Here is a 57,671-nt window from a genome sequence, read left to right as displayed (position 1 = left end):
TTACATATAGTTCCTCAATCCAAACGACCATGCCGCCCGCCTCCTGCGAAAAGGTTTTGGCAAGCAGCGCGTAACCCGCCGTTTGATTCCCGTACTCCAAAAAATAGGCCTCCGCGTACTCCCGCGAACGCATCAGCTCCTGAAACGCGGCTTCAAAATGCCGCCGGGGTATTTTGTGGCAGACCGCGTCGGACGAGTAAAAATCCTCCGCCATTTCGAGATATGCTTCCCGGTCGTCTTCCCTGATTTTTCTTACCATACCGGCGTTTTTCCCCCATTCATTATTTTTCCCGAAGGCTTCTCAGATTCCGGTTCCGATACCAGCATACGCTCAGTAAAAACCCGAGAACCCCGGTGCACAGAAACATGACCGCCATTCCGCTGCCGCTGCCGGAGCCCACAAGCCTTTGAAGCGCAGTGGCAAGCGGCGCGCGGCTTTTCAAAAAGGGCTCGAATCCGTAATCGGCCAGCGCTCCCCCCAGCAGCGTTCCCAGCGGGATGGTACCGAACTGAACGGCGTTTCTGACCGAAAAAACCCGCCCCTGAATTTCCTCCGGCACCGTCCGGTATAGAATGACGTTCTGCCCCGCCGCGACAAACGGAATGGGGATGCTCGCGGCGAGCGCCGCGACAATCCAGACCGGCACCGTCCGGCCCAGCCCCATCAGGACGTCTCCGAACAGAAAGGAAAACGCCGCGGAAAAATAGATCAGGCGGATTTTATCACCCGGCATTCTCACGAAGGAGACAATCAGTCCGCCGAGAACGCCGCCAAAGCCGATCGCCCCGCTGACAACACCCAGCGCGATTTCATTCTGCCCGCTTCTCGACAGGATCATGGCGGGCAGAATGTTTTCATAGGTGAGGTTGGAAAAGAAATTCATGACCGCCATGCTGAAGATGAGCGAAAGCAGACCCCTGCGATTAACCAGAAAACGAAACCCCTCTCGGCAGTCCGTTAAGAGGCGCCGCCTTCCGGCCGGCTCGCGAAGCGCCCGCCGCTCCGGAATACGGATCAGGAACAGAAGAACCGAAAAGGCAAAGAGAAAAGTCAGAAGGTCAAATTCAAGCACACCCTCAAGGCTCCAGAACGAACTGACAAAGGCGGCCAGCATGGGAGTCGCAACCGTAATCAGTGATTTGGAAAACGAATTCATTCCGCTGACTTTATCATACTGTTCCCCGGGAACCAGCCTCCCAACCGCGACAGCCGCCGCCGGAAGCTGGAACGCGTTCATCGACCCGGTGACCGCGTTGATTATATAAATTTGCCAAAATTCAAATCTTCCGCTTAGAAACAGGAGCAACACGGCCAGCGAACACAGCGCGGAAACCGAATCCGTCCAAAGCAGAATGGGCTTCTTTCGGTGCCGGTCGATAAACGTCCCCGCGAACACGCTGATTAAAAGATACGGTAAATAAGAAAAGAATGTCAATAAGGACACCGTCATCGCCGACTGCGTCCGGGCGTAAGCCCACAAAATCAGCGCAAATCCGGTCATGGAGCTGCCCAGCTCCGAAACGGACTGGCTGAGCCAGAATAGTAAAAAAGATCGGGATTGATTTGCTTTCACGTGGTTTCATCCTTTTTAGTAGTTAATTTTGAAATCCTAAAAAGTACAAAACCCGACGCGGACGATTCTATCATTACGCTCTGTACCGGCATCGCCCTTTGTCAGACCTTGTACAGAGTGAAAGCATTCATCATAAGAAACGGCGCACGCCGCATGGTTCTCACCCCCGATTTTTCGGCAATCCCCCCGTTTAGGTGGAAAGGCCGTCGATTTCCGTTAAGATTTCCCGCCTTTTGTCGCCGAGCAGCAGTTTGCGGTTCAAGCGGTCATACGGCTCGCTGCCGTTTTCCAGAATAAATTTAGAGCTGTAAAACCCGACCGTCAGCTCCGTGACAAACACGACCATCTCCTGGCTTTCGCCGAACGTCACCGCCATAAAATCAAACGCGCGGTTCAGCATGGCAGAGACCCGGTCGATTTCCGTACTTCTGCGCCCGGTCTGCTCCGCAAACCGCTCCCTGACAAACGCGAACGCGGCTTCCGGCGTTTCAGGTCCTGCGGTGATCAGCTCCCGCGCGTATTGTTCCAGCAGGCGGACACAGCCGTATTCCGCCGCTTCCTCATCCCGGCCGGTCTGCCCGTTTTCCTTTCTCCGGTTCAGCGAATCCTCCGCTTCCCGCGCAAGCTGCCGGAGCGCGGTCTCCGGCTCAACAGCCTGATCCTCTAATTTTTTCTTCCATTCCTTCAACCGGCCGAAGACCGCCTCCGTCAGCCGGTCGGTCAGGAACGCTTCGCGGAATTTTTCATTCAGGCGGCTCAGCAGCAGGCCGATCACGCTCAGCTTTTCGTCAAACTGCGCCTTTTGCAGCATCGCGACCGCACGCTCCGAAATGTTCCCGTTCAGTATTTCATCGACACGGTAATCTTCCCGGTATTTCTTGTAAAGCTCATAATAGTTGGCGAAGTCCTTGGCGGCCGCCGGGTTTTGGATATACTGCAAGACAAGGTCCTGTCCGACTTCAAGCCCGAGGCTTTCGCACATCTTCATCATTTCGGAAAGGTCTTCCCATCCGCGCGCCGTCGCGAACGCGACTCCGTCCGGCGTCGTTTCAATCCGGTAGAAATTTTCTTTCCGGATTTCCAGATAGGACAGGATGGCTCCGTGGATCGACTGACGGTAAGCGTACTCCTTCCAGGCGAAAAAGTCCGGTTCCACATCGATTTTCCGCACCCGGTCCAGCGTTACAATGTCAAATTCCCGCGCGGAGCGGTTGTATTCCGGCGGATTCCCTGCGGCGACGATGACCCAGCCCTGCGGCACTTTCTGGTTTCCGAACGTCTTCCCCTGCAAAAACTGCAGCATGGTGGGAGCCAGCGTTTCGGAAACGCAGTTGATCTCGTCGATGAACAGGATACCCTCGGCAATGCCCGTCTGCTCCATTTTGTCATAGACGGAAGCGATGATTTCGCTCATGGTGTATTCCGTGACGGAGTATTCCCTGCCGCCATAGGATTTTTTCTGAATGAACGGGAGTCCGACGGCACTCTGCCGCGTGTGGTGCGTAATGGTGTAGGCCACAAGCGCCACCCCGCATTCCCGCGCAACCTGCTCGATGATCTGTGTTTTGCCGACGCCGGGAGGCCCCATTAACAGCATCGGGCGCTGACGAACCGGCTCAATGCGGTAATTGCCGTTTTCATCCCGCTGCAGATACGCCCGGACGGTATTCTGAATCTCTTCTTTCGCCTGTTTAATATTCATAGTGGGGCAAATCCTCCCAGTCTTCGTCTTGGTTTTCCTCCGCCGCGCCCGTTTCCTTCTCCAGATCGCCCGGCTCCAGAATCAGCTTCATCGCCCACGGCGGCACGTCGGCGTCGGTGAAGTCCTCCCGCAGAAAGACAAACGCGGCGTCATAAGGCGGCCGCTGCTTCGGGAAGACGCCCCGGCCGTCGGTAAAATAGATGAGGCCTTTCAAGCGGCGGAACTCCTTTTGCCGCAGCAGCTCGTCCACATAGCGGAAAACCGGGCGAAAATCGGTGCCGCCGCTGCCGATCAGCTCGAAATGCTCCATGTAGCCGCGCAGTTCCTCTTCATTCGTGATTTTACGGTCGGAGCGGACGGTTTCATCGCACTGGATGATATGGATATTGATCTTTCTGAAAAAGCTCTCCGTATCTTTTAAGATGGAATAGGTCTGCTCCAGAAACGAACGCACCAGCGAGCCGGAGCAGGACATCGAGGTGTCGACCGCGATGACGAACTCCTCGACTTTTCGGGTTTCGCGCGTTTCCTGCGGTTCTATCAGCGGCAGATTGCCGTAAAGGCGCATCCCGTAGGAATAGAAGCCCGGGTCGAAGGAATCCGGGTCCAGACGCAGCTCTTCCCTCAGCACGGCGAATTTCTGAAGAAAACGGCGGTAATCGTACCGTTCCCGGTTTTCCACCTGAACCTGCGAAAGCAGAGCTTTTGCGTGCTCGGCGGGGTCCTGCGCGAGCGTTTCCATGCCGGTCTGCATCTTCCGGCTGATCTCTTCCCATTTCTGCCGGGGGTTCGGCGCGCCGGCGGGCGGGCGTTTACCCGGGTCCGGCCAGAAGGAGTGGTCGTCGATTCGGAATTCCCGTTCCAGCTGAACACGCACGTCGTCGGTCGGGTGCATCTTCTGCAGCATTTCATAGATTTTTTCCGCTGTGGGAACCTTGAGTGTTTCCCGCATCGTACCGTAAAAATTCCTCCGGAACCAGGAGGGCGGCTGCCGCACGCAGCGCTGCGAAATACCGTCCAGAACGGATTCCATCGCGATGTCGCAGGAAAGGTCCCACAATCCGCGGTCCTGCCCTGGCTTTTTCCAAAGGTGGCGGAACACACAGTGCAGCACCTGATGCAGATACACGCGGTTGACCAGAACCGGATTGCGGCGGTAACTGTAAAACAGACGGTCCGGGTCGTAAAACAGGCTCGTCCCGTTCGTTCCCATAAACCGCGCGCCGGGTGTCATTTCATAGGAAAGCGCGCTGAGCGCGACGTCGAGAAAGCGCATTTGAAGATACAGCTCCGTCCGCGACGCCGTCAGAATCTGTCCGCCGATTTTTTGCATCCGCTCCAATGTATTGTCTTCCACTGTGACCCTCCGCAACCCTCTGGATGTAGGCCTGCATTCCCGTCAAACGAACCGGTGATGCCGGCGTATTGTGATTCAATCAACTCAGATTTGTCTTTTGGATTCTCCGCGCGGACAGAGACATAAGAGACTTTTTTCTTGTATTTCGACCGCTTTAAAAGCCTTACAGGTCGAACGTCTTTTTCTTCGCGGCAAACCGCTCGTGCCGTTCCTGAAGCAAAACGCTGAGGCACCGCGCCCGTTCCAGCCGCGCGGCTTCCTCAACCGCGCGGCCGATGCTTTCCGCTGTGAAAGCTCCGCGCTCCGCCAGAAAAGAAAGGCCCTCCGGGTCGTCGTCACGGAGAAGGAGACTTGCGGCGTCCGCCGATTTTTCTTTCAGAAAGGCCAGGTACCGTCCCTTCGCGGCCGCCGTCAGGCGAACCGCACGGCGGAGCCTTTCCAAAGCGATTCTCAGCAGCGTTTCCGGGTTAGTCTCACTCCGGGCGATTGGAAACTGGGCGTCGTAACTTTCCGCGTCGAGTTTATCCTCCCAAAAGCACTGTCGGTAGCGAAAGCCCGCCCCGTGGATAAAATGCTCAAAGATGCGCGCGGGGCCGTTTTCGACGGACTCTTCATAGTATTCCGGAAAAATCCAGACGGAATCGCCCTCTTTGGAGCGGAATACGGCGCGCACCTCCTGCTGGATATCTTCCAGAAGGCCGGGCAGACAGGTCGGCGCGACCGAAGGACCCGCAACCAGAATTTCTTTAAGACCCCGGCAATTCATAAAAGCCCCGTTGCCGACCAGCGCCGGCCCCGCGCAAAGGCCGACGCGCGAAAGACCGGTGCAGTTATAAAACGCGTATTCCCCGATGGACCGGATTCCGGGCGGCAGCAAAAGTTCCCGCAGGAATTCCCCTCCGAGATACCGCTCGCGGCCGGGCGCCTCCGGGACGCCGTCCGGGGCTTCCAGAAGCTCCGTCCCCGCGGGCAGGCGCGCCTGCGCGGCCTCCTTGGAAGAAAACGCGTAAGGAGCGATTCCTGTCACCGGCTGTCCGCCGATTTTCTCCGGAATACGGACGTTGCTTTCGGTTCCGGTGCAGGAAAGAATGGCGGCGCCCCCCGGCACGGGGTAATACCGTATTTTCATGTCAGTCCTTTCCGAGGTACCGTTCCAGCAGCCTGAGCGTATTTTTCACGCCGTCGGTATGGGAACGCTCGTACCCGTGGGAAGCATAAACCCCGGCCCCGATTAATCCGTGCTTCAGGTCGTAGCCCGCCGCAAGCGCGGCGTCCGCGTCGGAGCCGTAGTAGGGGTAAATATCCACGGCATAGCCGAGCTTTTCCTGCTCCGCGCACCGAACCAGCTCCGTCGTGACCTCGTAATCATACGGCCCGTTGGAATCCTTGGCACAAATGCTGACCATGCGTTCGGTGCAGGCAAGGCCCTCGCCCACGCAGCCCATGTCGACGCTGATGATTTCCTTCGCGTCGGCGGGCAGAGCGCCGCAGGCCCCGTGGCCCACTTCCTCATAAACCGTGATAAAGGCGTAAACCTTCCGGTTCAGGATCAGCTTTTTTTCGCCGATTCGCTTCGCAAGGCCCAGAAGAATCGCGACGGACAGCTTGTCGTCCAAAAAGCGGCTTTTGATATATCCGCTTTTCGTCACCACCGTGCGCGGGTCGAAGCAGACGAAATCACCGGTATGGATTCCAAGCGCCTCGGTATCCTTTTTCTCCTTCACATCCTCGTCGATCACGACCTCCATCTCTTCAAAGGTCCTGCTTTGTTCGGAGAATTTTTTGTTGACGTGAATGGACGGGTCGTTCATCTGAAGGGTTCCCTCATAGGTCTTTCCGCCGCGCGTGCGGATGCGGCAGGTTTCGGTTTCACAGTTGTTCGCGTTCAGGCCGCCGATGTTTGTGATGCGCAGTCTGCCGTTCTTCTTCACCTCCGCAACCATGCCGCCGAGCGTATCGATATGCGCCGAAAGAATCACCGGATTTCCCTCGCCGCCCAGGTCGCACACAACGCATCCCTTGTTGGTCAGATACGGCTTGAAGCCGAGCTTTTCAAACTGCTCCATCGTGTGCCGGGTCACGTCGTTGGTAAATCCGCTCGGGCTGTCGATCGCAGTCAGTTGTTTTAACTGGTCCAGAATATATTTCATATCATCGCTCCCTGATTCCTGTTGATTTTCCTACTGATTCTGTACGAGATTCTTTTGCTTATTTTTCCCCAGATTGGCAATCAGCCTGTTAACGGAAAACGGCTTTCCGTGCGCCGGAAAAATCCGCAGAGCGCCCGCCCCGATGAGCTTTTCCCAGCTTTTATAATACTGCGGCAGGCTGCAGATAAAAATCACGCAGTTTTTCGTACCCGCAAACGCCAGCATGTCGGCTGCGGCGTCGCCCGCAAGGCAGTCCCCGTCCGGGAACAGAATCGAAATGGAATCCACCGTGTGCCCGGGCGTGCGCAGGATCTTACCCTCCAGCGGAATCCCGATTTCCCTCAGGGTCGGCTCCCCCGTCACAATCAGATCGCTTTCCCGCGGGACATACGGCGCGAATTTCAGATTTTTCGAGCGGTCGACCTTTTTACGGAGGATCAGCGAAACATAAAGCTGCTTGTGCCGCAGCAGGAAGGCGACCCTCCGGTTCAAAAGCCCGCCCCCGTGGGTCAGGTCGTTTTCTCCCTTTTGGATCAGCTCGGCGCAGAAATCCGACATGACGACGCGCACCGAGCCGTTCTCCCGCAGGATGGGAAAAAGCAGGCCGCAGTGGTCGTCGTGATGATGGGTCAGAATCAGGTGGCTGATCTGCGAAAGGCTTACGTTCACCTCTCTCAGTCTGTTCTGAAACAGCTCCCAGTCCTCCTCGTAACCGGTGTCGACCAGAACGTATCTTTCGCCCGCCCTAATCAGGTAGCATGTTGTAACGCTGAGTTTCAAGGGAATCAGATTCATAAAGCTCAATCCTTTCCGTTTTGTTTGGCACGGTTCACCTGCTAAATCTCCTGAAAAATCTCGACCCGGTTTTTGCCCTTGTCTTTCGCGGCGTACAGGGCTGTGTCCGCATAGTTGAAAAGCTCTTCCGAAGTCCAGCCGCTCTCCCACACCGCCAGCCCGATGCTGACGGTAATGGGTTCCCGGGTAAACCCATAGGTCAGCCTTTCAAATTCGAGCCTGAATCTCTCCAGAAAGAGGCCGGCTTCGTCCGCCGCGTCGCCCGTAAAAATCACCGCGAATTCCTCGCCGCCGAACCTTGCCGTAAAGCGGTTCGAATCCACGTTTTGTTTCATCAGTTCCGCAATCGCATGAATCACGCTGTCGCCGTTTAAATGGCCGAACGTGTCGTTGACCTTTTTGAAATCGTCGATGTCCATCACCGCCAGAGCAATCTTATCCCCTGTTTCGGCAGAGGATCTTACCATGCAGTCCAACGTATTCATAAAGATTGTGTTGCCGTAAAGGCCGGTTTTCTGGTCCCTGTTCAGCTGGTCCTGCATTTTCAGCTGACTGAGGTAGCTCCGCTCGAGGATCCCGCTTTTTTCCTCCTGAAACTCTATGATGACATTGCAGACTTTTTCGCACAGAAAAACAATGACAAAAGCGATGATGGCCTCCTCCGCGAAAAAATGATCCTTTCCGAATTCCGGCGGAGAAAGCCTTCTGAAAATCAGGGAAACCGTCAAAAACAAATAGCAAACACGGCCGACGCGGTTGGTCAGCTTTTGATCACTGTAAATCACCGTCGTAAAAATCGGGATGCCGAAGATGCCGAACGTGATGGAAAAAATATAATGAACGCTTGCTGCGACCATGCAGATAAACGCCAGCTGAACCGGCGGGATATAGTTCACCAGTTCGGAATTCGGCCTTCGCTTCATCAGCAGATATCCCGATAGAATCGCACCCGTATTCGCGGCGGCCGGAATCAGAAGATAACGGAACAGATACCTTCTCATTGACGGCAGAGCCAGGCCGTTTCCCCGGATGATAAAGTACATGAAGAACTCCACCAGAATCATGATGCACGCAATCATGATATTGGCGCGAAACAGCAGCACTCTCCAGTTTCGATATGTTTTTTCAAAATACTCCACGTTTTCAATACCTTTTTATGACGTTCCCGACCGGATTTCCGCAAGCGATCGATCTGGGAAAGCCCGGCACAAAGTTTTCGAAACATCCGCGAATCCCCCGCGGCGTTTCCACTATTATATTCCCATACTGGACCAATTACAACCAGATAAATCCAATTCAAACAATGCCGCCTGAAATGCTGTCGAACGCCAAAGTTAGCCCGGTCTCACCGGCACCGCCGGCAAAACCGGTACATAAACAGAGGCACGCTCAAAAGCAAAAACTTTTGAGCGTGCCTGCCGACGGGCTTTTTCGATCTTGATCCGGTTATCCGTGAATCGCGTCCTGATAGAATTCGTAGGCTTCTTTGTCGTTGAAGCCCTCGTGGACAACCTTGCGGATTGCCTCGGCCATCTCAACGGGATGCTCGCTCTGGAAAATGTTGCGTCCCATATCAAGACCGCGCGCGCCGCCGCTGATGGCTTTGTACGCCAGGGTCAGCGCCTCGTTTTCGGGCAGCTTTTTTCCGCCCGCCACAACAAGGGGAACCGGGCATCCGGCCACAACTTCTTCAAACTTTTCACAATAATAGGTCTTGATGATATTGGCGCCCATTTCCGCCAGAATGCGGGTAGCCAGCTTAAAGAACCGGTCTGTGCGCTCCATCTGCTTGCCGACGGCGACAACGCCCATCGTCGGAATGCTGTGGCGCAAGCCCGCGTTGATCATCTGCGAGAGATTGTCGATGCTGGAAAGCTGCCCGTCTGCGCCGATGAAGGTCTGCACCGCCATGCAGTCCGCGTTCATTCGGACCGCGTCCTCAAGATCGACCGCGTTTACTTCATGCGAAAGGTCGTCGTTCAGCATGGAGGAACCGGAGGTGACACGCAGCGCAATCGCTTTGCCGCATTCGGGCGGCACGCAGGAACGCAGCGCGCCGCGGGTTCCCATTAAAACGTCTACGTGGGACATCAGCTTCGGAATTACCAGGTCCAAACGCTCCAGCCCCGCGGTTGATCCCATGAAATAGCCGTGGTCAAAGGCAAACATGACCGTGTTGCCCGTTTTGGGGTCGAAAATATTGGATAAGCGCTTTTTCATACCCCAATCAAGATTGTTCGCGCCCTTAACATGAAAACTGCCTTGATTTGCAAAAGGAACATCTACGGAATAATCCTTCGCAACCTTGAGTCCTTCCTTGTCAGCCATAATTTCAGATCTCCTTCTTTGTTTAGTTGTATTACTGATACTCTGTAAATGATCTTCTTTTACAGCAAGGTCAGTTCACAGTCAATCAGAAGTTGTATTTGTCTACGTTGGAAGCGTTGAAAACAACGCGCTCCGGAAGCAGGACGACGCCGTTGTTGGTATCGGTCGTTTTTGCTCCGGGAACCAGACTGTCGTTCGGCATAACTTCAACCTCGCCGATGCTCGGAATGTTGATCTTGTCGCCGACCTTCACCGTGTTGCCCGCCGCAAGGTACGCCGCAAGGTAGCAGCCCATCGCGCCCTGGATGCCGCAGTCCCACAGGCCCCACTGCTCAATAACGTTCGCCTTGCAGTAGTCGCGGATGGAATTCGGGGAAGCAAAGCCGGTGATTGTGATGTCTTTTTTGGTCAGGCCCGCGTTCTGAGCCGCTTTGCACTGGCCCGGCAATGCCGTTGAGTCGTTGCAGATGATCAGATCGATGTCCTTGTGGGCTTCCAGAATGGACGAGCCGACGGAAACGGCCTTTTCAGCGTCCTGCTCGGAATAGTAGTTGTCGGGAGCCACATTGACCCAGTTCGGATATTTTTCTTTGATATACTTTTCGCCCGCAGCCTGCCAGGAGTTCTGATCCGCCACGGTCGCCTGTGAGTAATGCCAGCAATATTTGATTGCGTCTTTGGCCACGTCTTTGCCGCGCTTTGTCAGCGAATCGGCGCTCATGTCAACCAGCATTTTGCCGAGGATGTCCGGCGTTCCCTGGGAAACCATCAGCGTGCGGGCGTCCGTGGAAACATCGGAATCCCATGTGACGACCGTCATGCCCGCGTCCTTCGCTTTTTTCAAAGCGGAATCAAGTCCGGTCGCGTCGACGGAGGAAATGCAGATTGCGTCCGCGCCGCTGGCGATCGCGTTGTTGACTACCTGTACCTCGTCCGCAACCGCGGCGTTCGGGCTGCCCTGGTAATCAACCGTGAAGCCCCACTGTTTGGAATATTCCTGTGCGCCGGCATTGGCGGATTCAAAGAACGCGTTGCCGGTAAGCTTCGGGATAAAAACAACTGTTTTTCCTTTCACGGATTTGTCTCCCGCGGCAGCGGACGCCCCCGAAGACGCCTTTGACTCCGCGGCGGAGCTGGACGAGCCGCTGCTGCCGCTGCAGCCGACAAGGGATGTTGCCATGATCGATGCTGCAAGTGCAAGTGCAAGAACCTTTTTCATTACAATAACCTCCTACAAAATTTTGTATTAATATGGCTTTTTACACCAAAAGCCGCTTGAAATTAATGCGCCGCGGTCTTCCCCCATCCGCGGGGCATTACGCCGGTCATGAAACGAACCACTTTTGAGTTGCCCGCCAGCGAACGGGCCGTAATCACAATCAGAAGCAGAAGCCCGACGGGAATGTCGAGGTACTGCGTGTTGATCTTAAAGCAAAGCGGAAGACCGAAGCGGAGAATTCCGATGACCAGCGCCGCGAGCGCGGTGCCGATTACGTTGCCCTTGCCGCCCGTGCTGAGCGTGCCGCCCAGAACAACCGCCGTAATAATCTGAAGAGTAAAGGTTGCGCCGATATCGCTTTTCGCGGTGTCAAGATAAGAGGTAAGAACGATTCCCGCGATTGCAGCGCTGATTCCGGAGAGCACGTAGGTGCTCATGATCACAAGCCGGCTGTTGATGCCGGAATACTCCGCGGCCCGCGGATTGACTCCCACCAGAAAAACCTTTCTGCCGTACTTTGTTTTATGCAGCAGCAGGTAGGCAATCACCGTCAGAACCGCAAAGATGATGACCTGCTCCGGAATCACGCCGAACAGCTTGAACTGAGAAATTTGTTTGAAAGAGTCCGGAAATCCGCTGATTCCTTTATAGCTTTCGGTCGCCGACAGCTTGGAAACCAAGAGAGCCAGCCCCGAATAAAGGAAGCCGCCGCCCAGCGTCACAACCATCGGCTGAACATTGCAGTAAGCCACGAAAAACCCGGAAAGCGCGCCGCACAGGGCGGCCGCGATGACGGCGATCAGGCAGGCGGCCCAGATGTTGAGTCCTGCGTCCTGCCACACAACGCCGACGATAATGGAGGTAAAACCGACGATCGCGCCGGCCTGAATGTCGATTCCGCCCGTGATCATCACGAACGTAACGAACAAAGAGATAATGCAGATGGAGATAATGTCGTTTACACTGCCCAGCAGTATATTAGGATTTAAAAATTTGCTGTTTTTAGCCCCGAAGATGACAAATTCCAAGAAAAGGATCATCAGCAGAGCAAATTCCCAGCTTTTCACGCCCCGTTTCAGACTCTCCAAAGGTGAGTTTTTCATTTCTGATCGTCTCCTTTCTTGGACTGCGCCCGGGCCGCCAGGCGCATATGGCGGTTTTTGACCGCGGCGCGGTTTTGAGAGACCGCGTCTACAACCACGATCACGATCAGGAGAATTCCTGTAATGGTATTGTCGTAATCGGAGGAAAAGCCCAGGAACACCAGGATGCGGCTGACGGAGGACATGATGACCGCGCCGATGGAAGCCCCGATCAGGCTGCCGAGACCGCCGGTCAGGCTGATTCCGCCCAGCACACAGGCGGCGATTGCCTTCATTTCATATCCGTTGCCCGCGGTCGGCGTGATAAAACCGATGCGGGAGGAGTAGATGATGCCCGCGACCGCCGAAAACACACCGCAGAGAACATAAGAGACAAATTTCGTGTTCACGGTCGGAATTCCGATCAGCGTTGCGCCCGCGGCGTTGTCGCCGACGGCGATGAAATACTTGCCCCGCCGTGTCTTTGTCAGAATATAATGGGCCAGGATGACAAACGCCAGCACGACGGCATAGAATGCAGTCAGGTCGCCCACAAGCTTGGCTTTGGAAAGCATCGTGAAGGGCGCCGGCAGGTTTTCCACCCATGCGCCGCCGGTATAGACGTAAATCATTCCGCGGAACAGTCCCATGGTGCCGAGCGTAAAGATCAGCGACGGGATGTTCAGAACCGCCACGCCGAAGCCGTTGATGACGCCGGTCACGACGCCCACCATGACTCCGGCAAGGAACGCGACGGCCCAGCTGCTTCCATTGCGCAGAAGTGTGGAGGTCACCGCGGCGGAAAGGCCGAGGATCGCGCCGATGGAAACATCGATTTCCCCGGTCAGGATTACAAACGCGATGCCGACCGCGAGAAGCGTAAAGACAACGCTGTCGTTAAAACAGTTCAAAAGGCTGGTCGGGGACAGAAACGAGCTGTTTACCATTCCGACTCCCGTGAATAGCGCGATGAGAAACAGAAAACTGGTCATTTCCCGTATTTTCAGGATTTTTTTTACGGTGTTCATACTTCCGCCTTCCTTCCTCCGGTCACGCCAAAGGCGGCAGCCATCAAATTATCCTGGTTGATTTCCTTCTTGTTGAATTCCAGATTGATGTGCCCCTGATAGACCGCTACGGCACGGTCGGCCAATTCAATAATCTCTTCGATGTCGGATGAGATCAGCATAATCGCGACGCCCTGTTCCTTCAGCTGATGAATGATCGTATAGACGTCTCCGCGGGCCGCCGCGTCGATGCCGCGGGTGGGCTCATCCAGAATAATCAGCTTAGGCTGCGTGGAAAGCGCCCGGGCAATCACGATCTTCTGCTGGTTTCCGCCCGAAAGGCTGCCTGTCAGCTGATCCTGCCCCGTGATTTTGATTCTGAAATCGTCGACGTATTTCCGGGTCAGTTCATATTCCGCCTTCCCGTTCAGGAACATTTTTCCCATGGAAGAATCGGAAAGCATTGCCGAAGTCGTATTTGCGGCAATGTCGCTGATTTTAAACAGTCCCAAAAGGTGGCGGTCCTCCGGCACATAATTGATGCCGGCCTCCAGAACCTTTTTGGTCGGCAGACCCGTGATGTCGCGCCCGTCCAGGATGACGCTTCCGCCAAGGACCTTATCCATACCGAAAATGGTGGTGGCCAGTTCGGTTCTTCCGGCTCCGACCACTCCCGCGACGCCCAGAATTTCGCCCGGATAGATCTCCAGATTAATATTGCTGAACCCATAGCCGGAAAAAGACTTCAGTTCAAAAACAGGCTTCAGCTTTTGGTAATCGAGTTCTGCGTACTCAACAACCTGCCGTTTTTCGCTCTGCTCCGCCATGTTCGGCGGCAACAGGCCCTTTACCAGCATTTCGCGCGTAAAGTCGCCGACCGGCCCGTTCAGGGTAATCACACCGTCGCACATAATGGCGACGTGGGTCGCGATGTCGAACACTTCCGTCAGGCGGTGCGTGATATAAATAATTCCGATTCCCCTGGCCTTTAAGGTTGCGATGCACTGAAAAAGGCTCTCCACCTCGTCAAAGGTCAGCGCGCTGGTCGGCTCGTCAAAGATAAGCACGCGGGAATTTCGGAGCAGCCCGCGCAGAATTTCGACCAGGGTCTGTTCGGCAATGGACAGGCTGTTCGCCTTGCGGTTCAGGTCCAGGTCCCAGCCGATCTCCTTCATCTGGTTCACCAGTCTTACATGAAGGTCGGCCGCTTTTTCACGAAAACCCGCAATGATGTTTTCCTCGACGGTCATGTTCGGAAAAAGCATCGGCTCCTGCGGAATCATATAGATTCCCTTGCTTAGCGCCACGGACGGCTTCGTAAGGGCTGCCTTTTCGCCGTCGACGTAAATCTCCCCGCGGTCGGGCTGATGGATTCCCATGATGATTTTCATCAGGGTGCTTTTTCCGGCGCCGTTGCCGCCGATCAGCGCAACCACCTCGCCGGAATTGACATTCAGATCAATGCCCTTCAATACATTGTTAAGCCCAAATGCTTTGTGAATCCCGCGGACAGAAATAATCGATTGATCAGAAGAATTTTTTTGGGATTCTGCCATTTTTCCCCCTCCATCCACAGGAAATGCAGATTACTATGTAAAACTGGTTTCCTGTAATAGTAGACAAATGTTTGAGCAGTTGATTTTTATCTTGTCATCATCATACGATATTTCAAAACAAATGTCAACACTTTTCATTTTTGTATTCCGTGAATTTTAGTATTGTTTTTATTCCAGTCCGGTTATTTGTTGCTTTATTCAACAACTTATTCCCTATAATATCATATCTTTGTTATAATTTACACCAAAAATATCAAACCTTTTCAGAAATTGAGATTGACACCAATTCGGAATGATGATATACTGTTTATCACAACAAAAGTTAAACATAGTTACATTTGTTAGACGTTGTTAACTTTGCTCTTGCTTTCAATGTTTTATTCTGTATCATATAAGGTAAAGTATTCTTTGGAGATGAAAACAATGGACTATGAGGAAATCCTGGCGGTCAAGACCGCGTGGTATTACTATATGGAAAATATGACGCAGCAGCAGATCTCTGAAAAGCTGGGTGTTTCCCGCATCCGGGTCATGAAAATCCTGGAGAAGGCAAAAAAAGACGGCATTATTCAGTTTAAGATTCGTCAGGACGGCGAACAGCACATGCAGGTGGAGCGCCAGCTTGCCGACAAGTGGGGCCTGAAGGACACATTCGTAGTGCCGACCCCGCACATGGGTGAAAATCTGAACGAAACGATCGCGAAGGCCGCCGCAATGTATATCAGCCACCGGATCTCTGAAAACTGCTTTATCAATATGGGGTACGGCGATACGCTCAGCAAGATTCTGAATCATCTGGCCACCATGAACGAATTCACAGTTTCCGTCGTTTCCCTGACGGGCGGCGTCAGCTACTATCTTCCCAATGCACAGTCGCACACCTTTAACGCCAAGCTTTACCTGATTCCGACCCCGCTGCTCGTTTCCTCGAAAGAGATGGTGTCGGCCATGCGGGAAGAACCGTCTGTCAGGGAAATTTTCCGCATGGTCCGGCTGGCTTCCATGACGCTGGTCGGCATCGGCGGCATGGGGGACGACGCGACCGTTTTGGAAAACGGAATCCTCAGTAAAAGCGATTTTCTGTATCTGTCCATGAAAGGCGCCGTCGGGGATGTTTTGAGTCATTTCATCGACAAGGACGGCGTCCCCGTTCAGACCAATGTGGAAGACCGGTTGATCAGCACTTCCCTGAAAACGCTCCGGGAGCTCGACAACGTGGTGGGGGTCGCCGCGGGAGCGTCCAAGGTGGACGCGATTCGCGCGGCGCTGCGCGGAAAATATATCGATATTCTCATCACGGACGAAGAAACCGCATTACGGCTGATTGAAGAAGACAATTCTGTATAAAATAATCATGTAAGTATCAAAGGGGAGAGAGGCAATATGTCGCAGAAATATTTGCTGGCTGTGGACGCGGGCACGGGAAGCGTCCGGGCAGTGCTTTTTGATTTGAAGGGAAACCAGTTGAGCTGCGCGCAGCACGAATGGGAGCACCGGGAAGACCCCCGGTACCCCGGCAGCATGGATTTCGACTGGGGCTGCAACTGGGCTTTGGCCAGGAACTGCATTAAAGAAGTCCTCGCTCAGTCGAAGATTGAACCGGCCGAAATCGCGGCGATTTCAACCACCTGCATGCGCGAGGGAATCATCCTTTATGACGCTGAGGGAAAGGAAATCTGGGCCTGCGCGAACGTGGACGCCCGCAGCACGGAAGAGGTGGAGGAGCTGATTCGCAAAGATCCTCAGCTTGAAAGGGAACTCTACGTGGAATCCGGACAGTCGTTCGCTCTGGACGCCCTTCCGCGCCTGCTGTGGATTAAAAACAAAATGCCCCAAATTTATCAGAAAGCCGCCGTGCTGGGCATGTTTAACGACTGGCTGATTTATAAGCTGACCGGCGTACTCGCGATCGAGCCCAGCAACGGCAGCACGACAGGTATTTTCGACCTGGAGAAGAGGTCGTGGGACCCCTCCATTGCGGATAGATGCGGCCTGCGCACCGATATTTTCCCGCCCGTTCAGGAATGCGGCAGCGCGGCCGGCAAAGTTTCTGAACAAGCCGCCGCCGAAACCGGTCTGGCCGTTGGAACGCCCGTCGTGGTCGGCGGGGGCGACGCGCAGCTGGGCTGCGTGGGCGTCGGGGTCGTCGGCCCGAACCAGGCGGCGATTTTTGGCGGCAGCTTCTGGCAGTATGAGTTCAACACGGCAGAGGCAAAGACGGACCCCGACTGCCGGGTCAGGGTAAACTGCCACGCGGTGCCGGGCCTTTGGCAGTACGAAGCGCTGGCGTTCAAGCCCGGCCTCGTCATGCGTTGGTTCCGCGACGGTTTCTGCCAGCTTGAAAAACAGCAGGCGGAAGAAACCGGGAAGGACCCTTATTCCCTGATGGATCAGGAAGCCAAAAAAATCCCGGCGGGATGCTACGGCATGCTCTGCGCCTTTTCCGACGTCATGAACTTTATCCGCTGGAAGCACGCCGCCCCCACATTTACAAATTTCGAGCTCGATCCCGACAAGTTCAACCGCTACACCTTTTACAAGGCGATTCTGGAAAACACCGCGATGGTAACGAAAGGGCACCTCGACCTGGTCCGGGAAGCCACCGGGAACATGCCGCGGGAGGTCGTTTTCGCCGGGGGCGCGTCAAAAAGCCCCGTCTGGTGTCAGATTCTCGCCGACGTGCTGGGCCTTCCGGTCCGGGTCCCCGTTGTCAAGGAAGCGACCGCGCTCGGGGCGGCGATTCTGGCAGGCTTCGGCGTTGGAATTTACGGCAGCATTCAGGAGGCGGCCGGCGAACTGGTTCAGTGGGACAAAATCTACCAGCCCGACCCGAAAAATCACGAAATCTACGAGCGAATCTATCCTGACTGGAGAAAAGTGTACGCCGCGCAGCTGGAGCTGAGCAATCAGAATCTGACCAAGAGCATGTGGAGCGCACCCGGTCTTTAAAATACTGGAGGAAATAATCATGTACATTGTTGACGAGAAAGACAAAGAATACCGTTTCGGCGACAGCGGCCCCAAATACCTGATGAAAGGTCCCCGAATGAACCTCGCGATTGTTCAGTTTCAGCCTAAACAGGATTTCAAAGCCCACTTTCACCGCATCATGGAAGAAAATTTTTATATTCTGGAAGGCGAGGTCGACATTGTCGTCGACGGAGTCGTAAACCATATGAAGCCCGGCCAGTTCATTCACATTGAGCCCAACGAGGTACACTACTGCATCAACAACTACGATCAACCGGTCAGGATGGTCTCTACTCTCGCGCCGTTCCAGGAAATCGACAAAGTGGAAATCGACAATTATACCTATTAACAGGCACGGAGGTCTTTACCATGAAAACGATCCATGCAGAACCCATTACCGCGGAGAACTGGGCTCCGTACGGTTACCTTGCGAACATCGCGAACCCGGACGGAGCCTACGCCTTGGGCGGGGAACCGGTCGCGTTTCACCGGGACATGGCGCTGGCGCCCATGGCGAGCGCCGCTCCCGCGGCATTCGGCTCGCTGAAGGTCGGCAAGCGGCCGATGGTGATTGAGGATGTGGAATACCACTCCTTTACCGTTGAAGTCATGATGCCGATGGATGACGACATGGTGATTTACGCCGGTCCCGCCAACAGCGGAACGCCGGAGCCGGAGAAGCTGAAAGCTTTTGTTGTTCCGGCGGGTATGCTGGTTGTGTTCCGCGCCGGCGTCTGGCACGGCGCGCCGTACCCCGTCGATTGCGACGGCACCGTGCTGATCTGCCTGCCGGAGCGCACTTACCTGAACGATACCAAAAAGGTCCTTCTGGAACCGGCAGACAGGATCGCCGTGGAAATTTAAACGCGCAGTAACAAAAGCACCGAACGCGATTCATTCGCGTTCGGTGCTTTTGTTTCCGCGCAATTTTCAGGCGCGTTCCGGCGGTTTCTTTTGAAGAAGCGGCATCCCTTCGCGTCGCGGACGTCGTACCCGAAAAAATCGGCGCGCTGTCCACGGTGATCGCCGAAATCATCCGGCAAAGCACTCAATCCTCCCGTTCGAGCGGATGAAACCGCCCGTCCGGGCCTTTCCACCGCATTTTGCCGACGGTTCCCGTTCCAATCTGAATGGCGGCTTTCGGGCACTGATGAACGCACCTCATGCAAAGAAAGCAGGAACCGTCAAAGTGAACGCCCTCTTTTGTCACGCGGATATTGCCCGCCGGGCATATTTTTTCGCAGAAGCCGCAGCGGACGCAGTTTTGATCCGCGTGGAATTTCGCCGTCATCCATTTCTCCAGCGGCGCATAGGCCAGCCGGAAAAGCCCGTTTGCCGCGGCCCCCGTTATTTTTTTGGGAATCCGCTTTCCCTGCAGGCCGCCGTCCCCTGTTTTGCCGGCATCCGCCAGAATGACCTCCGACAGCCGGTCCAGCGGCTCGATGCGGCTGAAGTCCCGGTCGTACATTTTCTTCGCGGCACGGGAATCCGGTTTCAGAAAAGCCAGACCGTCCGAACCGGGCATGCCGACGTCGGCCCATCCGAGAATTTTGTATCCTGAATCCCGCAGCAGATCCGCCGCGTTTTTCAATGCATTCCCGGAATAGAATCCTTTTGTGCAGAACAGATAGGCTCCTTTCCTGGCCGTTAAAGCGGCCGCGGCAAAAAAGCGTTTGATGATTTCGGGGGCGTCACAGGCATAAACGGGAAATCCCGCGACAAGAAAGTCGTAATTTTCAGCTTCTTTTGCCGGGAGGCGTTCCACAGAACGCAGGTCCACGTGATTCCCCGGCTGTTCCAGGCGCTTTTTCAAATATTCCGCGCAATAGCGGGTGTTTCCGGTCCCGCTGAAATAAGCGATGAGAATTTTCATTTTATCTCCTTACTGCCGGTAAACATTTCCGGCAAGGGCTTCAAGAGCGACGACGTCCTGAATCAGATATGACGATTCTGTTTTTTTCAGCATTTCTTTCTCACACAGGACCCGAAATGTTCTCAGAAGATGCCTCAGGCTGCACCCCAAATATTCCGAAAGCATCGTGTAATTAGTGGAAAACGCCCCGTTTTTCTGCATGGTCAGGATATATCCCGCCACCCGCTGTTCCAGCGGATACATCAGGTTAATGGCCAGATTCAGGTTGCTGCGCCCTGCTTTCGCACCGATTTCGCGGAGAACAAACCGCAGAAAAGCATTGTCCGAAAGCAGACTCTCGCGGTGTTCGGAAACGGAAAACGCCATGCAATAGACGTCCGTCAGGGCCTGTACGTTCGTCTTCGCGGCGGGGTCGCCGAAAAGCTCAAATTCCCCCAGCACCTCGATTTTCTCATACCGGCAAAGCAAAACGTTCTTTCCGTTTTCCAAAGTTTTAAACACCTTGCAGCTTCCCGCCAGAAGAATCAGGAGATCCCCGGAGTCGTCGCCCTCGCGATACAGATATTCCCCCGCCCGAAACACGCAAAGGCGCATCCACGCGGAGACCTGTTTTGAAAAGCTCCGCCGGATGGATTCCGCCTTCGCGGCGATCTCCGGCGCCTGTCCCGCTGTTATAAATTCCATCGTAAAACCTCCTTTCCTGCCGCCGAACCGGGGCCGTTTTTTCCTGAAAATCGGCATGCAATGACATCCGTCATCACATTCCGGAAAAATCCGTGTGATAATAGGTTTTATCTTATGGGAGGGGATTTGCTGTGACTTTTCTGCTTTTGCTTTTGGGCGGGATCTGTTTCGGACTGATGGTAAGCCTCAACGGTCTGCTGGCTTCTTATTTAAATATATTTGAAATCAGCCTCTTTGTCCATATGATCGGCGCAATTCTTTTGCTGGTTGACCTGATTGCGGTGAAAAGGGAAAAGATGAAACTGTCCGGAGCGCCGGTTTACGTCTATTTTGTCGGGCTGCTGGGGGTTGCCCTTGTCGCAACCAGCAGCCTCAGCACCGCGCATATCGGCGCCGCCGTCACGATGTCCTTTGCGGTCACCGGCCAGCTTGTCACCTCCGCGGTGATCGACCACTTCGGCTGGTTCCACACTCCTGTCAGCCGGTTCCGGTTTGCCCGCGCGCCGGCTTTCTGCATGATTCTCGCCGGACTGCTGCTGATGGTTGTTTCATGAAAAGGAGGAACGCTTCGTGATACTTTACCCGGTTTTGGCCCTGCTGAACGGTATTGCCGCCACGATCAACAAAATGGTGAACCTTCAGGCAAAAAAATCGCTTGGAACGGTCAACGGAACCCTCATTAATTATCTGGAGGGAACCGTCTTTTCCCTCATCTTGATTTTCGCAACGGGAGACCTCGGGCCGGACCCGGTCTCCCTCTTGAAAGCGGTTCCCCCGCTTTACCTGACGGGCGGGTTCTTTGGGCTTTTTTCCATGTTGCTGATTCTGAACGGAATGATGAACGCAAAAATCTCCTTTTCAACCGTCGTCGTACTGATCGGCCAGCTTGGGACGGGATTTCTGATCGATTCCGCCGTATCCGGAAAAATCGCGCCATTGAAACTTGCCGGCCTTTTGCTGATCACGTTTGGGATCGTGACGGACAGCAAAATCGCAAGCGGCAAGAAAGCGGAATCCAGCCCGCAAAAGCCGCAAAAAACTCCGCGGGGTGCTGGCCGTCGGGCGCGGTAAGCCGATCCATCGCCGCGGTAAAAGCACCTCTTGCCGCCAAAAAATCACCGGTTACCCTCAAAAAAGCAACCGGACGCCCGATTCCTCTTTTCATCCTGCCTCAAAGCCGCTATACTGGTTGCATAAGGGGTGGTACGATGAAGGTTCGGATCGAAGTGACCGACAATCTGAAGGAAGACGAAGTACTGATCCGCTGCGGCCGCGTGGATGAGTCGATCCGGAAGATTCACCAGTTTATTCTGGAGCAGTCGCAGTCGGGGCCGAAAATCACCTTTTACAAGCAGAATCAGGAATACTACTTTCCTCTGGAAGACGTCCTTTTTTTTGAAACGGAGGGCGACCGCGTTTACGCTCATACGGCGGACGACGCGTATTTCATCAAATACCGTCTGTACGAGCTGGAGCAGATGCTCCCCCGCAGCTTCGTGCGGGCCGCGAAATCAACCATTGTCAATATCCGGCAGATTTATTCCGTCACGCGGAATCTAACTTCCTCCAGCCTGGTTCAGTTTTCAAACAGCCATAAACAAATCTACGCGTCGCGGTTTTATTACAGGGAACTGCGGCAGCGCCTGAGCGAAAGGGGAAACAATGAAACATAGAAATTGGTTCTGGGGCATTTTCTTTCTGGCTGCGGCGATTTTTGTGATCGCCAGCCAGATCGGCGCGTTTATCCAAATCGGATTCTGGAGCGTTGCGGCGACCGTCCTGCTTGCCGCGGTTCTCATCAGCAGCTTAACGGACCTGAACTGGTTCGGCATGTTCATTTCGATTGCGCTGCTTTATCTGATCTATCAGCAGCCGTTTCATCTGGTTGTATTTTCTTTCTGGCAGCTCATGGTGGCGGCTTTGTTCGCCTCCATCGGGTTCAGCATGATTTTTCACAGCCGCCGTCATTACTGGGGCTGGTGTCACCACGGGTGGGACGGGGACTCGCATCCCCGTTCGGAGGAAAACATCGACGGCAACGAGATTCTTGTGAAAACAAGCTTCAGCGAATCCTGCAAATACCTGCATTCCGACAGTTTAAAAAGCGCGAATCTGTCCTCGTCGTTCGGCAAGCTGAGCGTGTACTTCGACCAGGTTCAGCTCAGCCCGGAGGGCGCTGAAATCCGTATTGACGAAAGCTTTGGCGAGATGGTTCTTTATCTTCACAGGAACTGGCGCATTGTCGACCACGTCCACGCGGCGTTCGGCGCAGTAAACAGCGACAGGAACGACGTGCAGGCCGAGCCGGGCGCGCCCGCCGTCACGCTGACCGGCAGCGTTTCGTTCGGAAACCTGAGCATCCGTTACGTGTAAAGGCTTTCCGCGCAACGGGGCTGTTGCAAAATGAACTTGCGATAGCAAATTGCACAACGGAATAGCCCTCAAAGCAAGAAAATGCGTCTTGAAACGGCTGACAGAGCCAGATCAAGGCGCATTTTTTATTTTTTATCAAAGCTGTTTTGCAACAGTCCCGTTAAATTGGGGTCTTTATTCCGCCTTCAGCAAACCCATTGCCGACTCTTCGGCGAACTGGCGGCTGTACAGCGTGTGGTAATACCCCTTCATCCGCAGAAGCTCCTCGTGCCGGCCCCTTTCAATAATCTTGCCGTCCTTCACGACCAGAATCATGTCGGCGTGCCGGATGGTTGAAAGCCGGTGCGCGATGACAAAGGAGGTGCGCCCCTGCAGCAAATGAGAAATCGCCGCCTGAATCAGTTGTTCGGTTCTGGTGTCGATCGAAGAGGTCGCCTCGTCCAGAACAAAGATCGCCGGGTCCGCGAGAACGGCCCTTGCAAACGAAATCATCTGTTTTTCCCCGGTGGAAAGGCGGTCCCCGCCCTCGCCGACGACGCTGTCAAACCCGTCCTCCAGCTTTTCCACCACCTTGTCGGCGCTGACGGCCTCGGCGGCGCGCAGCACTTCCTCATCGGTGGCGTCCAGCCTGCCGTAGCGGATGTTCTCCCTGACCGTGCCCGAAAACAGATGGGGGCTTTGAAGCACATAGCCGATGTTGCTGTGCAGCCAAAGCTGGCTGCGCTCCCGGTAATCGCGCCCGTCGATCAGGATCTTCCCCGCGGTCGGTTCAAAGAAGCGGCAGGCCAGATTCACCAGCGTGCTTTTGCCCGCGCCCGTTTCCCCGACGATCGCGACCGTGGTGCCCGCGGGAATCGTCAGGCTGAAATGGCTGAGCACATCCTCGTTCCCGTCCGGATACCGGAAGCTGACGTCCCTGAATTCGATATTCCCCTTGATGGGCTCCCAGTTTTCCGTGCGCGGATGAAACAAATCCCCGTATTTTTCGGCAACCTGCGGCGATTCGACGATTTCGGGCTTTTGGTCCAGCAGTCCGGTGACGCGCTCAATATTCGTCTGCACCGAAATCAGCTCCGAAAAATTGCCGGCAAGGTGCTGAATCGGCTCAAAGATTCCTACGGCGTAGGCGGTAAAGGCGGAAAGCGTGCCAAGCAGCATCCCGTTTTGCAGCACCAGATTCCCGCCGCGGTCAAGCACCAGCGCCGTCGCGACCGAGCTGAGCAGAAGCACCAGCGAAATATACACCGCGCCGAGGCGCGCGGCGCGGATGGAGGAAACCTTCATCTCCCGGGTAATCTCCGTAAAATCCCGGTCGTTCTTTTCCTCAATCACCAGGGTTTTTGAGGTTTTCGCACCCATGATGCCTTCGTTGAACGCGCCGGTGATGCGGGAATTCGTCTTACGCACCAATCGGTTCCAGTGCAGGATTCGGTTCTGAAAATACCAGGTCAGCAGCACGATGGCCGGCACGACCAGAATGACGATCAGCGCCAGCCTGACATTCAGCACCAGCATGGCGCCGAAAACACCCAGAACGTAGACGGACGCCCACAGCATGTCGAAGACATTCCACGCCACCAGGTCGGAGATCCGGTTGGTGTCGCTCATGACGCGCGTCAGGATATAGCCGACCGGCGTTACATTATAATAGGAAAATGAAAGGGTCTGCAGATGGACGAAGCATGCCCGTTTCAGGTCGCGGCCAAGGTTCATGTCGATTCGCATGGAGCCACGGGTGAACAGAATCACGCTGACTGTCTGCAGCGTAATCGTGACCGCGTAGACAAGGGCGAACAGCGGCAGCCCGTTGATCGTGCGCGCTTCGATAAAATGGTCGATGGCATACCGCTGAAACAGCGGCAGCAGGATATCCACCAGGGCGCAGAAAAGGTTCAGCACGCAGACCATGATGACGGTTTTGCGGTAGGGCTTTAAATAGGGAAGAATTTTTTTCCAGATTTTCAGGTCAAAGGCGTTGCTGTACTCCTGTTCGTCATAACCCATTATCCGACCTCCTGTTCCAGCAGCGACCGGTCGCCGCTGCTCATCTGAATATCATAGATTTTTTTATAGATTCCGTTTTTGCGCAGCAGCTCCTCATGGGTGCCGATTTCCTCCACGGTGCCGTCCTCCAGCACCAGAATTTGATCCGCCTGCATCAGCGTTGTAATCCGGTGGGAAATCAGGATGACCGTCGAATTCCCCAGATTCTCTTTCAGGGCCTCGCGGATTTGCTCGTCGGTTTCGGTATCCACGGCGGAAAGGGAATCGTCGAACACCATAATGGGCGCCTGCTGCATCAGCATGCGCGCAATCGCCACGCGCTGCTTCTGCCCGCCCGAAAGCGTAACTCCGCGTTCCCCCACAATGGTTTCATACCCGCTGCCGAAGCCATCGATCGCGCTGTCGACGCAGGCGATCTGCGCTGCGCCGCGCACCTCTTCCAGCGAGGCGCCGGGCCGGGTCGCCCGGATGTTTTCCTCAATGGTTCGGGAAAACAGAAACGGTTCCTGCAGCACGATACCGATATTCCTGCGCAGCCATGAGCGCTGAATTTTGGAAATGTCCGTTCCGCCCACCGTGATGCTGCCGCACTCCGGCGGAAGATCGTACAGCCGGTCGAGCAGATGCATCAGCGTCGACTTTCCGCTGCCCGTTCCGCCCAGAATGGCAAACGTGCTGCCTGCGGGAATCGTAAAATCGACGTCCTTTAAAATGGGCTTCTGCCCTTCATAGCAGTAATTGATATGATGGAACGCAATGTCCCCGTTCATGGGCGGGCGCAGAGCGTCCGCGCCGTTTTCTTCTTCCTCCGCGGCCAGGATATCCGCCACGCGGGTTACGGAAACGCCCGCCTTGCTCATTTCGGACAGGATTCTGCCGAGCCCCCTGACGGGCCAGATCAGCGTGGTGTTGTAAGATATGAACGCCAGAAATTCACCCAGCGTAATCCGGCCGTTGACCGATTCCATAACACCGGCCACGATTACACAGAGGATTTGAAGTCCGGTGATCAGGTCGCCGAGCCCCCAGTAGGTGCTCAGCAGTCCGCCCAGCCGAATCCAGAGGTTCGCGAAACGGTCGTTGCGTTCGTCGAAGCGGTCGATTTCGTAGCGCTCCCGGCCGAACGCGCGCACCACGCGGACCCCCGTTAAGTTCTCCTGTACCGTGGACGACAGTTCCCCCTCGGCTTCATCCGCCTTGCGGAACCGCCTGGCGATTTTCGAATAGAAAATGCAGGAGTACAGCAGTATTAGCGGAATAAAGGCCAGGGCGACAAGCGAAATCGTCACATTCATGGAAAACATGATCGAGATGGAGAGAAGCACCAGAAACGCGGTGCGAAACACCTCAAGCATCTGATTGCTGACGAAATTGCGGATCACGTCCACGTCCGACGTGCAGCGCTGAATGATTTCCCCTGTCTGGTGCTGGTTGTGCCAGCTGTACGGCAGACGCTGGATATGGAGAAAAAGACGGTCCCTCAGGCGTTTGATAAAAGCTTCCGATCCGTTTGCTACTCCGGTGCGGCTTAAGTAATTGCAGACGCCCGAAAAAACCGCGACCGCAAGAATAGCAGCCGCGAACAGCAGCAGGCTCCGCGCCGGGTTTTCACGGGCAGGGCCGGAATTCAAAATGCCTGTGATGAAGCCGGGAAGATCCTCGGTCTGTTCTCCCGTAACAAAATCGACCGCAACCCGCACAACCTGCGGAATCAGCGAATTCAGCGTCGTGTTCAGGATGCTGAAAACCAAAGCGACGGCAAAAAAGCCGACGCTTTTTCTTAAATAATGCCAAACAAGCGCTTTGCTCTTCATACTCTTCTCCTTCAATAAAATCCCTTATGGGCAAAATAAAAAAGCATCTCTGCCCGTCAGAGATGCTTTACCGCCATATTTTTACGCCGTTTTTACAGGAGAGCGCAAAAATCCTATCGCAAACGGGAGGCAGGCAAAAACACTTCCGACAAAAGGCCGAAACGAACCTTACGCGCAAAGTTAACTGCGATTAACTCTCTCATTTTGCCTGCCTCCTTTCTTCATTTAGAATTACAATGCACCTAGTATAACCCATATTTTTCTATCTGTCAATTCCTATTTGATTGCTGCCGCTTTCCGGGTCTAGCACCCATGATCTCTCCAAAAGTGCCGGGGAAGTACGGGCCGGCTTTTGTGTATTTTGACGGTTCGTGAAACAATTATCAATTTTACCAAAAATAAAATATATTCGAGCAAATAATAAAGCGATAGTCACGAATGTTCTGAAAAAGCCTTTACAAACCCATTTTGTATTGTTATGATGGTCACATTAGGTCAAATTTACAAAAAATCGCTCTGAACATGAAGATTTTTAGATGGCAGATGAAAGTGTGTTCTGAATCAATCGGGAACTTCTCGCTCTAAAAGTATTCACTGCGTACTTCATTCGGTTTGAGATAAAAACAGACGTCAGGGGCCGCGGCACTGTTCAGCCTGCGATTAAACTCTATGCCATCGGAGTCTTCTCCTCTTCATGGGAGTACCCGATGTTTTTTTATGTCTTCCCCGTTGTTTCGGAGAGCTGTTGGAACGATTCCAGGTGAATTTACAAATCATGGAATAAGGAGTCTTGTCTATGCAAATGATTGCCTCTCTCACGATTTTTGTAATTGTCATGGCACTGGTGATGAGTGAAAAGGTAAATCGAACGATCGCTGCTCTGGTTGGTGCAAGCCTCATTCTGATTTTAAAAATTATGACGTTCAGCGAAGCTCTGAATTACATTGATTTTAACACTCTGGGCGTGCTGGTCGGCATGATGATTATCGTCGGAATCGTGAAAAACACGGGAATATTTGAATACCTTGCCATTTTTGCCTCCAAAAAAGTCAAAGGCGATCCCTGGAAAATCATCCTCAGCCTGAGCGTGATTACGGCCGTCATTTCCGGAATTCTGGATAACGTAACGACCGTGCTGCTGATTGTGCCGATGACGTTCGTCATTACGGACACTCTCGAGCTGGACCCGATTCCCTTTTTGATTCCGGAAATCATTTCGTCCAACCTGGGCGGAACGGCGACTCTGATCGGCGACCCGCCGAATATCATGATCGGAAGCGCCGCCGGGCTGGGCTTTGTAAACTTTATCGCAAACCTCGGGCCCATCGTCGTCGTTATTTTCGCCGTCACCTTCTTTATCCTGTATTTGCTGTTTCACAAGCAGCTTGTCATCAGCGAGGAAAAGAAGCAGGAAATCCTTCATTTTAACGAAAAGAAATCGATTAAAAATCTTTCGCTTCTGAAAAAGTCTTTGTTCGTCCTCGGGCTGGTGATTCTGGGGTTTTTCTTTCACGAGCAGCTGGGCTACCCTTCCGCCCTGGTCGCGTTGAGCGGCGCGGCGCTTCTCTTGCTGCTGAGCGGAGAAAACGTCGACGAAGTGTTTTTGAACATTGAATGGCCGACGCTGTTCTTCTTCGCGGGGCTGTTCGTGCTCGTCGGTTCTTTGGAAAAGGTCGGCGTCATCAACGAGCTGGCGACCGTCATTGTTCATGCGACCAAGAACAATCTGCTTCTGACCGGAATCATCATCGTCTGGTTCTCCGCACTGGCTTCTTCCATGCTGGACAACATTCCCTTCGTGGCGACGCTGATTCCTCTCATTAAGGCCATGGGGACCCACGGGATGCACATCATGCCGCTTTGGTGGGCGGTTTCCCTCGGCGCTTGCCTTGGCGGCAACGGAACCCTCATCGGCGCCTCCGCAAACGTGATCGTCGCGGGGCTTGCGGAAAAGCACGGATACAAGCTGACCTTTTCCCGGTACCTGAAATACGGGTTCCCCCTGATGATCGTATCAATTATTTTATCGACCATCTATCTTATTGTATTTTATCTGATATAATAGAGTCGGGGGGTGTTTATCCATGAATAATATGTCTGCAAATCAGGAAGAAATCGACATGATGTTGACGCAGATGGGGGCCGACGTGACGAGCCTGCATGGAATCATCAGTTTTATTCGTTTCAATTTGGATCAGACGGAACTGTTCTACGTGTACAACATCAACGCGAAAAACCAGTATTTTCTTCAAATGGTGAAACCCTATCCCGCGGCCGCGGGCGTTTTTTCGAAATCCCAGGCAATGGTCCAGTACATTAAAAACGACATCAAACAGTTTATAAACGCGAGCAACAGCAACGTGTTCCAGGAGTTTATCGCCGTAAATCAAAACCTTTACGACTCAATACAAACGATCAAGGACGTTTTTATGACCTATAACGTGCCGAAAGACAAAATGCTGGAGATCAAGGAAAAGGCCGGTGAGATTTCCGCCGTGCTCGACGAGATCAAAAACACAAGCTCCGTTCTTTGACGCGATTCGCTGTCATAAAAAAGGGGCTGTTGCAAAATGAATTTGCGATAGCAAATTGCACAATGGAATAGCCCTCAAAGCAAGAAAATGCGTCTTGAAACGGCTGACAAAGCCCGATCAAGGCGCATTTTATTATCAAAGCTGTTTGCAACAGTCCCTTTTTAGCTCCCGGGCTCGTCACTTCAGCGGGTGAACCACCGCCCCGCGCCCGGCCTTTGCTTTCGTATATTGGATTTTCACGGAGTCCGGAAGTCCGTAGTATTTGCGGATCGCTGTTTCGTAGCTGCGGGGCCTTTTGTCCGGCTTAAAAATATACGTCACGTTGCAGAACGTCCAGTCAAACCGATTGTAATCGATCAGCACGGTGCTCCGTTCGCCCTGCCGCGCTTCGAACATCTGCCGCTCAATGTCCGCCGCCGCCGCGCCGTTGATCACGGCGCCGCGCGCGATGCAGGCAAACGAAACGATTCCGATCAGAATCAAAGCGCCCTGCAAAAGGCTCGCCCGGCGAACGGCGCCGCCGTAATCCCACAGAACGCAGAAGATCATTAAAAGCGCGAGCGCATACAAAGGCATCCTTGCCCGGCCGCTGCTGGCTGTCGCCACCGCCGGAATCGCCTGGGACGCCCACATCCCCACATACAGGACCGGCAGATAAGCGCGGCTTCCCCCTCCGCCGGGGTCTTTCTCCTGTGCGAACATCAGCAGCGCCGCGAAAATCAGCAGAAGATACAGGATCCAGTAACAGATCAGCGCGGCCTCCGCCGTTTGCTGAAAGCGGCTGCTCTGCGTTTCCTCCGCCGGCAGGGTCAGCATCGGGAAACGCATGCTCCAGCTCAGCGGCGTCAGCAGCGCGCCGAAACAAAGATACAGCTGAACGAACGCGCCGGGCTTCCCGTGCCTGGACCGGCGGGAAAGCAGAAAAACCGCCGTAAGGCCCATCGCAATCAGCCAGGGCCATTCCTCGTTCACGAGCGGGACGAAATAGCTCATGAAATTATGAAGAAAAGCCGCCTTTTCGCTTTGCTCTCCGTTTTCCTGCTCCATGCGGAAATAGGCTCCCGGCGCCGTCAGCATGAAAACAAGCGCCCCGGCGCACAGCGCCGTCAAGATTCCAAAATAGACCAGCTCTTTTTTCGTCCGGTCCTTTTTCAGATAGCAAAGCGCTGCAGCGCACATCCCCAGCAGCATTGTTGTGACCTGCTCGTGCAGCAGGGCCGCGGCAACAAAGCATACGGGCGATATCCAGTGAAAAGCTCTCGGCAGGCTCCGTCCGCGCAGGCTGCTGTAAAAAGGCAGAAAGCCCACCAGCATCAGCAGAAACGGATAGATGTAATTGGCCGAGCCGTCCAGCCAGAGGAAGGCGTCGGAAAAAAGCCGGGACGACATGGGCAGCAGTCCGGGAAACACCGCGCACACGCAGGCAAGCAGCGCGCTTCGCCGGTCCGCGCTTCCCTCCGGCCGAAAGGTCCCCCTGACGTAATAAAAAAAGGTGAGTGAAATTCCGGTCGCCGCCAGCGCAGTCGTTACCTGCCAGACGCGCATGCCCGTCATCAGGAACACGCCGGCAAGCAGATTTCCCATTCTGGCCCCGCCGTAAGTATAGTAGTCCAGATACTCGTTCCAGATTCTGGGGAAACTGCCGCCGTTTACACTGAACCGGTAGTCGTCTCCCTGTAAAAAAGTATAAGAATAAATCACCAGCCAAAAGACAAGCGACATCAGAAAGGGCGCGTAAATCAGAAAACGCCCCGAGTTCTTTTGTCCTTCGTTCATCTTGAATCTCCTTCTCGGGTTTGGTAATTATTTACAGAACGATTCTGCCCCGCCTTCCCCGGGGATATTCCAAAATAAAAAATCCCCCGCTGCCTTTTCGGCAGCGGGGGACGGCGATTCTTGATGAATTTGCGCAATTCAGAGCAAAGGGTCTCCTTATTTCCGCTTCACCGCGGAATAGAGGACAAACAGCAGGATTCCTCCGCAGAAGGGCAGGAAATATGCCGGGAAAATTTCCATCATGACTCCCGACAAAATATAACCGGCCGGGGTAGCTATTTTAACCGCGCTGATGCTGAGGCTGAGGGAACGCCCTCTGAGTTCCTCCGGCACCCGGGTCTGAAAATGATTGATGAACGGAATATCGATCAGGGAAACGGCAAAGCCGGAGCAGGCCAGCACAAAGGCATAGTAAGGAATCAGTAAAACCGGAGCAACGTGGTCACTGAAAACCGGGAGGGCTCCGAGCAAAACCAGGCAAAGGGCACAGAAAGCTCCGGAAATCCTCATCAGTTTTCCGTACGACATCATACCGGTGATCTTTCCGACCAGCAGGGCGCCGACAATCATGCCGACAGGCGAAAAACACTGAACCAGTCCGAATGCTTTCGGGGACAGGTGAAAAACATTGTTTAGGATGTATGGAACGGGTACGGAATAGCACAACGCAAGAAAGAAATTGACTGTTACGAAATTTCGCAGGGAGCTTTTGATCCAATCCGATTTCTTTATGTAATCGAATCCCGCCGCGAGCTCCCGCTTGAAATCGAATCCGGAGTTTTGAGGCGTAAGGTGATTGTAAAGACGGAAATCGATCAGGCACTCGGTAACGGTTGAAAGGAAAAAGGCGATTCCGTTTAACAGGACAAAGTACCGTATCTCCATCGCGGCATAAAGAACGCCCCCCAAACCGGGGCTGACAATGCCTGCGGCAGAGTCGACAATTTTCCCGATTGAATTGACAGTTAAAACATGGGGTCCCGAAACAAGATTCGGGACGGCGGAGTCCATGCAGACATTATAGAGCGTCTGAGAAACGGCAAGCAGCAGGGTTGCGGTGTAAATGTCAAAAAGCGTAAGGCCGTTTCCGGCGGCAAAAAACAACCCGGCAAACAGAAGCCCTTGGAAAGCGTCGGTCAGGACCACAATAATTTTTTTATTGAACCGGTCCGCAAGGACTCCCGCAAACGGACCGATCAGGACAGCCGGCAGGATCTGCAGCGAAAGCGTAACCGCGAACGACAGACCGGACCCCGTCATTTTCAGGACATACAGTCCCATTGCGAACGTATAGACGGAAGACATCAGAACAGACGTGCTTCGCCCCAGAAAGAACATCACAAAATTAAACCGTTCGTGTTTTTGAATCCAAGCCGATCTCACAATAGCGCCCCCTCTTATGCGCTCATTGTAAGACGTGGTGCCGACTCGGCGTCAAGCACCCCGGGACGCCGATTGCTGCGGCAAAAATACAAAAAGGTCGGGTCAACCCAACCTTTTTCCAACAAAACCGTATGTCAGAACCTTTTCCCCGTTTTGAAAGTAATTTTCATAAATTCCGCCTTTGGCAACGACGTCCGAAAGGTAATCCGACTGCTTCAAAAACCCCAGTTCCTCAATTTTCCTCGCGACCGGGCCAACTCGAAAGTTTTCCCGGCAGTCCACCGGGACCAGGCTGTCTGAGCTGAAATTCCGGAAGATGATATAGGAGCCGAACAGAGCGGCGTCTTTTTTAAAGTATCGTTCCATGGAATTTAAAAGGAATTCGCTGTGGTCAAAACCATAATTGCTGCTTCCCGCGAAGTCACAGATAAGATCCGCGGAACGTTCCGCCAGAGGAAGCTCCAGAAAATCACAGCAAATAAAGAAAATTTCCTTTTTCTTCTCCGCTTTTTCCAGAATCTTTTTGAGCGAAAGCAGGCTGCTCCTGTTGCAGTCAACGGCGATGTACACCGTGTTTTCCGGCAGGTCATCATAAATCCGTCTTAATAGAAAACCGCTTCCGCTGCCCAGTTCCAAAACAACTTTTTCCGAAAGGCCCTTAAAATCAATCTTCTGAACCGTCCACTCCAGAGTTTTATAAACATGATTCAGATATGCAGCGTCCGTATGCCGGATGTAGGACAGGGGCTCAGGAACCCGGTCTTCGCAGACAGCCTTATCGGGATTTACGAAAAGGATGCCGTCCTGAATCGAGTATTCAACTCCGCAGCTGCATTTGAGCGTTCCTGACAGGATCATATTGTCCTCTACGGCGGCTTCTTTCAACAGGAGGGGGCCGCCGCAGCGGTGGCAGCAAAGAAGGCGCAGCCAATTCAGGCTGATTCCCATTGGGAATGGCTTTGCTTCGCGTTTCCCGTCCAATTTTTGAAGCTCGTCTTCCAAACAGGATTTTTTCCTGTTAAGAGCCTCTATTTGCATTTTTATCTTTTCATGCTTGCCTTTAAAAATGTTTTGATAATATTCCTCCTGCTGAAAAGAGGTCATTTTTCCAAGATGCTTCACGATGAAAATATCTTTAATCTCCAGAAGAGTAAATCCAAGTGACTTGAAATACAGGATTTCTTCAAGATCCTTCTGGCATGACAGGTCGAATTGGTATTGCTTCCCTATTTTTTGCGGGATCAGTAATTCAAGGTCTATATAATGCCGGATCGTGTCAATACTGACCCGGTTGTGTCTTGCAAACGCGCCAATTTTCACACCGCATCACTCCCTAACCGTTGTCCCATAAGCTAGATTCATTATAATGCCTCCGCGCGGGCTTTACAACTCACGGGGATTGTCTCTTCACGAAACGAAGTCATTTACAGTGCCCTGATTGTTTCACTCCGGTCATGGCATTGCAAATTCTGACGGCCGCCGGCGTGAGTACGAATTGGACACCCACGATCTCCCCAGCTTTTGATCCGTCTGCAACGGCAATGTAAAAAAGCTACTGCTTTTACACTTCTCGAACTTTCAGAAAAACAATTAGTGCTATTGACAGAGAAGAAAGACCATGCTATATTAATGACTGACGTCATTCATTTAAGGAGGACAATTATGTCGAGGCCACCGGTGATTCGCAGAGAAGATCTGCTCAAAACAGCGCTTACATTATTCCGAAAGAACGGTGTGGACCACACTACTGTCAGCGACATTGTAAAGGAAGCGCACGTGGCACAGGGAACTTTTTATAATTATTTTCGGTCAAAAGATGATATATTTGCCGCAGTGCTGGAAGCAGTAACCAAGCACACCCTTGAAGAAATACAAAAAACAGCGGATCGCAACGATATCGGCCCGGTTGAAAAGCTGAATCTGCTAACGCAGCAGGACTTTCGGATGAACCGCCAGAATGACAGCCTGTTCGATGTTCTGCACGAGAGTCAATACGCCTATGTTCACCAGAAATATATCGTGGGTCGAATTCAGGCACTGCATCCGATTTATGAAAAACTGATACGGCAAGGTGTCGACGAAGGATATTGCAATACGCCTTACCCAAAAGAGGCGGCGCTTTATCTCCTGACGGCGACAAAATTCGTGTTTGACCCTGCTTTTTTTGCTTTCAGTGAAGAAGAAATGATCGAGATGGCGCAAGCAGTATCCGACTTTTCGGAACGAATTCTTGGGGCGAAGCACGACCCGCTTCGGCAGCAGGATTGGAATCAAAATATACAGCATTATTTTGGAGGCGATATAAAATGAAAATCAATATTGAGAATGAGCAGTTGTCGTTTCAGGCACTCAGGATGCTAAGCGAAGTGTCGTCGGGGCAAGCTGATGTGAATGAAGTCCTTGACACCGTGAAAAACATCAAGGGTGACTATGAAAGCTGGTACGACGAATGGACAAAAACAGCGAACAGAGTTCGCCAAATTGCCGATGATTTCTTGGCATGCGGTTATCCCGTCAGCGCATCCGAAACCTATTTGCGGGCATCCAACTATTACCGTGCCGCAGGTTTTTATCATGGAGTTCTAACCGTAGAAGGGTGCGACGCCCAAACAAAAAGAAAACTGGAGCAACTGGACACATTGGCTTTGGAATGTTTTTCGAAGGTGATCCAGTACGGAGGTACCTCCATTGAGCCAGTAAAAATCCCCTATGAAAACACGACTCTTCCCGGCCATTTTTACAAGGCTTCCCCTCAGGATTATAAAGCCGCGCCCACACTTATCATGATTACCGGCTACGACGGCACAAAAGAAGAATTGTACGGCAATGCGGTTGCTGCCTTAAAGCGCGGCATGAACTGCCTTGCGTTTGAAGGTCCGGGTCAGGGAGAGATGATTCGAAAAAGAGGCATCCCTTTCCGCCCGGACTGGGAAAAAGTTGTAACGCCGGTTATCGATTATCTGATTGAAACGCTGAAGGTCTGCCCGGAAAACATTGTATTATGGGGTGAAAGTATGGGGGGCTATCTGGCCCCGAGAGCGGCGGCTTTCGACCATCGGGTTGCTGCCTGTGTGGCAAACAGCGGCGTCTATGATTTTATGGGCAGCCACATACCGGGTGGAATGACCAGGGACACTTGTTTTAGAGCGATTGCCGAAGCATCGGAAGCACAGGTTGATGCCGTTATGCGGAAAATAATGTCTGAGCATCCGCAGGTCGACTGGGCACTTAAACACGGGATGTATGTGTTCCGCGCGGAAAGCCTGAAGAACTTTTTCTTAATGGCAAAAGAGTATTATCTGGATGGGATTGCGCAGCAAATCGAATGCCCAACGCTAGTGATTGACAGCGAAGACGAAAACAATTTTCCCGGACAGGCAAAGCTGCTTTATGAAGCACTCCGTTGCCCCAAAGATTACCTGCCGTTTACAAAAGAGCAGGGAGCAGCCGCACACTGTCAGCAGGGAGCCAAAATATACGCAAACGGCTGCACCTTTAACTGGATAAAAGACCATCTCAGTTGAAATTCTGCAACCTGAAATCCGCATCGTTATCTGATATGATTAGCTTCCTCTTCGAATGTGATACCCGCCACGAAAGCCGAAACAAGAAAAAATCCATGCGTCGACTAGAATCCTGACACATGGATTTTTTCTGAAAATTCAATTACACTTCACATCACAATCTGAACCGACCCCGTAAGCCCCAAGCAAAACCCATTTGAGCTAATATGTAAAAGGGAAACCAGCAAAGCCAGCATTCATGCCGCTTTCCGGGCTTTTTGGTTGGTGCGGGTGATTCGGCGACTGAATGAATCATCAATCAATCTATATTTGTTTAACAAAAACCTTTCGGTGCCTATTAATTCCATATTTTAGATATCAATTTAATCGCTATCTTTAATAAAGAAGAAATCGGTGATTCCTGAGTTTCCTTACTAAAGTCAAAGTATGTATTGATAGAATTACTAACATTATTAGATTTATCTATCTGGCAAACATTTAAGTTTTGCTTTATTTTATCTTCGTTTTCGTTGTCTTCATTTTTTTCATAAAAACTATAGTCTCGATTAATAGCATACTTATAGTTTCTATAATTATGATTACCCAAAAGCTTTAGTATCAATTTGATTTCAGAATCAGCTCTTATGGATACAGTAAACATGTGGAGCATAAAGTCTCTGTGCTTTAAAATATAATTTCTATAAGCATATAGATCCACTTCATTATCAGCTTGTAAAAATAGATTAAAATCTATAGCTAATAACCGTTTCTGGACTATTTCAGGTAGGGTATAAAAAGCTGCTTGTAGATTTATTGTATTTTCATTCAGATCTGCACTAGCTAGGGTTTTTTCTGGTAATATTCCTCCGTTAATAAAATTCAATAATGAATTGTAGTAGTTATTAAAACTTTCTTGAAATGTTTCAACATCATGTTTTATAACTGTCTCATCCATATTATAATTCCCCCAAATAATAATTAATAATAATAAAATCACCTAAAATTTTATGCAGGTTCAAAATAAAAATCATTTGAACCTGCATGCTCAATTTTTGGCTTCAGGCCTATAAATTTGCTTAAAATCCCGTGCAAGTTAAGACAAGTGATTCGAAGGCAAAATGAATCACCCAAAGGTCCATTTATTCGACAACACTTTGCACTATTTGAGAGAGTAATAAGCGCGCTTAAAATCGTCATAGGAAAAATCTCGAATCAAATTTTCAAGCTCAAATCCAAATTCATCGTTATAAAATTGTAAAAATAGTTTCGCCGCCTGATAGCCCACATCAACATCGTCTACCTCTCTTCCCTTAGCGGTTTTGGCAAAGCAGTCGCAGAAGTCGTCGTAAGCGGCCGGGTCCGCAGATATTGTGTCTTTGAATAAAAATGGATTTAGGTCGCCTAGTAACGAGCCAACAGAATCAGAAGGATGGGCTGAATAATAAGCGTCGATCACATAGAACATGGATAAATAAGCTTTCTCAGATAATGTATGCATAATTTTTACCTCCTGGTTTTATTGGACTATTAAAGCCAGTATTGGGATCCCACGTTTTCGGAGGGTTATTGACTCCACCTTCTCGAATGATCCCCTTACGCGTTTCGACCCAAATTTGGCTTCCATCACTTTGCAATCTAGAATACCATCTGTTTCCAAATTGATCGGTTCCCATATAATTGCCCTTATCGTTTGCAACACTTGAAAGCAATGCCCTATTTGCCTCTGTATCCGGAATATGGCCCTTACCATTTCTAAAAATATGCTTGAGTTGTGAATTGTTTTTGGGAAGCGAATTCCTGCCACCTGCCATACCGCCTCCCTTGATGGTGTAAAATCTAAAATCTTTTGTATTTAAGTGATTGGTTTCCGCGTAATCAACTGCAAAGATGTTGCCTTGCATCTCTTTAAAAGGAATACCGAAGCAAATAATGGCGCTGGGCTGTATGCGTTTCAACATCTCCGTATAGCCCTGCAAAAACAATGTTTTTTCTTTTCGCATTCCTATGGTTGATACGGCCACGATGGAACCCTGTTCTAAACCGTCAAAGCAAAACCAGAATGTATTTGGTTCCCCCCATACAAGCGATGGAATAACTTTAAGCCCTTTCAATTGAAAATATGCTCCGCACCATCGGTTCCGAAAAGTGTTATATACCTTCAATGCGAGCGGCATTTCTGTATAAAGGCTAAATTGCGGAGATAATACGGCTTTGTACTTCCGAAGTCGTTCAATTCGAGGCTCGGGATCTTTCCACATCACCTCGAACTTATAATCGTCCAGAAAAAAATGGACAATCCGATTGAAACTTTCCTCGTTGAGTTTATCATATCCTATCAAAGCCAGATCATCAAGAGGGATGTCTATCTTTTTTATGATAGGCATTTCAAAGAATCTGCGAGTGCACGGGGATGCGCAGGGCAAAGTCCGCACTACATAGTTTCCGCCATCTGAATGCTTCTTTGACGAGCGTTATCGACATCAAGACCGTATCAATTGCGCTCGGGCACACGCAGCTTCTACTACCACGAACATTTATGCCCACACCTTTTCCAAGGTGCAGGTTGACGCATCGGAAGCCATCGCAAAAACGCTGCCATTGAGATCGCATGCTTAAGTAAAAAACAATAATTATTATAGAAGCTCAAAGATGATAGTCAATATGTTTTAGAGCTGAAGCTCTAGATATATTGACTTTGTCAATTTTTGTGATAATATCTAGAGTGGAAGCTCAATAAAATGGTTAATTAAAGAAGTTGTGTTATGTCTGCTTAATCAGCAGGTATCACAAGTGATCTATGAGATTTAAAAGGAGTCGTTTGTTTGAAACAGGATAGGAAGTTATATAAGCCAAAGCAAAAGAGAGGCGAAGCAACAAAAAATAAAATTTTGGATACGGCCATGAGGCTTTTTTGTCAGGATGGTTATTACAATGTCAGTACGAATGAAATAGCCCAGGACGCCAATCTATCGATTGGAAACTTATATTTCTATTTCCCTAATAAAGAAGAAATCTTCTTGCAAATATTAAATCGCTATTATATGTCTTATGTGAAAATTCATGAAGCATTCCTAAAAGAAATGGATGCTTTGGACGGTGATCTGACCAATTTTCTTCATCGACTTTTAATGGCTATCCTTAAACTCCATGAAGATTCATTGGAACTTAACCGCGAAATTCGGGTATTAAGCTTGTCAAATGCTAGGGTAAAAATCATTGTTCAAAAGCAACAGGAAGAGCTGAAAAAAATAGTCATCCATTATTTCAAAATATACAAGTACAAAATTAAAGTAAAAGATATCGAAGCGGCTGCCGAAATTACATTTATATTATTTGATTCACTGATTGATCAAATAGCTTTTTCAGAAAACCTCATTGAAAGAGACCGTCTGATCTCAGAAACTTTGAATGTTATAAAGCAGTATCTGTTGAAGTAGCAGATTAAAAAATCATTGAATATGTCACTATTTTAGCGGCAGAATGGAGATTACGATATGAGAATATTGATTTATGGTGCGGGAGTAATCGGAAGCATTTTTGCAGGTAAACTTTTTTCATCGGGGAACGACGTTACAGTACTTGCAAGGAATAACCGATTTGAAGCTATAAAAAGAGATGGATTAAAATTAAAAAACAGAAAGGATAAGAAAATCGAGTCATACCATGTGAATGTCATAAATGAATTACAAGGTGATGACATCTATGATTATATCTTAGTAGCAATGCAATTCCAGCAAGTAAATGATATATTGCCGGTTTTGAAAAACAATAAAAGTGATAATATTGTCTTCTTTGTAAATAATCCATCCGGTTATGACAAATGGAAACAATATTTAGGGAAAAGATTGTTAGTAGGATTTCCAGCATGCGGTGGGGAAGCCATTAATGGTATCACAGAATATTACATTGTGAAAGGTTTGCTGGGAAAATATCAGATCACTACATTTGGTGAAGTCGATGGAGCACCCACCGACCGACTACACGCAATTGTTCAAACATTTAACGCTTCAGGCATTCCGTCCGTTATTTCAAATAATATGGATTGCTGGCAGAAAACTCACGTAGCAATCATAGTTCCCGTCGCGAATGCAATCTATAAAAATTCAGGAAAAATAAAAGGATTAGCTTCTAATCATTCCGATCTGAAATTAATGATTCGGGCTATCCGAGAAGGGCTAGATTCACTCAAACAATTAGGCTATACAGTTGAGCCAGCCAGCTTAAACCTATTTTATATGCCTATTCACTTATTATCCTTGATTTACGCAATTGCATTTAGAAGCGAGATTGCTGATATGAGCATGGCCCGGCATGCAAATAAAGCGAAAAACGAGACCTTGGAACTGCAAAATGCATTTGAGTCATTAATAAAGGAAACAAAAACTTATAAAAATGACATATATATATTGGATCGGTGCAGTAAAGAGCAAACCATGTGAATTTTAACAAAGTAAAAAGTTAAGTTATTTTTCTTGGAGTATTAGAATTATATTAAAAATTTGAGCCATGACACAATATATAGATATCCCCGTAAGCGCCAAATAAATCCCATTTGAGCCAATATGCAAAAAAAGAAACCCGAAAAGCTAGCATTCATGCCGCTTTCCGGGCTTTTGGGTTGGTGCGGGTGATTCGACGGCTGAATGAATCAACAAAAGAGCCCATTTGTTTGATCAAACACCTCGAATTATTCAAGAGAGTGATAGGTGCGATAACAATCTGGAAGTCAATTATCAAACAAGTTTTTCACAAATCCCCGATTATAACGTTCTATCAATAATTTCCGCCTGTGTAATAATATCTCGCAGTCTGTCTCCACCGACTCTATATTCCATAAGATCATCAACGGTATCGTAAACTGTACTGTCTTCTTCCATGCCGTTACTCGGTCCAGCCGAAAATTTCATTTTTTCGTTCGGCCAGACTGAACTGATGGTATACTGCTTTTGAACTCGCTCAGGGTTTTGAATTGATAGGCATCTTCATTAACCGTCAATTTCATAGAAATTTGCCCCTCCTATGTAAAATCTAAAGTTTTCGTTAAATCGTCCGGTAATCAACATCTATTTCCCTAATAATCCGGCGGAGTTTTTTCCCATCAATGATGTACTCCAAAAGCTGCTCCGACGATGGATACAGCCTCTCACTATCGCTGTTATTCATTTCCCAGATGGAAAACAGTCCTTTTGGCGTTTTTCCAACTCCATAGGTTTTTCCCTGATAATTAAATTCTATTTCCCCACCACGATCCACGCACCACTTAAAATCACTTACGCCCTGAAATTGATTTTCCTCATGGCTATTTGAATTTACAACTGTCATCAATCTATACTCCCTTTTTGCTTTGAACTCCGGAGCTCCGCCAGGATAGTCGTTCGAAAAGTAATTTTTTTGATTAACTAAGTGTGGTGAACCCTTCGACCAATCCACTTCATGATCATGCGGATTTGAATGATATTTGGAATTAGGTCTGTCCGTGTAATGCCTTTCCCGAACTGCCCGTCCATCTTTGCCAATTTTAGTACTCACCCTTATTTTTGATCTTCCTATATAAGTAGTCTTTATTTCTCCGGGTTTTCCATAAAACCGTTTTTCCTCCTCGTTATGAGGAATCCAAGTTCCTCCGTAAGCGCTGCCCATTCCTGTTTGGATAATGGTATTATAGTTCTCATTATTTTCATTTACAACATATCCGCTTTTGATAATGAGATTGCTGCCGACCGGAAGGGGTTCCTCTCCACAGATATACTTTGCGTATTTGGATGGTATGTATGAGCCTTCATTCATGTACTTCCATGAACTGCGGTCATAGTCGACAAACACGATATCGCCCTGCATCTCCGGAAACGGTTCATTATAGCAAATGATTTTTTCTGGCTCGATCCGGTGCAACATTTCGTTGTAGCCCTTGAGAAAAAACTCTTTCTGGTCCTGACGGTTGTCGTGTTCCGATACCATATAGGTGGAAACCGCAACCGTGGAGCCCTTTTCGATTCCGTCAAAGCAGAACTCAAACGTATTTTCGTTTCCCCAACTGACGGTGGGAACGACGCGAATCCCTCTCGACGCAAAATAGGCTCCGCACCAGCGGTTTCGGAATGTGTTATAAAGCTGTAAAACCGGAGTCATTTCGATATACATGCTGAAATCCGGGGAAAGCACCGCACGATAGCATTTCAGCTTTTCCAGATCGGTAACGGGATTTTTCCATACACGCTCAAATTTGTAATCGTACAGAAAAAAATGAACCATTCGGTTAAAGTGCTTTGTATCATTTGTGCTGATTTTATCAAATCCAATGAGAAGCAAATCATTAAAATCATCCGAGTGAATTTGAAATTTTGGAATAACCGGAATTTGCAGTTTCCCTTTCCCTTTAAACTGATTGCGAAGGAAAAGAGGACTCGTGCGATACTTAAAATTTTCTTCGGTCATCTTGTCGCCTCCTTTATAATAGGAAAACATCCTTTCGCTTAACCCGCAAAGACAAGTGAAAGTTTCCCTCAAGAGAGCAACTTTTTAAAAATAAATTGAAAACTTCCATAACCTTGGACGTGATCACCTAAAAACTCTTTTAAAAACGTAAAAAACAAAAACATTTGCATAAAAAATGGGCAAGTCCTATAAGGACTTGCCCATGGTGCGGGTGACAGGACTTGAACCTGCACATCTTGCGACACAAGAACCTAAATCTTGCGTGTCTGCCAATTCCACCACACCCGCATCCTGCCCGGCACATTTACCGGGCTATCGTATTATAGCAGAGATTTGGAGTTTTGGCAATCTCTATTCCTTTAAAACGCCCTGCTCCAGCATCGACTGGGCTGCCAGCATCGCCCCTAGGCGCCCGCTGTGGTAATTCAAACCGCCCTGCATCCACGCCGCATAGGGCTCGCGCAGCGGAGCGTCGGCGGAAAGCTCGATCGAAGCCCCCAGCGTAAACGCGCCGGCGGCCATAATTACCTTGCAGTCGTAACCGGGCATATCCCACGGCTCCGGCACAACAAACGAGTCGACCGGCGCGCCTTTCTGCACTCCCCGGCAAAACGCCACCAGCGCCGTTTCGTTTTCAAGCAGCAGCGTCTGGATAATATCCGCGCGCGGTTCATCATAATTCGGAGAAACCTTGTACCCCAGCTGACGGAACAGCGCCGCGGTGAATACCGCCGTCTTGAGCGCTTCCCCTGTCACGTGCGGCGCGTGAAACGCGCCCATAAACAGCTCGCGGTTGTTGCCCAGCGTCGCGCCGATTTCACGCCCCGTGCCCGGCGTCGTCAGGCGATAGGCACACATTTCCACAAGCTCCTTTTTCCCGGCGATGTATCCGCCGGTCGGCGCGACGCCGCCGCCCGGATTCTTGATGAGCGAACCCGCCATCAGGTCCGCCCCGCGCGAAACCGGCTCCGTCCGCTGCACAAATTCGCCGTAGCAGTTGTCGACCATCACGATGCAGTCCGGCGCCTTCCGCTTGACAGTCCTTGCGATTTTCTCGATCTCTTCCACAAAAAGCGACGGCCGCAGGCTGTACCCGCGCGAGCGCTGCAGATAGACCATCCGCAGCCCCGGCTGTACCCGGCGCTCGATTTCTTCGTAGTCCGGCTTTCCCGAAGGAGTCATATCAACCTGCTCATAGCGGATTCCGAACTCTTTAAGCGACCCGATTCCGTTACCCGTCAGGCCAATCACGGATCGGAGCGTGTCGTACGGAATTCCCGTCACGCTCAGCATGGTGTCGCCGGGGCGCAGAACCCCGAACAAAGCGACCGTAAGGGCATGGGTTCCGCTGACAAAGTTGTGCCGCACCAGCGCGTCCTCCGCCCCCATCGCGTCCGCAAACACACGGTCAAGCGCGTCGCGGCCCCGGTCGCCGTAGCCGTATCCGGTGGAAGCCGCAAAATGGCTTTCGCTCACGCCGTTTTTGATAAACGCCGCCAGCATCTTCTGCTGATTATACTCTGTGTTTTTTTCAACGGCTTCCATCTGCGGGCGAACCATGTCTTCCGCGCGCTCCGCCGCGTCCAGAATTTTCTGTTCAATTTTAAAAAAAGGATACAAACGATCGACTCCTATTCCTGTTCAAACGGATTCTGATGTATTTTCGGCCGTCAGCGAACGCCCTCTCCGCCCGCGGACGACAGAACCGGCTTCCCCTCGCGGTCCAGAAGCGGCGTCAGGCCGCCGGCGTAGCCCGACTGCATTGCCAGATACTGCACGCCGGTTTCCGTATCGACAAGTATTTTCACAACGTCCAGCGTTCCCTGAGAATAGACCACTTCAAAGCGTTTCTCTTTCATTTTGTCCTCCTAAAACCGGATTTGAGCCCATCTGCCGTCCGGTACAAAGCCCATGGAACGGTAAAACTCTTCATTCTCGCCGTCCGCCCGCAGGAGATAGACCGCCTCGCGGTTCAGCAGCGCCGTCAGCGCGGCGACCGCACAGCGTCCCAGTCCTTTGCGGCGAAACTCCGGCAGCACGGCCACGGCGGACAGGACCGCGGCATGCTCCGTCATGGAGGAGCACAGGGCGCACGCCGCCAGCTTCCCTTCGGTATGAATTCCGACGGATTCCGCCGCCCCATGCCGCGTCCGGTAGGACATATCCATGTAAAACGATTCGAATTCCGGAGGAACAAACGTCTCGCTTTTCGCCTCGCACAGCAGAGCGTAGATTTCGCGCAGGCCGGGGTTTTGTTCCACGTCCGCGTGGAACGGACTTTCCGCCGCACCGCTCAGACGCATGATTTCGCCGCGGCCGGAGACGGGCAGCCCCAGGTGCCCGGCGGCTTCTTCCGGGCAGGAGACGGTTTTTGCATCCAGCATGCGCAGAAACCCGGCCAACTCCTCCCAGTCGGCTTCACGGCTTTCCAAAACAACCGCGTCGTCCAGCTTTGCCAGCGAAGAGCCGCCGTCCTGAACCCAGAACTGGGCGAACGGCTCCCCCGCGCCGTAAACCTGAGCCATCGAGCGGATTCTGACGCCGAACGGGTTGTCCTCAGAAGCGATGATGTCATTTTTAGATTCTATGAGTTTTATCATACTGAGTCTGTTTCAGCGATCCTTTCAGCCAGAACGGCAAGCAGTTTTTTCGCCTCGGCATAGTCATCCTGAGAGATGACCCCGACCGGGGAATGCAGGTACCGGCACGGCAGCGAGACCGCAGTCGTGCGGACGCCGGAACGCGAGGAAAAAATCGCGCCCGCGTTGTTGCCCCCGGCAACGGTGCGCTTGGGCTGGCACTTGATTTTCGCGCTTTTCGCCGCTTCAAAAGCCAGATTGTAATAATCCCGGTCGTACACGGTCCGCCGGTCCATAAACGAAAGCACCGGGCCTTCGCCCACGCGGCATACGTCTTTCTCGCGGTCAACACCCGCCACATCGGCCGCCGTGGTGCATTCCACGGCAATGGCCGCCTGCGGGTTCACCGCGAACGCGGCTGTTTTCGCACCGTTCAGGCCCACTTCCTCCTGAACGGAAAACACGAACGTCGTGTCGTACGTAAGGCCGTCCTTCATCAACTCGATCAGCAGCGCGCAGCCGGCACGGTCGTCCAGCGCCTTGCTTTTCACCATGCCGTGCGACAGGTCGAACACCGAGTCAAACACAACCGCGTCGCCGGGGCGGACGCATTGTTCCGCTTCGGCGCGGCTGCCCGCGCCGATGTCGAGATACAAATCCTTCATCGGGACGCTTTTCCCTTTTTCGTCCTCTTCCAGAAGATGAATCGGCTTCGCGCCGACCACTCCCGGGATTTTTTCCTCAATCCAGACGGTCTTGCCCGGCAGGACGCGACGGTCGATTCCGCCGATCGATGCAAACTTCAGCAGTCCGCCGTCCGTGATATCCGTGACGATCAGCCCGACCTCATCCATATGCGCGTCAAGCATCAGGCTGGTTTTCGGCCGTTTGAATCCTTTTTTCACCGCGATGATGTTCCCGAGCGGCGTCAGCTCCACCGAATCGGCAACGGGTTCGATTTCCCGTAAAATGATTTTCCTCACCGCGTCTTCGCGCCCGGAAATTCCGTGCGCCCCGCAAAGCTCGCGAAGCAGTTCAAACCGGCCCATCAGCCCACCTCCCGCAGATACGCGGCGATCAGCTGCGCCGTGTTTTCAATGTCTTTGAGGTCGATGACCTCCGCCGGGGTGTGCATGTACCGCAGCGGCACCGAAATGAGCGCGGTCGGCACGCCGGACCCCGTCGTCGCGATTTCGTCGGAATTGGTGCCGGTTCCGCCGCCCATGATTTCACGCGTCCACGGTATCTTTTTCTCTTCCGCAAGCCCGATCAGCCTGTCCGTCATGCTTCTGCTGAGCACCGGCGCGATTCCGATCATCGGACCGCCGCCGAGCGAACCGAGGTTCACGTCCGGAACCCCGGGCTGTTTGGCAAAGCTGACGTCAACCGCGACGGCCTGCGTCGGCTGCGCCGCAAACGCCCCCGTTTTCGCGCCCGCGCCTCCGGTTTCCTCCTGCGCGCTGAACAGAACCGTCACTTTGCAGTTCAGCTTTTCCTGTTTCAAAATCTGCGCGCAGCGGCAGAAGACCGCAACGCCCGCGCGGTTGTCCAGCCCCGCCGCGGAAACGCGCGTCCCCAGCAGGCGCTTCGGATTCGTGCGAAACAAAACGCGGTCGCCGGGATGCACCAGCTTTTCCGCCTCGTCGTGCGAAAGGCCGACGTCCACCGCCATTTTATCAACCGGCTCGACCTTGTCCTCTCCGCCCTCCTGTAAATGCGGGGGCGTGCAGCAGACGACGCCGCAGAGCGTTTCCACGCCGTAAACCGTGACCGCCCCGCCGGGCAGCACGCGCGCGTCGGTCCCGCCGCAGCGCCCAACCTTCAAAAACCCGTTTTCGTCAATTCCGGTGACGATCAGTCCGATTTGATCCAGATGCGCGTCGAGGAGGACATGCTCCCGCGCATTCGGATTGCCAAACTCCGCCGTCAGATTTCCCATCCGGTCCGTTTGCACCTTTGCCAGACCGGAGAGCTCCGCCGCCGCGGCCTCAGCCGCGGGCGACTCCCCGCCCGGGGTGCCCGGGGCGGTACAAAGGCGGAAGATAAGCTGTTCCAATTCCTCCAAAAAAATTCCCTCCTGTTTTTAATTCCTATTTCAGCGCGCCGACAATTTCGCGGAAGCGTTCTCCGCGCGTTTCATAATTCGGGAACATGCCGAAGCTGGCGCAGGCCGGGGAAAGGGAAACGACGTCTCCGCTCACGGCCTCCCCGCGGCAGAGGTCCACCGCTTCCTCCAGTGACTGCGCGCGGAAAATCTTCAGATTTTCCGGTTTGTAATTCGGCGAAGAGACAACCGACTGTTCAATTTTGTCCGCCGTCTGGCCGATGAGCACCAGCGTTTTGACCTTGTCCGCGATGACGGGCCCCAGCGGGTCGAACGGAATATTCTTGTCGTAGCCTCCGGCGATGAGCAGAATACGCTTGTCGAACAGCGAAAGCGCCCCGCTGATCGTGCGGCTCGGCGTCGTGCCGATGGAATCGTTAAAGTACTGCACTCCCTCGAATTCCCGCACCAGCTCGTTGCGGTGTTCGACCCCGGCAAAGCTTTTCGCGACCCCGACGATATCGTCGATTTTCGCGTATCCCCAGACGGCGCAGATCGCGGCCAGGTAATTTTCAATGTTATGTTTTCCCGGAATGCGGATATCGGAAGCGTGCATGACGCGCGTTTTGTCCGGGCCGCTGACAAAATAAATCTGCCCGTTTTTGTCCATATAAGCGCCGTGCTCCACCGGATGCCTGCGGCTGAACAGCAGGCACTGCCCGCGCACATCCCGCGCGAAAGAGGCGGTCACCTCATTGTCCGCGTTCAAAACCGCGCGCCCGAACGCATTCTGATGCAGAATGATGTTCCTTTTGGCGTCGATATACTCCTGCATATCCTTGTGCACGTCAAGATGATTCGGCGTCACGTTCGTTACGACCGCCACATCCGGGCTGCGCCGCATCGAAATCAGCTGGAAGCTGGAAAGCTCCGCGACCGCGGCGTCCTCCGGGCCGACCTGCTCCACACGGGGCAGCAGCGGTTCGCCGATATTTCCGCCGAGGTGAACTTTTTTTCCGGCGCTTTCCAGAATTTTTGAAATCACGGTCGTCGTCGTGGTCTTGCCGTCGCTGCCGGTCACGGCAAAAATCCTGCACGGACAGGTTTCAAAAAACATCTCCATTTCGGAGGTAACGACCGCTCCCCGCGCGCGGGCCGCGTCCAGCTCCGGAAGAGTATAGCGCATCGCGGGCGTGCGGAAAATAATTTCCTCGTCAAGATTCTTGAGGTAGTCCTCGCCGCACCGCAGTTTCACCCCCGCGCTTTTCAGCTGTTCGGCGGATTCCCCCAGCTTTTCCTCCGGCCGCTTGTCGCGCGCCGTGACGGCGGCGCCCTTTTTCGCGAACGAAACCGCCAGCGGAAGGTTGCTGCCCCCGATTCCGCAGAGCGCGACGCTCTTCCCCTTTATCATCTGATAAAATTTCTGAATATCCATTTTTATGATTCCTCTTCTTCCGTGTATTGGGTCTTGTAATTGTCCTTATTATACTTGCAGATGTTGGAAATATCAAGGGAAAACGGGCGACGGCGGGGAAAAGCCGGCGGTTTTTCCCCGCCGCGTTCCACCCTCGGGAATCGGGCTGCCGAAGCGCCCCGCCCCGGGCGCAAATCATAAAGAAAGCCGTCCCCTGTGACAGGAACGGCCCGTTTTTCATTGATTTTCAGTAAGACACGGCGCATCGGCCGAAATAATCCGCGGCGCGGCTGACCGGCATCGGCTTCGCATAGCGGAAGCCCTGAATCTTGTCGCAGCCGCACTGGCGGGCAAACCGGTCGTGCTCCTCGGTCTCCACGCCCTCCGCGGTCACGATGAGATTGATGTTGCGGAACGTGTGGGTCAGTTCGCGAATCATGATATTGCAGCGACGGTTTTTCATCGAGTCCCAGATCAGGCTCTTGTCGATCTTGACCACGTCGAACGGCAGGTCGATCACGTTTGTAATATTGGAATACCCCGTGCCGAAATCGTCCAGCGCAAACTGGATGCCGGAGCGGCTCAGCTCGCGGATCTTATTGGCAATCAGCGTATAATTGCTGATGAGAATGCTTTCCGTGACTTCAAACAGAATGCGGTTCGGTGAAATACCGCCGGCACGGATGATTTCTTTCAGGCGCGAAACCGCGTCCTCCCCCATCAGCTGCACGACGGACAAATTGACGGAAACGGTGTCGATATTGATCCTGCAGGACAAAAGATAGCGGATGTATTTACACACGCGCTCCAGAACCATGCAGCCGATTTCTATGATCTGCCCGGTTTCCTCGGCAACCGGGATAAACCGGTCGGGGGGAATATAGACTCCGTCCGGCCCCTTCAGCCTTAAAAGCGCCTCCGCCTCCGTAAAACTTCCGTCGCAGATACTGTACAGAGGCTGATAGTATATTTCAAAAAGGTCCTTTTCGATCGCAATGTTCAGCCATTCCTCCATCCGGCGCTGTTCTTCGCGGTCATAGCCCGTCCAAAAAGCGGACCCGGACCGGCCGGACCGCGACTGACTTTCTTCTGAATTCGGCATCAGAATCACTTCCCAATGATTTTTTCCGGGCCTTGTTCCAATGAAAATCGACGAAGTTTCCGACGCAAAACATCTGCGTGCCTAAAGCGCGGCACGGTTTCAGGTGCCTGTTCCGCGCCGCTGGATTTTTGAATTAAGATTGCCCAAACACCCCGTTTGCCCCTGCGTTTATAACACCGGATGCGGTTCCGCCGAAATGCCGCGGTTTTGGCTCATGATTCCGCTCTTTCGCTTCCTTTGTGCGGTGAAACCGCCGAAATCCGCCGAAAATGAAACTTTTCCACGAATTCGTCCATATGCTTCCAAAGGGGACGGTCATCCTGTATAAAACGCCACCCTAATCCCTGTGATTTTTATCATAATTAACAATACTATTATAATCCAGCACTCTTGGAATGTACAGTGCTGAAAACAAAAATTTTCATATTCAGAAACAATTACAAGGATTTTGAAATGAGTCTGACCGAAATTATCGGATTTGACGAAAGCCCGTTCCACGCCCTAAAGTTTCACCGTCCGGTTATAAAATACGTATATTTAAGGGCTTTCGGTCTGAAAATATGATTCAGGGGTGAAATTATGAAAAAAAGACGGATTGCTACGCTGGCCATTGTCCTGACGATCATTCTTTCCCTGGGTGGAGCTACGGTTTACGGATATTCCCAGGCGGAGCGTTACAAAAGGAATTTGCAGTACGGATATACGCGTTCGCTCAGCGATCTGCGCGACTGTGTTGACAATATTCAGATTACTTTGAACAAAGCGGTGTATGCGAACACGGCCACGGAGCAGAACGGCCTCGCGGCAAAGCTGATGAGGGAATCCAGCATGGCGAAAGCGGCGATCTCCGTGCTTCCGCTGACGGAAAATTCCGTTGACAACGTGAGCAAGTTTATCACCCAGGTCGGCGATTTTTCCATGAGCCTTTCCAGGAAAATATCGGAAGGGGAACCCATCAGCGATACCGAATACAAGTCCATGCATAATCTGGAGTCCTACGCGAAAAAGCTCCAGAAAGATCTTCAGGACGTTGACCCGGATTTCAGTTCCGCGGACTTCAACGATTCCCTGAAAAACACGGAGCAGGATTTTTCGAATTTCCCGTCCATGATTTACGACGGCCCGTTTTCCGACCATATCGGCCAGATGAAGCCGAAGATGACCGAGGGAAAGAAAGCCCTCGCACAGGGCAACGCGCAGAATCTCGCGGCGGATTTTATGGGTCTGAAGCAGGCGGAGCTGACCCATACGCAGGATACGGACGGAAATATGCCGACCTATAACTTTACGGCGAAGGACGGAACAATCCGCATCTCTGTGACCAAGGCGGGCGGCTATATTTCCGAAATGGCGAACACCCGCTCGGTCGGGGCAAAAAAGCTCGACTACAAGGCGGCATCCGCAAAAGCCCGCGCCTTTCTGGACGGCAGAGGCATCCAGAACATGAAGGAAACTTATTATGTCATGAACGACGGCATCTGCATGATCAACTACGCCTATCTGCAGGACGGCATTCTGTGCTACCCGGACCTGATCAAGGTGGGCGTCGCGCTGGATAACGGAGAGATTGTCCGCTTTCAGTCCACCGGGTATCTGATGAACCATAAGAGCCGGACGCTGAACGCCTCGCTCTCTTCCGCGGACGCGCAGAAAAAGGTCAGCTCGAGCCTGAAGGTCAAGCTGAGCCGGCTCGCGCTGATTCCGACCCCCGGCCTGAACGAAGTGCTGTGCTGGGAATTTCAGTGCACGGGCAACAACGGCGACCGCGTTCTGGTTTATATCAGCGCCAAGACGGGCTACGAGGAGGACATTCTGATTCTGGAATCCTCCGACAACGGAGTCCTTGCCCGCTGACGATTTCATCCGGAGCTTAATCCGGGTTAATTTCGGTTAGACAATGAGAAATTTCGGGAATGGGTACTGCCTTTCGGCTGAATTAGTGTGAGGAACTAATTCTAGCCGATGCGCTCATTCCCGTCTCTTTTTTTCTTTATATATGTATTGTAGCCCTAGGAAATATTTGAAAATAATTTTGACAAATAATAATTATAATTTATAATAAAAGCAGAGGTAATTCCTATATCTCGCCATCATCGAAGAATGGCATTTGAAAAAACGGGTCAATTCCATTTGGAACAGACTCAGATTCCTCAGGGAAATTACCGGATTCTATTTCACGTTCCTATTTTAGGATACATAATTCGGACGCTCTCCGGAAGAAATTCCTGACCCACAGGGGCTATTGACTCTTATTGAATGAAATATAAGGAATAAGATGAGAATGGGGGATCGCAGTGAATGTTTTATCTGCCGTCGTCAGTGCTCTGAAAAAACACCGGCTATTTTACTCGGCTGTTTTGACAGGGCTTGTTGCGCTGGTGGCCGGAATCGCGCTCGGTGTCTTTTTGGAGCGGAATGTGGGACTGTCGCTGTCCGATCGTCTCGAACGCGGAATCGGCACGGCGAACGCCAAGATTGTGTCATGCACAAAAACGGGATCGTTGCTTAAACTCACAGTAGACTTCAAAAATGTTTCACCGGGAGAAGAAGTGCCGTCCATGTCTTCATCCGATTCTATGCCGCAAATCTGGGATATCGCAAACTACGGGATAGCCGTGGCATCCGTGCAGGAGGAATTGACCTCCAATTCGCTGGAAAGCGACATTGACCGCGTGGCCATCGTCTGTCAGCATCAGGGGGAAGCTCTGGTTACAATCACGGGTGACCGGGCGCCGAAAAGCGAGGCTCCATTTGGCAATTTCGAAGCACACAATTCCGATGGGTCAACGGTAACTTTCTTTTGGCAGAACGATTCCTCCGCATCATCCGTCCCGTAAGAACGGTCAGGCTGGGCGCGCGCAGATCGTCTCGTTCCGGAAATCCGGCGGAGGCCCAAAGCATCCTTGCACCGCCCCCCCCAACACACAGCGTTTCTAAAACGGCACGCAGTTCAGGGTCACCCCAAGCTGCGTGCCGATTCTGTTTCCGTGAATTACCCAAGAAGTTTGACCAGAACCGCCTTCTGCGCGTGCAGGCGGTTTTCCGCCTCGTCAAAAATCTCTTTGGAGTGGCTTTCAAACACTTCCGCAGTGATTTCTTCTCCGCGGTGAGCCGGCAGGCAGTGCTGCACGATCGCGTCCGGTTTCGCGGCTTTCATGACAGCCTCGTTAATCTGGTATCCGGCAAAGTCTTTGCGACGCTGTTCCGCTTCGCCTTCCTCGCCCATGGAGGCCCACACGTCCGTGATGACCACATCCGCGCCGCGGGCGGCTTCCGCCGGGTCCGTCGTCATGCTGAACGCCGGGTGCGTCACGGCAAAATCCAGTACGTCCTGCGCGGGCTTATACCCGGACGGGCAGGCGACGGCGACTTCCATTTTCATTTTCAGAGCGCCGACGATCAGCGAGTTCATCATGTTGTTTCCGTCACCGATGAAGCAGAGCTTGAGCCCTTCCAGCGCGCCCTTGTACTCGCGTACGGTCATCAGGTCCGCCAGCACCTGGCACGGATGGGAATAATCCGTCAGGCCGTTGATGACCGGAATGGTTCCGTTCGCTGCGAGCGCCTCGACCTCCGACTGCTTGAACGTGCGGATCATGATTCCGTTTAGATACCGGGACAGCACGCGGGCGGTGTCCTGAACCGGTTCGCCGCGGCCGATCTGCAGGTCGTCGGAAGAAAGGAAGATCGGCAGGCCGCCGAGCTGATACATGCCGACTTCAAACGAGACGCGGGTGCGGGTGCTGGCCTTTTCAAAAATCATGCCGAGCGTCTTTCCCGCAAGATGCGGGTGCGCGATGCCGTGCTTCTGCTCATATTTCAGTTGGTCCGCCAGGTTGAGGATCTCCGCGATGTCTCCCGCGGTCAGGTCCATCATCTTTAATAAATGGTTCATGTCGGTTCCCTCCTGCCGTAAATTACGGTTCATATGTGTCCAGTACTTCCCGAAGAATCGCGAGTCCTTTGTCCGCTTCGTCCTTGGAGATGACAAGGGGCGGCAGCAGGCGGAGGACGTCCTTCGCGGTCAGAATCAAAAGCCCGTGTTCCGCGCATTTCACCGCGATTTCGCCGACGCTGCCGTGGGCCGGCTTCGCGCCAAGCATCAATCCCATGCCCCGCACGGAGGAAACCCCGTGCATTTCCGCGAGCTTTTCGGCAAAATAATTTCCTTTTTCCCGCACGTCTTTTAAAAATTCAGGTTCGGCCAGGCGCTTCATCACAACCAGCGCGCCCGCGCAGGCAATCGGGTTGCCGCCGAAGGTCGAGCCGTGCGTGCCGGGACCCAAAACATCCGCGAACGGTTCGGCGCACAGGCACGCGCCGAGCGGAAGGCCGGAGGCAAGCCCCTTGGCGCTTGTCACGACGTCCGGCACAACGCCGTAATTCCGGTAGCTGTAAAAGGTTCCCGTGCGGCCGACGCCGGTCTGCACCTCGTCGACCATCATCAGGATTTTCCGCTGTGTGCAGAACGCGCGCAGCTCTTCGACGAACGCTTTGTCCATCGGCACCACGCCGCCCTCGCCCTGAATCAGTTCGAGCATGACGGCGCAGGTTTTTTCCGTCACGGCGTCTTTCACGCTTTGCAGGTTCGGCTCCGCGTAGGAAAAGCCGGTTGTCAGCGGGGCAAAGAACTCGTGGAACTCGTTCTGCCCGGTCGCGGCGAGCGTCGTGACCGTCCTGCCGTGAAAGGAGTTTTTCAGCGTTACGATTTCTGTGCGGCCCGGGCCCAGCCGGTCTGTTCCGTACTTGCGCGCGAGCTTGACCGCGCACTCGTTCGCCTCCGCGCCGGAATTTGCGAAAAACACCTTTGACATTCCGCTGAGCCTGCACAGGTTCTCCGCCGCCGCCGTCTGCACGGGGCTGTAATATAAATTGGAGATGTGCTGCAAAGTCCCCGCCTGCTTTGCGACGGCGGCCGACCATTCCGGGTCGCAGAAGCCGAGCGAATTGACTCCGATTCCGCTGGTAAAGTCAATGTATTGTTTCCCGTTCACATCGGTTGCGGTCGCGCCTTTCCCGGAAACAAGCGCGACTGGAAAACGGGAATAAACGGGCATGATATTCTGCTGTTCCTGCTGTTTTACCGCTTCAAAGGTCATTGTGGAATCCCTCCGTCCTAGTACATCATGGTTCCGATCCCCTCGTCGGAAAACAGTTCAATCAGGATCGAATGGGGAATTCGACCGTCGATGATATGGGCGCGCTCGACTCCTCGTCGCACGGCGTCCACGCAGCAATCGATTTTGGGAATCATTCCGCCGCTGATGATACCCTGATTCCGCAGCTTCGGCACGTCGCTGACATTGACGACGGGAATCAGCGTGGTCTCGTCGTTTTTATCGCAGAGAAGGCCGCGCACGTCGGTCATCAGAATCAGCTTTTCCGCCCGCAGCTCCGCCGCGATCCGGGCCGCCGCGATGTCCGCGTTGATGTTGTAAACCTCTCCGTTCTCGCCGCCCGCGACGGTCGAAATGACCGGGATATACCCGTTTTCCGTCGCGTGATGGATTACCGCCGGGTTGATTTTCGTAATCTCCCCAACATAGCCGAGGTCTTCGCCCCCATCCAGCTTTTTCGCGGTCATCAGCCCGTCGTCCAGCCCGCAAAGCCCGACGGCGCGCCCGCCGTGCCGTTCCAGCAGCTGCACCAGGTCCTTGTTGACCTTGCCGGCCAGCACCATCTGGACGACATCAATGGTTTCACGGTCGGTGTAGCGCAGCCCGCCCACAAAGCGGCTCTCCTTGCCGATTTTCCCGAGCATCGCGCTGATTTCCCTGCCGCCGCCGTGCACCACGACCACGCGGATGCCGATCAGCTGCATCAGCACGATGTCGCTCATGACGGCGTCTTTCAGCTTTTCATCGACCATCGCGCTGCCGCCGTATTTCACCACAATGGTTCTGCCGGCGTGAGTCTGGATGTACGGCAGGGCCTGCACCAGCACCTGAGCCCGGTCCGTGTTTGAGATCTGCATATGCGTTGTCTCCTGTCCCGCGGCGGGTTGCCGCTCCCTTTTGCCCCTCAATTTCACAGGCAGAGTATTTTTCGTTCCGTTTGGCAAAACAGTAATTAGGATCCTCTTTGGAACGTCCATGAGGACGAAACTCAACGGACGCTTGAAGATTTTGAAAGCCATGAACGCCGCAGGAGCGTCCCGACCGGATGGTCCGGCCGGTCAGGTGCGGTAGTCGCCGTTGATTTTTACATAGTCGTAAGTAAGGTCGCAGCCGAACGCCGTCGCCCGCGCGTCCCCGTCGCGGAGTTTTACGAGGATGCTGACCTCGTCCTCCGAAAGAACCTTTTTTGCCAGTTCCTCGCTGAACGGCACCCCCGCGCCGTTCTCGCAAACCGAAAGCCCGCCGGCTTTTGAAGCGAAAGAAACGTCAATTCTGCCAACGTCCGTTTCGGCCCCGCAGTATCCGACGGCGCAGAGGACGCGGCCCCAGTTCGCGTCCGCGCCGAACATCGCGGCTTTCACAAGGCTGGAACAGATGACTCCCTTTGCGGCTTTCTTTGCGTTTTCCTCGTCCTTCGCTCCGGTCACCGTGCAGATGAGCAGGCGGGAGGCTCCTTCCCCGTCCTTTGCCAGCATCCGCGCAAGCGCGGTGCACAGCTCCAGAAGCGCCCCGGCAAAGATTTCGTAATCCTCGCCTTCCGCTTTTGTGAGTTCCGGATTTCCCGCTAAACCGGAGGCCATCACGGCGCAGGTGTCGTTGGTGGAGGTATCCCCGTCGACGCTGACCATGTTAAAGCTTTTGTCCACGGCCGCGCGCAGCGCCGTATCCAGCACCGGGGCGGAGACCGCCGCGTCCGTCGTCACAAAGCAGAGCATGGTTCCCATGTTCGGGTGAATCATGCCGGAGCCCTTCGCAATGCCGCCGATCCTCACGGTTTTCCCGCCGAGCGTGCATTCCACCGCGAGGTTTTTAACGACGGTGTCTGTCGTCATGATTGCTTTCGCCGCTTCGAGCGAGCCGTCCTTCGACAGCAGGGAGACAAGCTGAGAAACGCTGTTTTCAATCGGCTCGATCGGCAGCGGCACGCCGATGACCCCGGTGGAAGCCACGATCACGTCGGTTTCCTTCAGGCTCAGCGCCTTTGCCGCCGCACGGCACATGCGCTCCGCCTTTTCCACCCCGTCCGCGTTGCAGGTATTCGCGTTGCCGCTGTTGACAATCACCGCGCGGGCGGTACCGTCCTTTAAATGTTCTTTCGTCACCAGAATCGGCGCGCCTTTGACCAGATTCTGCGTGTAAACCGCCGCGGCGCTGCACGGCACCGCCGAACAGATCATCGCAAGGTCCGGTTTCGACGTGTTTCTCCGAATGCCGCAGTGCATTCCCCACGCGGTGAACCCCCGCGCGGCGGTCGCGCCGCCCTCCACAAACTGAATCGCCATTTTTTCAGCCTCCCGTGTTGATCCTGCCCGCGCGGGAGGATGTTATCTCCGCCGTTTCAGGAATTAAATTCACGAACCTTTTTTCAATCACTGTTCCTTTGGTGAATCGCTGATAAGATGCCGGGCGTACTCATCATTCTCTTTGTTCACATAGAGATAGTACCTCTTCCGGTAGGCGGGGGCTTCGCCCATGCGCGCCATCGAGTTGATCCTCCGCTCCGAGCCGAACGGGTCCATTTTGATGCGGTCCCTGATTTTGTAATCATACTCGATCCCATTGTGATCCAGAATTCGGCGCAGCCGGTTGAATTCCTCCATGGAATACCCAAGCCAGAGTTCGGTTCTCTTCCAAAACCACATGGTCAACACCCTTTCTCCGTTTTTTCGATTCTACCACAAAACAAGAGTGATTTTCCAATCAGAATAACGCACACAGATGTTGTCCTTCTGGGGCAAGGTGCCCCTTAACCCTAATTGTTTCTGATTTTCTCTCTGTCCTCAGACCGGACGGGGACGCAAAGCGGCTTTCCGCGCCGCAGAGAATAAATAATTTTCAAACTGGGGCAAGGTGCCCCTTAACCCTAATTTTTTCTATTAATTTACACTGTCCTCAGGCCGGACAGGGACGCAAAGCGTCTATCGCGCTACGCGGCCTTGAACATTGGAAACAGAAAGAAATAAATCTCTGTTCTCAACTTAGGAACCCTCAACTGGGGGCTATGAGAAAATAATTGATAGATTGAAAGCAATCTTTTTCAAAGCTGAGTGATATATTTAAGTAAGCTTGAGTCAAGGCAAGCTAATGACTTACAGTTTCCCTCTCAAAAAGCAGTGGCTTTCACTCCGGAGCCCCCGTCGTCAATGAGAAGCAGTAGGCTTTAAGAACATTGCTTTAGCTCTTTGACAGGTGTCGGGGGGCGTCGGGGGGGACGGTTGGAGCCCTCCCTACGGGAGTTTGAAGTCCCCCCCGACCCGTACTTTGCATACTTTCGTACGGGACCGAAAGTATGGGCC

53 protein-coding genes and 1 tRNA gene (1 of these 54 running past the window's edge) are annotated in these 57,671 nt (G+C 52.6%); 16 read left to right on the top strand and 38 right to left on the bottom strand.

Annotated features, from left to right (window positions below; translation table 11 throughout):
- The 13 genes from ACLQ3M_RS08400 to ACLQ3M_RS08340 form a co-directional block, all read right to left on the bottom strand.
- Positions 1–259, bottom strand: the 5' portion of a protein-coding gene (locus tag ACLQ3M_RS08400) for a GNAT family N-acetyltransferase (protein WP_411677251.1). 182 nt of this gene lie to the left of the window's left edge; the window shows 259 of its 441 coding nt (coding positions 1–259); the start codon lies at positions 257–259; the stop codon falls past the left edge of the window.
- A 22-nt stretch (positions 260–281) separates the two neighbouring features.
- Positions 282–1,574 (bottom strand): MFS transporter, encoded by a 1,293-nt coding sequence (locus tag ACLQ3M_RS08395; protein ID WP_411677250.1) that lies wholly within the window; start codon positions 1,572–1,574, stop codon positions 282–284.
- A gap of 190 nt (positions 1,575–1,764) precedes the next feature.
- Positions 1,765–3,276 carry an AAA family ATPase gene (locus ACLQ3M_RS08390; RefSeq protein ID WP_411677249.1) on the bottom strand — a complete coding sequence of 504 codons (1,512 nt, stop codon included), beginning with the start codon at positions 3,274–3,276 and terminating at the stop codon, positions 1,765–1,767.
- The gene (locus ACLQ3M_RS08385; protein WP_411677247.1) at positions 3,266–4,633 is read right to left on the bottom strand and encodes a VWA-like domain-containing protein; all 1,368 of its coding nucleotides are present in this window, start codon (positions 4,631–4,633) and stop codon (positions 3,266–3,268) included. Before ACLQ3M_RS08385 ends, ACLQ3M_RS08390 begins: the two co-directional genes overlap by 11 nt.
- A gap of 163 nt (positions 4,634–4,796) precedes the next feature.
- Entirely contained in the window at positions 4,797–5,762 is a 966-nt protein-coding gene (locus ACLQ3M_RS08380; protein WP_411677246.1) for a leucine-rich repeat protein, read from the bottom strand.
- Between the two features lies 1 nt (position 5,763).
- Positions 5,764–6,783: a M42 family metallopeptidase gene (locus ACLQ3M_RS08375; RefSeq protein ID WP_411677245.1), complete on the bottom strand. Its 1,020-nt coding sequence runs from the start codon at positions 6,781–6,783 to the stop codon at positions 5,764–5,766.
- A gap of 30 nt (positions 6,784–6,813) precedes the next feature.
- Positions 6,814–7,578, bottom strand: a complete 765-nt coding sequence (locus tag ACLQ3M_RS08370) for an MBL fold metallo-hydrolase (protein WP_411677244.1) — start codon at positions 7,576–7,578, stop codon at positions 6,814–6,816.
- A 41-nt stretch (positions 7,579–7,619) separates the two neighbouring features.
- Entirely contained in the window at positions 7,620–8,717 is a 1,098-nt protein-coding gene (locus ACLQ3M_RS08365) for a GGDEF domain-containing protein (RefSeq protein ID WP_411677243.1), read from the bottom strand.
- A 307-nt stretch (positions 8,718–9,024) separates the two neighbouring features.
- Positions 9,025–9,906, bottom strand: a complete 882-nt coding sequence (gene lsrF, locus ACLQ3M_RS08360) for a 3-hydroxy-5-phosphonooxypentane-2,4-dione thiolase (RefSeq protein ID WP_066644560.1) — start codon at positions 9,904–9,906, stop codon at positions 9,025–9,027.
- Between the two features lie 85 nt (positions 9,907–9,991).
- Entirely contained in the window at positions 9,992–11,125 is a 1,134-nt protein-coding gene (locus tag ACLQ3M_RS08355; protein ID WP_411677242.1) for a substrate-binding domain-containing protein, read from the bottom strand.
- Between the two features lie 62 nt (positions 11,126–11,187).
- Complete coding sequence (locus ACLQ3M_RS08350; protein WP_411677241.1) at positions 11,188–12,228, bottom strand: ABC transporter permease; 1,041 nt, start codon at positions 12,226–12,228, stop codon at positions 11,188–11,190.
- The gene (locus ACLQ3M_RS08345; RefSeq protein WP_411677240.1) at positions 12,225–13,235 is read right to left on the bottom strand and encodes an ABC transporter permease; all 1,011 of its coding nucleotides are present in this window, start codon (positions 13,233–13,235) and stop codon (positions 12,225–12,227) included. Before ACLQ3M_RS08345 ends, ACLQ3M_RS08350 begins: the two co-directional genes overlap by 4 nt.
- A complete protein-coding gene (locus tag ACLQ3M_RS08340) occupies positions 13,232–14,770 on the bottom strand; it encodes a sugar ABC transporter ATP-binding protein (RefSeq protein ID WP_411677239.1) in 1,539 nt (512 codons plus the stop codon). The genes ACLQ3M_RS08345 and ACLQ3M_RS08340 overlap by 4 nt, the downstream gene beginning before the upstream one ends.
- A gap of 423 nt (positions 14,771–15,193) precedes the next feature.
- Between ACLQ3M_RS08340 and ACLQ3M_RS08335 the strand changes: the two genes are divergently transcribed.
- From ACLQ3M_RS08335 to ACLQ3M_RS08320, 4 genes are read left to right on the top strand one after another with little or no spacing between them, the layout of a single operon-like run.
- Complete coding sequence (locus ACLQ3M_RS08335; protein WP_411677238.1) at positions 15,194–16,117, top strand: sugar-binding transcriptional regulator; 924 nt, start codon at positions 15,194–15,196, stop codon at positions 16,115–16,117.
- Between the two features lie 36 nt (positions 16,118–16,153).
- Positions 16,154–17,719, top strand: a complete 1,566-nt coding sequence (lsrK, locus tag ACLQ3M_RS08330; protein ID WP_411677237.1) for an autoinducer-2 kinase — start codon at positions 16,154–16,156, stop codon at positions 17,717–17,719.
- Between the two features lie 19 nt (positions 17,720–17,738).
- Positions 17,739–18,089, top strand: a complete 351-nt coding sequence (locus tag ACLQ3M_RS08325) for a cupin domain-containing protein (protein WP_411677236.1) — start codon at positions 17,739–17,741, stop codon at positions 18,087–18,089.
- A 20-nt stretch (positions 18,090–18,109) separates the two neighbouring features.
- Positions 18,110–18,604, top strand: a complete 495-nt coding sequence (locus tag ACLQ3M_RS08320; protein WP_411677235.1) for an ureidoglycolate lyase — start codon at positions 18,110–18,112, stop codon at positions 18,602–18,604.
- Here ACLQ3M_RS08320 and ACLQ3M_RS08315 read toward each other — a convergent pair.
- From ACLQ3M_RS08315 to ACLQ3M_RS08305, 3 genes are read right to left on the bottom strand one after another with little or no spacing between them, the layout of a single operon-like run.
- Positions 18,601–18,783, bottom strand: a complete 183-nt coding sequence (locus tag ACLQ3M_RS08315) for a hypothetical protein (protein ID WP_411677234.1) — start codon at positions 18,781–18,783, stop codon at positions 18,601–18,603. The genes ACLQ3M_RS08320 and ACLQ3M_RS08315 overlap by 4 nt on opposite strands.
- A 5-nt stretch (positions 18,784–18,788) precedes the next feature.
- Positions 18,789–19,613 carry an EFR1 family ferrodoxin gene (locus ACLQ3M_RS08310; protein ID WP_411677233.1) on the bottom strand — a complete coding sequence of 275 codons (825 nt, stop codon included), beginning with the start codon at positions 19,611–19,613 and terminating at the stop codon, positions 18,789–18,791.
- A 9-nt stretch (positions 19,614–19,622) separates the two neighbouring features.
- Positions 19,623–20,297 carry a cyclic nucleotide-binding domain-containing protein gene (locus ACLQ3M_RS08305; protein ID WP_411677232.1) on the bottom strand — a complete coding sequence of 225 codons (675 nt, stop codon included), beginning with the start codon at positions 20,295–20,297 and terminating at the stop codon, positions 19,623–19,625.
- A gap of 131 nt (positions 20,298–20,428) precedes the next feature.
- Between ACLQ3M_RS08305 and ACLQ3M_RS08300 the strand changes: the two genes are divergently transcribed.
- From ACLQ3M_RS08300 to ACLQ3M_RS08285, 4 genes are all read left to right on the top strand, one after another.
- Positions 20,429–20,851, top strand: coding sequence for a DMT family transporter (locus tag ACLQ3M_RS08300; RefSeq protein WP_411677231.1), 423 nt, complete (start codon positions 20,429–20,431; stop codon positions 20,849–20,851).
- 16 nt (positions 20,852–20,867) lie between these two features.
- Entirely contained in the window at positions 20,868–21,368 is a 501-nt protein-coding gene (locus tag ACLQ3M_RS08295; RefSeq protein ID WP_411677230.1) for a DMT family transporter, read from the top strand.
- 137 nt (positions 21,369–21,505) lie between these two features.
- A complete protein-coding gene (locus ACLQ3M_RS08290) occupies positions 21,506–21,970 on the top strand; it encodes a LytTR family DNA-binding domain-containing protein (RefSeq protein WP_411677229.1) in 465 nt (154 codons plus the stop codon).
- The gene (locus ACLQ3M_RS08285; protein ID WP_411677228.1) at positions 21,960–22,670 is read left to right on the top strand and encodes a LiaF transmembrane domain-containing protein; all 711 of its coding nucleotides are present in this window, start codon (positions 21,960–21,962) and stop codon (positions 22,668–22,670) included. The genes ACLQ3M_RS08290 and ACLQ3M_RS08285 overlap by 11 nt, the downstream gene beginning before the upstream one ends.
- Positions 22,671–22,844: 174 nt before the next feature.
- Here the strand turns inward: ACLQ3M_RS08285 and ACLQ3M_RS08280 are convergent, their stop codons facing one another.
- A complete protein-coding gene (locus tag ACLQ3M_RS08280) occupies positions 22,845–24,674 on the bottom strand; it encodes an ABC transporter ATP-binding protein (protein WP_411677227.1) in 1,830 nt (609 codons plus the stop codon).
- Complete coding sequence (locus ACLQ3M_RS08275; protein ID WP_411677226.1) at positions 24,674–26,488, bottom strand: ABC transporter ATP-binding protein; 1,815 nt, start codon at positions 26,486–26,488, stop codon at positions 24,674–24,676. The genes ACLQ3M_RS08280 and ACLQ3M_RS08275 overlap by 1 nt, the downstream gene beginning before the upstream one ends.
- Positions 26,489–27,290: 802 nt before the next feature.
- Between ACLQ3M_RS08275 and ACLQ3M_RS08270 the strand changes: the two genes are divergently transcribed.
- Both ACLQ3M_RS08270 and ACLQ3M_RS08265 read left to right on the top strand, forming a co-directional pair.
- Positions 27,291–28,550: an SLC13 family permease gene (locus tag ACLQ3M_RS08270; RefSeq protein WP_411677372.1), complete on the top strand. Its 1,260-nt coding sequence runs from the start codon at positions 27,291–27,293 to the stop codon at positions 28,548–28,550.
- Positions 28,551–28,572: 22 nt separating this feature from the next.
- Positions 28,573–29,022: a hypothetical protein gene (locus ACLQ3M_RS08265; protein ID WP_411677225.1), complete on the top strand. Its 450-nt coding sequence runs from the start codon at positions 28,573–28,575 to the stop codon at positions 29,020–29,022.
- A gap of 177 nt (positions 29,023–29,199) precedes the next feature.
- Here ACLQ3M_RS08265 and ACLQ3M_RS08260 read toward each other — a convergent pair whose 3' ends face one another.
- From ACLQ3M_RS08260 to ACLQ3M_RS08250, 3 genes are all read right to left on the bottom strand, one after another.
- A complete protein-coding gene (locus ACLQ3M_RS08260) occupies positions 29,200–30,798 on the bottom strand; it encodes a DUF6056 family protein (RefSeq protein WP_411677224.1) in 1,599 nt (532 codons plus the stop codon).
- 156 nt (positions 30,799–30,954) lie between these two features.
- Positions 30,955–32,181 carry an MFS transporter gene (locus tag ACLQ3M_RS08255; protein WP_411677223.1) on the bottom strand — a complete coding sequence of 409 codons (1,227 nt, stop codon included), beginning with the start codon at positions 32,179–32,181 and terminating at the stop codon, positions 30,955–30,957.
- Positions 32,182–32,283: 102 nt separating this feature from the next.
- Positions 32,284–33,501, bottom strand: a complete 1,218-nt coding sequence (locus tag ACLQ3M_RS08250; RefSeq protein WP_411677222.1) for a methyltransferase domain-containing protein — start codon at positions 33,499–33,501, stop codon at positions 32,284–32,286.
- A 342-nt stretch (positions 33,502–33,843) separates the two neighbouring features.
- On the opposite strand from ACLQ3M_RS08250, the gene ACLQ3M_RS08245 reads away from it, so the two are divergent.
- Together ACLQ3M_RS08245 and ACLQ3M_RS08240 are read left to right on the top strand one after the other, a co-directional pair.
- On the top strand, positions 33,844–34,491 hold the full coding sequence (locus ACLQ3M_RS08245; RefSeq protein WP_411677221.1) for a TetR/AcrR family transcriptional regulator: 648 nt from the start codon (positions 33,844–33,846) through the stop codon (positions 34,489–34,491).
- Positions 34,488–35,705, top strand: coding sequence for an alpha/beta hydrolase family protein (locus tag ACLQ3M_RS08240; protein WP_411677220.1), 1,218 nt, complete (start codon positions 34,488–34,490; stop codon positions 35,703–35,705). The genes ACLQ3M_RS08245 and ACLQ3M_RS08240 overlap by 4 nt, the downstream gene beginning before the upstream one ends.
- Positions 35,706–36,042: 337 nt before the next feature.
- Here the strand turns inward: ACLQ3M_RS08240 and ACLQ3M_RS08235 are convergent, their stop codons facing one another.
- The 3 genes from ACLQ3M_RS08235 to ACLQ3M_RS08225 form a co-directional block, all read right to left on the bottom strand.
- A complete protein-coding gene (locus ACLQ3M_RS08235) occupies positions 36,043–36,639 on the bottom strand; it encodes a hypothetical protein (RefSeq protein ID WP_411677219.1) in 597 nt (198 codons plus the stop codon).
- A 204-nt stretch (positions 36,640–36,843) separates the two neighbouring features.
- Positions 36,844–37,182, bottom strand: a complete 339-nt coding sequence (locus ACLQ3M_RS08230) for a hypothetical protein (protein ID WP_411677218.1) — start codon at positions 37,180–37,182, stop codon at positions 36,844–36,846.
- The gene (locus ACLQ3M_RS08225; RefSeq protein ID WP_411677217.1) at positions 37,166–38,068 is read right to left on the bottom strand and encodes a DUF4417 domain-containing protein; all 903 of its coding nucleotides are present in this window, start codon (positions 38,066–38,068) and stop codon (positions 37,166–37,168) included. The genes ACLQ3M_RS08230 and ACLQ3M_RS08225 overlap by 17 nt, the downstream gene beginning before the upstream one ends.
- Positions 38,069–38,506: 438 nt before the next feature.
- Here ACLQ3M_RS08225 and ACLQ3M_RS08220 point away from each other — a divergent pair, with 438 nt between their 5' ends.
- Positions 38,507–39,121 carry a TetR/AcrR family transcriptional regulator gene (locus tag ACLQ3M_RS08220; protein ID WP_411677216.1) on the top strand — a complete coding sequence of 205 codons (615 nt, stop codon included), beginning with the start codon at positions 38,507–38,509 and terminating at the stop codon, positions 39,119–39,121.
- A gap of 57 nt (positions 39,122–39,178) precedes the next feature.
- The gene (locus tag ACLQ3M_RS08215; RefSeq protein WP_411677215.1) at positions 39,179–40,123 is read left to right on the top strand and encodes a ketopantoate reductase family protein; all 945 of its coding nucleotides are present in this window, start codon (positions 39,179–39,181) and stop codon (positions 40,121–40,123) included.
- 601 nt (positions 40,124–40,724) lie between these two features.
- Here ACLQ3M_RS08215 and ACLQ3M_RS08210 read toward each other — a convergent pair.
- The 9 genes from ACLQ3M_RS08210 to ACLQ3M_RS08170 form a co-directional block, all read right to left on the bottom strand.
- Positions 40,725–42,119 (bottom strand): DUF4417 domain-containing protein, encoded by a 1,395-nt coding sequence (locus ACLQ3M_RS08210; RefSeq protein WP_411677214.1) that lies wholly within the window; start codon positions 42,117–42,119, stop codon positions 40,725–40,727.
- Positions 42,120–42,322: 203 nt separating this feature from the next.
- Positions 42,323–42,407 (bottom strand) — tRNA-Leu (locus ACLQ3M_RS08205).
- Positions 42,408–42,470: 63 nt separating this feature from the next.
- Positions 42,471–43,739, bottom strand: coding sequence for an aminotransferase class I/II-fold pyridoxal phosphate-dependent enzyme (locus ACLQ3M_RS08200; RefSeq protein ID WP_411677213.1), 1,269 nt, complete (start codon positions 43,737–43,739; stop codon positions 42,471–42,473).
- Between the two features lie 50 nt (positions 43,740–43,789).
- Positions 43,790–43,978 (bottom strand): DUF6440 family protein, encoded by a 189-nt coding sequence (locus tag ACLQ3M_RS08195; RefSeq protein WP_411677212.1) that lies wholly within the window; start codon positions 43,976–43,978, stop codon positions 43,790–43,792.
- 9 nt (positions 43,979–43,987) lie between these two features.
- On the bottom strand, positions 43,988–44,719 hold the full coding sequence (locus ACLQ3M_RS08190; protein ID WP_411677211.1) for a GNAT family N-acetyltransferase: 732 nt from the start codon (positions 44,717–44,719) through the stop codon (positions 43,988–43,990).
- Positions 44,716–45,747 carry a M42 family metallopeptidase gene (locus ACLQ3M_RS08185; RefSeq protein WP_411677210.1) on the bottom strand — a complete coding sequence of 344 codons (1,032 nt, stop codon included), beginning with the start codon at positions 45,745–45,747 and terminating at the stop codon, positions 44,716–44,718. Before ACLQ3M_RS08185 ends, ACLQ3M_RS08190 begins: the two co-directional genes overlap by 4 nt.
- Positions 45,747–46,763, bottom strand: a complete 1,017-nt coding sequence (locus ACLQ3M_RS08180; protein WP_411677209.1) for a M42 family metallopeptidase — start codon at positions 46,761–46,763, stop codon at positions 45,747–45,749. The genes ACLQ3M_RS08185 and ACLQ3M_RS08180 overlap by 1 nt, the downstream gene beginning before the upstream one ends.
- Positions 46,764–46,788: 25 nt before the next feature.
- Entirely contained in the window at positions 46,789–48,177 is a 1,389-nt protein-coding gene (gene murD / locus ACLQ3M_RS08175; RefSeq protein ID WP_411677208.1) for a UDP-N-acetylmuramoyl-L-alanine--D-glutamate ligase, read from the bottom strand.
- A 226-nt stretch (positions 48,178–48,403) separates the two neighbouring features.
- On the bottom strand, positions 48,404–49,258 hold the full coding sequence (locus ACLQ3M_RS08170) for an EAL domain-containing protein (protein WP_411677207.1): 855 nt from the start codon (positions 49,256–49,258) through the stop codon (positions 48,404–48,406).
- Positions 49,259–49,837: 579 nt separating this feature from the next.
- On the opposite strand from ACLQ3M_RS08170, the gene ACLQ3M_RS08165 reads away from it, so the two are divergent.
- Positions 49,838–51,112 (top strand): PepSY1/2 domain-containing protein, encoded by a 1,275-nt coding sequence (locus tag ACLQ3M_RS08165; protein ID WP_411677206.1) that lies wholly within the window; start codon positions 49,838–49,840, stop codon positions 51,110–51,112.
- A 440-nt stretch (positions 51,113–51,552) separates the two neighbouring features.
- On the top strand, positions 51,553–52,095 hold the full coding sequence (locus tag ACLQ3M_RS08160; RefSeq protein WP_411677205.1) for a hypothetical protein: 543 nt from the start codon (positions 51,553–51,555) through the stop codon (positions 52,093–52,095).
- A 155-nt stretch (positions 52,096–52,250) separates the two neighbouring features.
- Here ACLQ3M_RS08160 and argF read toward each other — a convergent pair whose 3' ends face one another.
- The 5 genes from argF to ACLQ3M_RS08135 all read right to left on the bottom strand — a co-directional run bounded on the left by argF (position 52,251) and on the right by ACLQ3M_RS08135 (position 57,017).
- Complete coding sequence (gene argF, locus ACLQ3M_RS08155) at positions 52,251–53,153, bottom strand: ornithine carbamoyltransferase (protein ID WP_411677204.1); 903 nt, start codon at positions 53,151–53,153, stop codon at positions 52,251–52,253.
- 22 nt (positions 53,154–53,175) lie between these two features.
- On the bottom strand, positions 53,176–54,357 hold the full coding sequence (locus ACLQ3M_RS08150) for an aspartate aminotransferase family protein (RefSeq protein ID WP_411677203.1): 1,182 nt from the start codon (positions 54,355–54,357) through the stop codon (positions 53,176–53,178).
- A 17-nt stretch (positions 54,358–54,374) separates the two neighbouring features.
- Positions 54,375–55,232: an acetylglutamate kinase gene (gene argB / locus ACLQ3M_RS08145; RefSeq protein WP_411677202.1), complete on the bottom strand. Its 858-nt coding sequence runs from the start codon at positions 55,230–55,232 to the stop codon at positions 54,375–54,377.
- Between the two features lie 201 nt (positions 55,233–55,433).
- The gene (argJ, locus tag ACLQ3M_RS08140; protein ID WP_411677201.1) at positions 55,434–56,657 is read right to left on the bottom strand and encodes a bifunctional glutamate N-acetyltransferase/amino-acid acetyltransferase ArgJ; all 1,224 of its coding nucleotides are present in this window, start codon (positions 56,655–56,657) and stop codon (positions 55,434–55,436) included.
- Positions 56,658–56,744: 87 nt separating this feature from the next.
- Positions 56,745–57,017, bottom strand: a complete 273-nt coding sequence (locus ACLQ3M_RS08135) for a hypothetical protein (protein WP_411677200.1) — start codon at positions 57,015–57,017, stop codon at positions 56,745–56,747.
- Positions 57,018–57,671 lie beyond the last annotated feature (654 nt).

Source organism: Caproicibacter sp. (assembly GCF_046707225.1).
Lineage (GTDB): Bacteria > Bacillota > Clostridia > Oscillospirales > Acutalibacteraceae > Caproicibacter.
This window is presented reverse-complemented; position numbering and strand designations above follow the sequence as displayed.

What these genes read in the sequence shown, in the direction of transcription:
- ACLQ3M_RS08390 (WP_411677249.1), bottom strand. Translation starts at nt 3,276, where the DNA reads ATGAATATTAAACAGGCGAAAGAAGAGATTCAGAATACCGTCCGGGCG.
- ACLQ3M_RS08380 (WP_411677246.1), bottom strand. Translation starts at nt 5,762, where the DNA reads ATGAAAATACGGTATTACCCCGTGCCGGGGGGCGCCGCCATTCTTTCC.
- ACLQ3M_RS08375 (WP_411677245.1), bottom strand. Translation starts at nt 6,783, where the DNA reads ATGAAATATATTCTGGACCAGTTAAAACAACTGACTGCGATCGACAGC.
- ACLQ3M_RS08370 (WP_411677244.1), bottom strand. Translation starts at nt 7,578, where the DNA reads ATGAATCTGATTCCCTTGAAACTCAGCGTTACAACATGCTACCTGATT.
- lsrF (WP_066644560.1), bottom strand. Translation starts at nt 9,906, where the DNA reads ATGGCTGACAAGGAAGGACTCAAGGTTGCGAAGGATTATTCCGTAGAT.
- ACLQ3M_RS08355 (WP_411677242.1), bottom strand. Translation starts at nt 11,125, where the DNA reads ATGAAAAAGGTTCTTGCACTTGCACTTGCAGCATCGATCATGGCAACA.
- ACLQ3M_RS08350 (WP_411677241.1), bottom strand. Translation starts at nt 12,228, where the DNA reads ATGAAAAACTCACCTTTGGAGAGTCTGAAACGGGGCGTGAAAAGCTGG.
- ACLQ3M_RS08345 (WP_411677240.1), bottom strand. Translation starts at nt 13,235, where the DNA reads ATGAACACCGTAAAAAAAATCCTGAAAATACGGGAAATGACCAGTTTT.
- ACLQ3M_RS08340 (WP_411677239.1), bottom strand. Translation starts at nt 14,770, where the DNA reads ATGGCAGAATCCCAAAAAAATTCTTCTGATCAATCGATTATTTCTGTC.
- ACLQ3M_RS08335 (WP_411677238.1), top strand. Translation starts at nt 15,194, where the DNA reads ATGGACTATGAGGAAATCCTGGCGGTCAAGACCGCGTGGTATTACTAT.
- lsrK (WP_411677237.1), top strand. Translation starts at nt 16,154, where the DNA reads ATGTCGCAGAAATATTTGCTGGCTGTGGACGCGGGCACGGGAAGCGTC.
- ACLQ3M_RS08325 (WP_411677236.1), top strand. Translation starts at nt 17,739, where the DNA reads ATGTACATTGTTGACGAGAAAGACAAAGAATACCGTTTCGGCGACAGC.
- ACLQ3M_RS08320 (WP_411677235.1), top strand. Translation starts at nt 18,110, where the DNA reads ATGAAAACGATCCATGCAGAACCCATTACCGCGGAGAACTGGGCTCCG.
- ACLQ3M_RS08310 (WP_411677233.1), bottom strand. Translation starts at nt 19,613, where the DNA reads ATGAAAATTCTCATCGCTTATTTCAGCGGGACCGGAAACACCCGCTAT.
- ACLQ3M_RS08305 (WP_411677232.1), bottom strand. Translation starts at nt 20,297, where the DNA reads ATGGAATTTATAACAGCGGGACAGGCGCCGGAGATCGCCGCGAAGGCG.
- ACLQ3M_RS08290 (WP_411677229.1), top strand. Translation starts at nt 21,506, where the DNA reads ATGAAGGTTCGGATCGAAGTGACCGACAATCTGAAGGAAGACGAAGTA.
- ACLQ3M_RS08285 (WP_411677228.1), top strand. Translation starts at nt 21,960, where the DNA reads ATGAAACATAGAAATTGGTTCTGGGGCATTTTCTTTCTGGCTGCGGCG.
- ACLQ3M_RS08280 (WP_411677227.1), bottom strand. Translation starts at nt 24,674, where the DNA reads ATGGGTTATGACGAACAGGAGTACAGCAACGCCTTTGACCTGAAAATC.
- ACLQ3M_RS08275 (WP_411677226.1), bottom strand. Translation starts at nt 26,488, where the DNA reads ATGAAGAGCAAAGCGCTTGTTTGGCATTATTTAAGAAAAAGCGTCGGC.
- ACLQ3M_RS08270 (WP_411677372.1), top strand. Translation starts at nt 27,291, where the DNA reads ATGATTGCCTCTCTCACGATTTTTGTAATTGTCATGGCACTGGTGATG.
- ACLQ3M_RS08265 (WP_411677225.1), top strand. Translation starts at nt 28,573, where the DNA reads ATGAATAATATGTCTGCAAATCAGGAAGAAATCGACATGATGTTGACG.
- ACLQ3M_RS08260 (WP_411677224.1), bottom strand. Translation starts at nt 30,798, where the DNA reads ATGAACGAAGGACAAAAGAACTCGGGGCGTTTTCTGATTTACGCGCCC.
- ACLQ3M_RS08245 (WP_411677221.1), top strand. Translation starts at nt 33,844, where the DNA reads ATGTCGAGGCCACCGGTGATTCGCAGAGAAGATCTGCTCAAAACAGCG.
- ACLQ3M_RS08240 (WP_411677220.1), top strand. Translation starts at nt 34,488, where the DNA reads ATGAAAATCAATATTGAGAATGAGCAGTTGTCGTTTCAGGCACTCAGG.
- ACLQ3M_RS08235 (WP_411677219.1), bottom strand. Translation starts at nt 36,639, where the DNA reads ATGGATGAGACAGTTATAAAACATGATGTTGAAACATTTCAAGAAAGT.
- ACLQ3M_RS08230 (WP_411677218.1), bottom strand. Translation starts at nt 37,182, where the DNA reads ATGCATACATTATCTGAGAAAGCTTATTTATCCATGTTCTATGTGATC.
- ACLQ3M_RS08225 (WP_411677217.1), bottom strand. Translation starts at nt 38,068, where the DNA reads ATGCCTATCATAAAAAAGATAGACATCCCTCTTGATGATCTGGCTTTG.
- ACLQ3M_RS08215 (WP_411677215.1), top strand. Translation starts at nt 39,179, where the DNA reads ATGAGAATATTGATTTATGGTGCGGGAGTAATCGGAAGCATTTTTGCA.
- ACLQ3M_RS08210 (WP_411677214.1), bottom strand. Translation starts at nt 42,119, where the DNA reads ATGACCGAAGAAAATTTTAAGTATCGCACGAGTCCTCTTTTCCTTCGC.
- ACLQ3M_RS08195 (WP_411677212.1), bottom strand. Translation starts at nt 43,978, where the DNA reads ATGAAAGAGAAACGCTTTGAAGTGGTCTATTCTCAGGGAACGCTGGAC.
- ACLQ3M_RS08190 (WP_411677211.1), bottom strand. Translation starts at nt 44,719, where the DNA reads ATGATAAAACTCATAGAATCTAAAAATGACATCATCGCTTCTGAGGAC.
- ACLQ3M_RS08185 (WP_411677210.1), bottom strand. Translation starts at nt 45,747, where the DNA reads ATGGGCCGGTTTGAACTGCTTCGCGAGCTTTGCGGGGCGCACGGAATT.
- murD (WP_411677208.1), bottom strand. Translation starts at nt 48,177, where the DNA reads ATGGATATTCAGAAATTTTATCAGATGATAAAGGGGAAGAGCGTCGCG.
- ACLQ3M_RS08170 (WP_411677207.1), bottom strand. Translation starts at nt 49,258, where the DNA reads ATGCCGAATTCAGAAGAAAGTCAGTCGCGGTCCGGCCGGTCCGGGTCC.
- ACLQ3M_RS08165 (WP_411677206.1), top strand. Translation starts at nt 49,838, where the DNA reads ATGAAAAAAAGACGGATTGCTACGCTGGCCATTGTCCTGACGATCATT.
- argF (WP_411677204.1), bottom strand. Translation starts at nt 53,153, where the DNA reads ATGAACCATTTATTAAAGATGATGGACCTGACCGCGGGAGACATCGCG.
- ACLQ3M_RS08150 (WP_411677203.1), bottom strand. Translation starts at nt 54,357, where the DNA reads ATGACCTTTGAAGCGGTAAAACAGCAGGAACAGCAGAATATCATGCCC.
- argB (WP_411677202.1), bottom strand. Translation starts at nt 55,232, where the DNA reads ATGCAGATCTCAAACACGGACCGGGCTCAGGTGCTGGTGCAGGCCCTG.
- argJ (WP_411677201.1), bottom strand. Translation starts at nt 56,657, where the DNA reads ATGGCGATTCAGTTTGTGGAGGGCGGCGCGACCGCCGCGCGGGGGTTC.
- ACLQ3M_RS08135 (WP_411677200.1), bottom strand. Translation starts at nt 57,017, where the DNA reads ATGTGGTTTTGGAAGAGAACCGAACTCTGGCTTGGGTATTCCATGGAG.